General features: G+C 43.9%; 42 protein-coding genes and 1 pseudogene (1 of these 43 running past the window's edge). 23 read left to right on the top strand and 20 right to left on the bottom strand.

Features of this window, described 5'->3' with window-relative positions:
• Nucleotides 1–424, bottom strand: the 5' portion of a protein-coding gene (locus tag H7T92_RS05795) for an alpha/beta fold hydrolase (protein WP_201037309.1). The gene continues 227 nt to the left of window position 1, outside the view; the window shows 424 of its 651 coding nt (coding positions 1–424); it begins with the start codon at nt 422–424; its stop codon lies beyond the left edge, outside the window.
• A complete protein-coding gene (pabB, locus tag H7T92_RS05790; RefSeq protein ID WP_201037308.1) occupies nt 424–2151 on the bottom strand; it encodes an aminodeoxychorismate synthase component I in 1728 nt (575 codons plus the stop codon). The genes H7T92_RS05795 and pabB overlap by 1 nt, the downstream gene beginning before the upstream one ends.
• A gap of 118 nt (nt 2152–2269) precedes the next feature.
• On the opposite strand from pabB, the gene H7T92_RS05785 reads away from it, so the two are divergent.
• From H7T92_RS05785 to H7T92_RS05760, 6 genes are all read left to right on the top strand, one after another.
• A complete protein-coding gene (locus H7T92_RS05785) occupies nt 2270–3325 on the top strand; it encodes an acyltransferase family protein (RefSeq protein ID WP_049471874.1) in 1056 nt (351 codons plus the stop codon).
• Between the two features lie 302 nt (nt 3326–3627).
• Nucleotides 3628–9027 carry a Cna B-type domain-containing protein gene (locus tag H7T92_RS05780; protein ID WP_201037307.1) on the top strand — a complete coding sequence of 1800 codons (5400 nt, stop codon included), beginning with the start codon at nt 3628–3630 and terminating at the stop codon, nt 9025–9027.
• A 332-nt stretch (nt 9028–9359) separates the two neighbouring features.
• On the top strand, nt 9360–9962 hold the full coding sequence (locus H7T92_RS05775; protein ID WP_201037306.1) for an ECF transporter S component: 603 nt from the start codon (nt 9360–9362) through the stop codon (nt 9960–9962).
• Nucleotides 9962–10753, top strand: coding sequence for an energy-coupling factor transporter transmembrane component T (locus H7T92_RS05770; protein WP_175062049.1), 792 nt, complete (start codon nt 9962–9964; stop codon nt 10751–10753). The genes H7T92_RS05775 and H7T92_RS05770 overlap by 1 nt, the downstream gene beginning before the upstream one ends.
• Nucleotides 10729–11565 (top strand): ABC transporter ATP-binding protein, encoded by an 837-nt coding sequence (locus H7T92_RS05765; RefSeq protein WP_201037305.1) that lies wholly within the window; start codon nt 10729–10731, stop codon nt 11563–11565. Before H7T92_RS05770 ends, H7T92_RS05765 begins: the two co-directional genes overlap by 25 nt.
• Nucleotides 11552–12352, top strand: a complete 801-nt coding sequence (locus H7T92_RS05760) for an energy-coupling factor ABC transporter ATP-binding protein (RefSeq protein WP_201037304.1) — start codon at nt 11552–11554, stop codon at nt 12350–12352. Before H7T92_RS05765 ends, H7T92_RS05760 begins: the two co-directional genes overlap by 14 nt.
• Before the next feature lie 224 nt (nt 12353–12576).
• Here H7T92_RS05760 and H7T92_RS05755 read toward each other — a convergent pair whose 3' ends face one another.
• The gene (locus H7T92_RS05755; RefSeq protein ID WP_173018768.1) at nt 12577–12738 is read right to left on the bottom strand and encodes a hypothetical protein; all 162 of its coding nucleotides are present in this window, start codon (nt 12736–12738) and stop codon (nt 12577–12579) included.
• A 224-nt stretch (nt 12739–12962) separates the two neighbouring features.
• On the opposite strand from H7T92_RS05755, the gene H7T92_RS05750 reads away from it, so the two are divergent.
• Complete coding sequence (locus H7T92_RS05750) at nt 12963–13901, top strand: AEC family transporter (RefSeq protein WP_201037303.1); 939 nt, start codon at nt 12963–12965, stop codon at nt 13899–13901.
• A gap of 48 nt (nt 13902–13949) precedes the next feature.
• Here H7T92_RS05750 and H7T92_RS05745 read toward each other — a convergent pair whose 3' ends face one another.
• The 3 genes from H7T92_RS05745 to H7T92_RS05735 are packed head-to-tail and all read right to left on the bottom strand — an operon-like array spanning nt 13950 to nt 15342.
• Entirely contained in the window at nt 13950–14282 is a 333-nt protein-coding gene (locus H7T92_RS05745; protein ID WP_201037302.1) for a glucuronide permease, read from the bottom strand.
• Between the two features lie 34 nt (nt 14283–14316).
• A complete protein-coding gene (locus H7T92_RS05740) occupies nt 14317–14787 on the bottom strand; it encodes an HXXEE domain-containing protein (protein ID WP_201037301.1) in 471 nt (156 codons plus the stop codon).
• A 15-nt stretch (nt 14788–14802) separates the two neighbouring features.
• Nucleotides 14803–15342 carry a TetR/AcrR family transcriptional regulator gene (locus tag H7T92_RS05735; protein WP_207185382.1) on the bottom strand — a complete coding sequence of 180 codons (540 nt, stop codon included), beginning with the start codon at nt 15340–15342 and terminating at the stop codon, nt 14803–14805.
• 132 nt (nt 15343–15474) lie between these two features.
• On the opposite strand from H7T92_RS05735, the gene H7T92_RS05730 reads away from it, so the two are divergent.
• Together H7T92_RS05730 and H7T92_RS05725 are read left to right on the top strand one after the other, a co-directional pair.
• Entirely contained in the window at nt 15475–16377 is a 903-nt protein-coding gene (locus H7T92_RS05730; protein WP_201037299.1) for a cation diffusion facilitator family transporter, read from the top strand.
• 78 nt (nt 16378–16455) lie between these two features.
• Nucleotides 16456–17493, top strand: a complete 1038-nt coding sequence (locus tag H7T92_RS05725) for a zinc-binding dehydrogenase (RefSeq protein WP_118095536.1) — start codon at nt 16456–16458, stop codon at nt 17491–17493.
• 58 nt (nt 17494–17551) lie between these two features.
• Here H7T92_RS05725 and H7T92_RS05720 read toward each other — a convergent pair whose 3' ends face one another.
• The 4 genes from H7T92_RS05720 to H7T92_RS05705 form a co-directional block, all read right to left on the bottom strand.
• Nucleotides 17552–20266, bottom strand: coding sequence for a DEAD/DEAH box helicase family protein (locus tag H7T92_RS05720; RefSeq protein ID WP_201037298.1), 2715 nt, complete (start codon nt 20264–20266; stop codon nt 17552–17554).
• Nucleotides 20267–20415: 149 nt separating this feature from the next.
• Nucleotides 20416–21846 (bottom strand): VWA domain-containing protein, encoded by a 1431-nt coding sequence (locus H7T92_RS05715; RefSeq protein WP_260314287.1) that lies wholly within the window; start codon nt 21844–21846, stop codon nt 20416–20418.
• A gap of 301 nt (nt 21847–22147) precedes the next feature.
• Entirely contained in the window at nt 22148–23023 is an 876-nt protein-coding gene (locus H7T92_RS05710) for a LysR family transcriptional regulator (RefSeq protein ID WP_070586908.1), read from the bottom strand.
• Nucleotides 23024–23134: 111 nt separating this feature from the next.
• On the bottom strand, nt 23135–23485 hold the full coding sequence (locus H7T92_RS05705) for a helix-turn-helix domain-containing protein (RefSeq protein WP_003008684.1): 351 nt from the start codon (nt 23483–23485) through the stop codon (nt 23135–23137).
• A gap of 391 nt (nt 23486–23876) precedes the next feature.
• On the opposite strand from H7T92_RS05705, the gene H7T92_RS05700 reads away from it, so the two are divergent.
• Together H7T92_RS05700 and H7T92_RS05695 are read left to right on the top strand one after the other, a co-directional pair.
• The gene (locus tag H7T92_RS05700; protein ID WP_049490433.1) at nt 23877–25502 is read left to right on the top strand and encodes a malolactic enzyme; all 1626 of its coding nucleotides are present in this window, start codon (nt 23877–23879) and stop codon (nt 25500–25502) included.
• A gap of 83 nt (nt 25503–25585) precedes the next feature.
• The gene (locus H7T92_RS05695; RefSeq protein WP_023919058.1) at nt 25586–26533 is read left to right on the top strand and encodes an AEC family transporter; all 948 of its coding nucleotides are present in this window, start codon (nt 25586–25588) and stop codon (nt 26531–26533) included.
• Between the two features lie 90 nt (nt 26534–26623).
• Here H7T92_RS05695 and H7T92_RS05690 read toward each other — a convergent pair whose 3' ends face one another.
• Complete coding sequence (locus H7T92_RS05690; RefSeq protein ID WP_201037296.1) at nt 26624–27433, bottom strand: Cof-type HAD-IIB family hydrolase; 810 nt, start codon at nt 27431–27433, stop codon at nt 26624–26626.
• Between the two features lie 12 nt (nt 27434–27445).
• Entirely contained in the window at nt 27446–28189 is a 744-nt protein-coding gene (locus tag H7T92_RS05685; RefSeq protein WP_201037295.1) for a DeoR/GlpR family DNA-binding transcription regulator, read from the bottom strand.
• Nucleotides 28190–28366: 177 nt separating this feature from the next.
• Here H7T92_RS05685 and H7T92_RS05680 point away from each other — a divergent pair, with 177 nt between their 5' ends.
• The 10 genes and pseudogenes from H7T92_RS05680 to H7T92_RS05640 all read left to right on the top strand — a co-directional run bounded on the left by H7T92_RS05680 (nt 28367) and on the right by H7T92_RS05640 (nt 43195).
• Complete coding sequence (locus tag H7T92_RS05680) at nt 28367–28936, top strand: sugar O-acetyltransferase (protein ID WP_201037294.1); 570 nt, start codon at nt 28367–28369, stop codon at nt 28934–28936.
• The gene (locus tag H7T92_RS05675; protein WP_021153818.1) at nt 28933–29697 is read left to right on the top strand and encodes a nucleoside phosphorylase; all 765 of its coding nucleotides are present in this window, start codon (nt 28933–28935) and stop codon (nt 29695–29697) included. The genes H7T92_RS05680 and H7T92_RS05675 overlap by 4 nt, the downstream gene beginning before the upstream one ends.
• A gap of 31 nt (nt 29698–29728) precedes the next feature.
• A complete protein-coding gene (locus tag H7T92_RS05670; RefSeq protein ID WP_201037293.1) occupies nt 29729–31111 on the top strand; it encodes a TrkH family potassium uptake protein in 1383 nt (460 codons plus the stop codon).
• 9 nt (nt 31112–31120) lie between these two features.
• Nucleotides 31121–31786, top strand: a complete 666-nt coding sequence (locus H7T92_RS05665; RefSeq protein ID WP_021153816.1) for a potassium channel family protein — start codon at nt 31121–31123, stop codon at nt 31784–31786.
• Nucleotides 31787–32141: 355 nt separating this feature from the next.
• Nucleotides 32142–32234: pseudogene (locus tag H7T92_RS10335) on the top strand (CPBP family intramembrane glutamate endopeptidase); the annotation flags it as partial.
• Nucleotides 32235–32380: 146 nt separating this feature from the next.
• Nucleotides 32381–34612 (top strand): glycoside hydrolase family 31 protein, encoded by a 2232-nt coding sequence (locus tag H7T92_RS05660; protein WP_201037292.1) that lies wholly within the window; start codon nt 32381–32383, stop codon nt 34610–34612.
• A 68-nt stretch (nt 34613–34680) separates the two neighbouring features.
• On the top strand, nt 34681–36288 hold the full coding sequence (locus H7T92_RS05655) for an alpha-glucosidase (protein WP_201037291.1): 1608 nt from the start codon (nt 34681–34683) through the stop codon (nt 36286–36288).
• A gap of 599 nt (nt 36289–36887) precedes the next feature.
• The gene (gene metE, locus H7T92_RS05650; RefSeq protein ID WP_049497962.1) at nt 36888–39137 is read left to right on the top strand and encodes a 5-methyltetrahydropteroyltriglutamate--homocysteine S-methyltransferase; all 2250 of its coding nucleotides are present in this window, start codon (nt 36888–36890) and stop codon (nt 39135–39137) included.
• A 113-nt stretch (nt 39138–39250) separates the two neighbouring features.
• A complete protein-coding gene (gene metF, locus H7T92_RS05645; RefSeq protein ID WP_201037290.1) occupies nt 39251–40126 on the top strand; it encodes a methylenetetrahydrofolate reductase [NAD(P)H] in 876 nt (291 codons plus the stop codon).
• A 132-nt stretch (nt 40127–40258) separates the two neighbouring features.
• A complete protein-coding gene (locus H7T92_RS05640) occupies nt 40259–43195 on the top strand; it encodes an AAA family ATPase (RefSeq protein ID WP_201037289.1) in 2937 nt (978 codons plus the stop codon).
• A 125-nt stretch (nt 43196–43320) separates the two neighbouring features.
• Here H7T92_RS05640 and hutG read toward each other — a convergent pair whose 3' ends face one another.
• The 8 genes from hutG to H7T92_RS05600 all read right to left on the bottom strand — a co-directional run bounded on the left by hutG (nt 43321) and on the right by H7T92_RS05600 (nt 53475).
• Entirely contained in the window at nt 43321–44313 is a 993-nt protein-coding gene (gene hutG / locus H7T92_RS05635) for a formimidoylglutamase (RefSeq protein ID WP_024054987.1), read from the bottom strand.
• Between the two features lie 82 nt (nt 44314–44395).
• Nucleotides 44396–45937 (bottom strand): histidine ammonia-lyase, encoded by a 1542-nt coding sequence (hutH, locus tag H7T92_RS05630; RefSeq protein WP_003008651.1) that lies wholly within the window; start codon nt 45935–45937, stop codon nt 44396–44398.
• Between the two features lie 215 nt (nt 45938–46152).
• Nucleotides 46153–47496, bottom strand: coding sequence for an APC family permease (locus tag H7T92_RS05625; protein WP_049474092.1), 1344 nt, complete (start codon nt 47494–47496; stop codon nt 46153–46155).
• Nucleotides 47497–47517: 21 nt separating this feature from the next.
• Complete coding sequence (locus tag H7T92_RS05620; protein ID WP_201037288.1) at nt 47518–48096, bottom strand: HutD/Ves family protein; 579 nt, start codon at nt 48094–48096, stop codon at nt 47518–47520.
• A 15-nt stretch (nt 48097–48111) separates the two neighbouring features.
• The gene (locus tag H7T92_RS05615; protein WP_003008645.1) at nt 48112–49785 is read right to left on the bottom strand and encodes a formate--tetrahydrofolate ligase; all 1674 of its coding nucleotides are present in this window, start codon (nt 49783–49785) and stop codon (nt 48112–48114) included.
• A 35-nt stretch (nt 49786–49820) separates the two neighbouring features.
• Nucleotides 49821–50450, bottom strand: a complete 630-nt coding sequence (locus H7T92_RS05610) for a cyclodeaminase/cyclohydrolase family protein (protein ID WP_201037287.1) — start codon at nt 50448–50450, stop codon at nt 49821–49823.
• A gap of 12 nt (nt 50451–50462) precedes the next feature.
• The gene (gene ftcD, locus H7T92_RS05605) at nt 50463–51362 is read right to left on the bottom strand and encodes a glutamate formimidoyltransferase (RefSeq protein WP_049523350.1); all 900 of its coding nucleotides are present in this window, start codon (nt 51360–51362) and stop codon (nt 50463–50465) included.
• 82 nt (nt 51363–51444) lie between these two features.
• Nucleotides 51445–53475: a urocanate hydratase gene (locus H7T92_RS05600; RefSeq protein WP_201037286.1), complete on the bottom strand. Its 2031-nt coding sequence runs from the start codon at nt 53473–53475 to the stop codon at nt 51445–51447.
• Nucleotides 53476–53674: 199 nt separating this feature from the next.
• Between H7T92_RS05600 and hutI the strand changes: the two genes are divergently transcribed.
• Both hutI and H7T92_RS05590 read left to right on the top strand, forming a co-directional pair.
• Nucleotides 53675–54922, top strand: a complete 1248-nt coding sequence (gene hutI / locus H7T92_RS05595; protein ID WP_021153803.1) for an imidazolonepropionase — start codon at nt 53675–53677, stop codon at nt 54920–54922.
• Between the two features lie 291 nt (nt 54923–55213).
• Nucleotides 55214–57598, top strand: a complete 2385-nt coding sequence (locus H7T92_RS05590) for a phosphoketolase family protein (protein WP_201037285.1) — start codon at nt 55214–55216, stop codon at nt 57596–57598.
• Nucleotides 57599–57671: the final 73 nt, after the last annotated feature.

Below are 57671 nucleotides of genomic sequence, written 5' to 3'. Positions count from 1 at the left end.
TAGCAGTATCGGTTAGATTGAGTCCTTTTAATTCGGTCAAGATTTGAAGCATCTGTTGTTTATTGGCATCTTGCTTTGCAAAGACATGCTTGGGAAGCAGACGAAAGAGGAGGATCTGGAGCCTGTAGAGGGGATTGGTGGTGAGTTTGTATTGTGTTCCTGCAAGGACCAATCCCTTGAGTTGTGGAAAGTCTTGGCTGGAGAGATCAAGTGCAAGGACACCACCTAGTGAGAGGCCTACCAGAATAAAGGGTTCACTCTCTTGCTGGAGGCGCTCCATCAGCCTTGCTTTGACCTCCTGATAGCTTTCTCTTGGATGAGAGAAAATATCAAAAGTTTTGGAGTGCATGGGTGAAAGGGCATATTGGACTCCTTGCCAAGAGAGGACATCCTGCCCTAGTCCATGTAAAAAAATCAGTTTCATTAGGAATCCTTTCTTTGAAAATCGAGTTCGTAGAGACCACGAAGAGCATTGCAGGCATAGACTCTGTCAGCAAGTTCTAAATCCTTCAGCGTCAAGAGTTTTTCTTCCACCTGCTGGGTCTCAAGAAGATGGCGCCGGTAGATGCCATCTAATAATGGGAGGTGAGCTGGTGGGGTATAGAGCTTGCCTTTGATTTCAAGGACAAGATTGCCAATGGTCGTTTCTAACAAACTGCCATCAGGCAGATAGAAGATCTGCTCGTGATGGTTAGCTGATAGATGATTTCTCTGGCTAGTCTTGAAATAGGTAAACGGAGTTGCTAGATCAAGCTTTTGTTCGGTCAATTGGGCCTGCAGATAGCTAGCTGGCAAGTCTGTTAGCTCGGTGATCGTCAGCTGGAAGCTTCCGTTTTTCTGCAAGGCAATGCGACAACGGTAGTCAAGGCTAGGATCTACACGAGCGAGTTGTTCTTGAAGCTCGTTCAGGAGTTTTGGCTCATTATAAGGATAGGCAAAGTAGCGACTAGCCTCTCTCAAACGGGTTAGGTGTTGCTCCAGGAAAGTCAACTCTCCTTGGTGGATGTGGCCAGTCGTTAGGAGCTCAAAGCGAGGCTCTTGCCGGTAAAGAACAGCCGATTTTTGCTTGGTTTCCTGGTATTCACTTTCCCACTTACTGTCCCAAGTTATGCCTCCTCCTACGCCATAGATGGCTTGATTTCCTTGCATTTGAAGGGTCCGGATGGCTACATTAAAAATCCGTTTCCCTTTTGGAAGAAGGATGCCGATCGTACCACAGTAGACACCTCGAGGAGCCTTCTCTGTCTTGTGGATGATTTCCATAGTGGAGATCTTCGGTGCTCCTGTAATCGAGCCACAAGGAAAGAGGGCTTGGAAGGTTTGGACCAGATCGACTTCGGGTCGCAGGCGACTTTCAATGGTAGAGGTCATCTGCCAAACGGTGGAGTACTGCTCGACTTGGCAGAGGCGGGTCACCTGCTCACTTCCAATTTCCGAAATCCGATTCATGTCATTGCGCAGGAGATCCACGATCATCATATTTTCTGCTCGATTTTTTGGATCGGCTTCTAGCCAAGCAGCTTCTTGAAGATCTGCTTGGTTAGTGAGACCACGGCCCGTCGTTCCCTTCATAGGGCGCGTGGTCAGTAGTCGGTCGTCTTGCTCAAAAAAGAGCTCAGGACTGATGGAGAGGATGGAGACATCATCGTGCTGGATGAAGGCATTGTAATGGGCCTTTTGCTCAACCACTAAGCGGTTGTAGATAGCCAAAGGGTCAGACTTTAGCTCTTGAGAAAGCTGGACGGTGTAGTTGACCTGGTAGGTATCTCCCTGGCGGATATGGTGATGGATGGTCTCGATGGCTTCTTGATAAGCAGGTGCCTCTACCTCTTCCTTCCAATTGGCTGGAAGATCCACAGCTTCATAGTGCTCTGGGAAAGGAAGGGTTTCGACCTCCTCGTGGATAGTAAAATAGAGGAGATACTCTCCCATAAGAGGTGCTGGATGGACAGCAAACTTCTTCTCAAAAGCAGGAGCAGCCTCATAGCTGACATAGCCAACCGCATAAAAGCCTTGCTCCTGGTATGCTTCGACTTCTCTAAGAAGAGCCTCTACCTGGTCGAGGTTTCTAGTTTTTAATTCCTTTATGGGCTTGGTGAAAAGGTGTCGCAATCCAAGCTCTTTAAAATCAATAATGGTTTGTTTATGCATGCTTTGAGTATATCAAAAATAGAGGAAAAAAGGTAGATAAGGATGTAAGATTCCTTGCTTGGCCTTCCCTTTCATGCTAAAATAACCATAGAAACTGCTTTGGGCAAGGAGTAGGACTATGCAAAAGAATCCCCTCTATAACACCTCTAGTATCAGCTTTTTTCAATACCTCTTTGCGATTGCAGTGATTTTGGTGCATAGTGGTCGCTTGACCTCTTATGAGCCACTGCATTTTGGTCTCAAGAGTATGCTTGGCCGGCTAGCAGTGCCATTTTTTATCGTCTGTGCCAGCTTTTTCCTCAAGCAATCACTAGGGAATTCTAAGAAAATGAAGACCTATCTGGCCAAAATCGTAAAAACCTATTTGTTTTGGAGTTTTGTTTACCTTCCTTATGCCTGGCTCTTTTTCTCTAGTCTCCATCTTCCTATCTATCTTTTTCCAGCAGGTGTTCTCATTGCACTGATCTATCTGGGGATGTGCTACCAACTCTGGTATATCCCAGCCTTTTTGCTGGGTTTGTTTTTGGTCAATCAATTGGTCAAACACCTAGGTATGGTTTGGACGGGGGTGATCACCTTTCTTCTTTACTGCTGGGGCTTGATCGAGACCTATTCGGCTTATCTGGACACCACAAGTCTTCTCAAAGGTTACCAGCTCTACAGCAATTTATTTTTTACAGCGCGAAATGGTCTCTTTTACACGCCCATTTTTATTTATATGGGTTATTATCTGTATGACCATTTTCATGCACAAACTTTTAGAATTCACCGTTGGCAAAAGCTAGCTCTTGCCTTTGGATTGCTCTGTCTAGAAGGGATCATTATTTTTCAACACGAAGGAATTGATAAGAACTTTTTCTTTCTTCTTCCTTTTGTGACCGTTTATTTTGTCAATGCCTGCCTGCGATCGTCCTTTTTGAAAAGCTATAATTTACAGTATTTAAAGCAAATGAGTATAGCTCTTTACTTTTCGCATCCGATCTTTATCGAGTGGGCTCGCTATGGCTTTAGCAGCCTCCCTCTCTCTTATCCAGACAGGGGCAAGCTGATTTTTGTGACTGCCTTGTTTGGTAGTCACCTTTTTGGACTAGCTATGCTGTGGGTACGAGAGAGAAGGGAAAAACAAAAGATTCCTTCAAATGGTGAAGAGTTAGATAAAATAATCAACCAATAGTAGGGTGTACAAAACTCAAGCAGATGTGTTTGAGTTTTTTTGTATGAAGAAAATCAAGGAAGAATAAGAATTGGCAGACTGCTCCTCCTTGTTTATAAATGTTTTATTTTCTTGCCCTTGGATAGAAGAAAGGGGAAATCAGTACCAGATAGTGATTTATAATATAGACATCATTGCAAATAATGTCTATATTATTGAATAGTGATGATTTAATTTGAAAAGCAAAGGATATTTTAAAAAATAAGTGATAAAATTAAAGGGAGGGCCTTTTGTAAGGCTAACAAAAGTAAAGGAGATAAGACATGAAAAAGCTTCGTTCATTATGGAAAGACTTTTTGAAAAAAGGTTTTGCCATTTTAACAATTTTCATGATGCTAGGCCAGCTTGGTCAAGGGGCGATCACAGCCTTTGCCAATGAGCTAGCAGTCGGGGATAATGGGGCCTTGGATGTTACCCTCTTGTATGGGGATAAACAGAACCATCCAGATGGGATGTCCTATTACACAGGGGATACCATGTCTGGTTATATCCAGATCACCCCTAAGAATTTGACAACGGATATTAATGAAGTAACGGTGACCTTGAAGGTTCCTGGAAAGTACTTACGAGAAGTTAGTTTCCCTGACTTCAATAGTGCTTCAGAGCATGACAAACCAACGGTTACAAAAGTTGGAGATGATTATCAAGTCACACTTCACTTTAACAATTACCAAAAGTCAGAGGTCCTGACTTTACCATTTATTGGAAAATTTAAAGTCGGTTATGCACCGACCAATTATTCATTGGATATTACGGGTACCTTGAATATCAATGGTCAAGAAGCAAAACTCAATGATATCATTTGGAAACCCAAGTACAATGACTATCGCTTAACCAAGTATATCAACCAAAACTTGAACGAAGCCATGTCCAAGGACTATGCGGAAGCCATGCCTGGTGTTGTCAAAGGGGCTGACGGAAAAAATTATATTGAAACCCCATCATCTGTTCCATTTGCATTTCAATTGGAGGGAATGCAAGGACAGTATGGGGGACAATATCGTCAATTAGAATCAGTAACGCTTACCGATAAGTTGCCAACCTATACAGATAAAAATGGCAATACCCGGACAGCAGTTTTAGATACAGCTAAGTCTGAAGGTTGGGTAGATAATGGAGATGGCACCGTTTCTAAGACGTTCAAGGCGGATGCAAACGACAATCCAGCAGCTTATCACCAAGAATTTATGACCAAAATCAAGAATACAAGTTACCTTTACTTGAAGTTTCCTGATTTAGTTTTGGAAAAGGACCAGACTCTCAAAGACGTCCTTAGTAAGGATTTGACAAACTCAGGAAGTATTGTGGGAATTCCTGCCAATCGTGGAGAGGGAGAACCGGATATTACAGCTGAAGATTCTCTTATTTTCCGCTTGACCTCTCGTGACCTGGAAGGGGCTGGAAGTTTTGCCAAAAAAGCAGATGGTGATGTCTATGATTCAACTGAATACAAGGCAGCAAACTATAAATGGATCATCGCTTTTGATAATAAAACTCCTTCGACACAAAAGAATTTTGTTTTCTATGATGAGACAGTGGACTCTCGGTTAAAATTCACCAAGATTGATTACGCTCGTCTTATGCAAGGAAATTACGGTATTGGTGAGTATATTAGCAAATATGTGAAACGCATCATCCTTACTTTAGAAGATGGTAGTCAAAAAGAAGTTCAGCCAGAAACCGATAAAGACGACAATGGTTTTATCGACTTAACCAAGTATGGAACCGTTGTCGGTTGGCGGATGGAAATGAAGGATGATTTTGTCCTAAAATCTGGTCAAGGAATTCGCCTCAATACCTATACAAGCTTCAAAGATCCAGAAAAGACTCGTTACGATGAAAATGATGCGACCAAGAATGAATTCAAGAATACAGGTCGTGTCACTTATCAAACACAATCAAATATTGCTAAAGACCAAACATCAGATTGGACCTTTAAGCTGATTCCTTTGAAGGAAAGCTTTGAGATTTCAAAAACGACGGATTACAATGATGTTCGTTATACTGATGGACAAAATATTCGTTTTGGTTTGATGGCAACCAAAGTAGTTTTAGATCCTGATAAGGATTATGGAGACCTGCGAATCATTGATTTGTATGATCCAAATACCCTTAAAGTCGACTATAAAGATTTTGAGAGAAACCTTGCCTCTAATGAAAAAGGTATGAAATTCTTAAAGAGCTACGATGTCATTGAAAACTACCACAATTCTGGACGGACAGCTCTCATCATGCATTTGGATCAAAAAGAGTTTATTAAAGCTTCTCTTAAAGATCTTAATCGCGTGCGTCTACCGTTTATCGTGGCTGATCTGAAAGGGAAAGACGATGGTGGGATCTTCACAAATAAAGTCTATGTCGCTGGAAACGGCATCCACGATCTTGAAAATGCCAACCCTGATCGGGTAACGGAAGACGTTTACGATCTGAATGGGAATGGTTCAACAACAGATAAGATTCCATATGCTCAATCAAACTATACAATTGTGGCTGCTGAGGGAATCTATGCACGGAAATACATTGCTAAAAATGATGACCTTTCAGATGCTTCTACGGTTACACGTACTTTCAAACCAGGTGAAACCTTTAACTATAAACTGACCATTAAAAATAACACTGACAAACCAGTAGAAGATGGAGTCATCTATGATATATTGCCAAAAGTCAAAGATGTCAACACTTTAGATGGATCTGGTCGAATGACAGAATATACGGTTAGTCTTCGTGGACCAGTAACTGCTCCAGAAGGATGGACGGTCTACTATACAACTGATACAAGCGTTACGACAGATACCATGGCACAGGCTGCTGACAAAGATATTTGGACGACAACTGTGGCTGATTACAGTCAGGTGACAGGTATCAAATTAGTCGCGAATCAGGGTGTATCTATTTCTGCGCGTGGTGAAGCCAGCTTTGGTGTCCCAGTTGTAAATCCAAGTGAATTGACAGATGAAGTCAAGGCTTTGATGAAAGAACGCACGAAAGATAATGAAGATAACGGCGGTCGTTCAGGTGTAGTCCAAGCCCATAACCAGTTTGGTTACAAGGCGAAAGGTCATGAAGGAAATCGTGAGTCTAATACCGTAACTGCACAAATCTTCTCGGCTGCTTTCCAAGTCAAGAAGGTGGACAAGGATGATCCTAAGAAAGTTCTTGAAGGTGCTGAATTTACCTTAACTGATGCAAATGGCGCGGTTGTTGCGACGGCAACTTCTGATAAAAAAGGGGAACTTTCCTTTAACACCTTAACAGAAGGAACCTATACGCTCAAAGAAACCAAAGCACCTGAAAACTACAAGTTGGATGAAACAGAACATGCTGTGGTTGTCACCTATGATGCGGACAAACAAATCTACCACGTCACGGTGGATGGAAAATCAGTCGGATCCAAAGCAGTCCCAGTTGAGATCGCTAATGAAGCAGATATCAAGTATCTCGATCTTGAAGCTTCAAAAGTTTGGGATGACCAAGACAACCAAGAAGGGCTTCGCCCAGCAAGTGTGGAATTCCAACTCTACAAGAATGGCAAAGCTCAAGGGAAACCAGTCACGGTTTCAGCCGCAACAGACTGGAAAGCTCACTTTACGAATCTTCCAGATAAAGACAGTGACGGCAAACTCAATACCTACACTGTTAAAGAAGTGAAAGTTCCGACTCATTATACGGTCGATACAGAAGAAGCCAGCTTCACAGATGGAAAAGCCACCATCACCAACAAGCGCACTCCTGAGACCACGACGGTAACAGTCAAGAAAGTCTGGGATGATGCACAAAACCAAGACGGTCTTCGCCCATCTACCATCAAAGTTCACCTCTTGGCAAATGGAACAGAGGTGCAAGCTCTTGATCTGACTGGTGAAGGAGATGAATGGACTCATACCTTCACAGACCTACCAGTCTATAAAGATGGTCAAAAAGTTGTCTACACAGTGACGGAAGACAAAGTGGACAATTACACTACTAAGATTGATGGAACTACGATTACCAATACTTACAAACCAGGTAAGACAAGCCTCACTGTTACGAAAAATTGGAAGGATGCCAATAACCAAGATGGCCTTCGTCCAAAAACAATCAAGGTTCAATTGTATGCTGGTGATCAAAAGGTTGGTAAGGCTGTTGAATTGTCAGCAGATAACAAATGGACCCATACCTTCTCAAACCTAGATGAGAAGAAAGCTGGCCAAGTTATCAACTATACAGTCAAGGAAATCGATGTTCCAGAAGGCTACACACAAGCTGTCGAAGCAACTAACCCAGGTCAAGTAGTCGTGACCAACACGCACGAACCAGAAAAGACCAAAGTAGAAGTGAGCAAGAAGTGGGAAGATGGAGACGACCAAGATGGTCTCCGTCCAGCAAGCATTCAAGTTCAATTATACAAAGATGGTCTTGCGACGGATCAAGTGGTAGAACTTTCAGCAGCGAATGACTGGAAAGGTGCATTTGAAAACCTTGATACCAAGGCAGCCGGAAAAGCAATTGCATATACAGTCAAAGAAGTAACTGTCCCAGATGGTTACAAAGTAACGGTAAATGATAAGGACAAGGCCAATGTTGTCTTGACCAATACGCATGAACCAGCTTTGACAGAGATGAAAGTCACGAAGAAATGGGAAGATGCCAACAACCAAGATGGTCTTCGTCCAAAATCCATTAAGGTTCAACTCTATGCTGGGGATGAAAAAGTAGGAGACCCAGTTGAATTGTCAGCGGACAATCAATGGACTCATACCTTTAGCAAATTAGCTGAAAAGAAAGCTGGCCAAGCGATCAGCTACCGTGTGGAAGAAGTCGCTGTTCCTGAAGGCTACCAAGTCACTGCTGATACCTCTGATGCTACTCACACGATCTTGACCAATACGCATACGCCAGCGGTGATCGATATTCCAGTGACTAAGATCTGGAATGACCAAGACAATCAAGATGGTCTTCGTCCAGCAAGTATCGTGGTGAATCTTCTTGCCAATGGTGAAAAAGTTGCTCAAAAAGAACTGACCAATGCGACAGATTGGAAAGAAAGCTTCACAGGTCTACCAAAATTCAAGGATGGAAAAGAAATCGTCTATACTCTTCAAGAAGAGAAGGTAGCTGAATATACGACTACAATTGATCAGGCTGCTTATACCATTACCAATACCCATGCACCTGGTAAGACAAGCGTCACGGTCACTAAGAAGTGGGATGATGAGAATGACAAGGATGGAATTCGTCCGAAGAGTATTCGAGTTCAACTCTATGCCAATGATCAAAAAGTCGGTCAAGAAGTAGAATTGTCAGCTGAAAACAAGTGGACCCATACCTTTGCAGATTTAGATGAAAAAGCAAATGGAAACACCATCACTTATACAGTGAGAGAAGTCAGTGTTCCAAAGGGCTATGAAGCTCGTAACGACGAGGATGGTAAAGGAAATGTTGTGATTACTAACAAGCATGTTCCAAAAGAAACTCCAAAACAACCAACTCCTCCAAGTTCATCTGAACCAAAGAAACCGGGTCAACCTGAACCTAAAAAACCAAGCCAACCAGAGCCGAAGAAACCAGGCAAGATCTTAGGATTCTTACCAAATACAGGTACGACCATCTCTATTATTAGCCTAGTTTTAGCCTTTGTCTTGGCAAGCATTGCAGCTTATATTTTGAAGAAAAAGAAAAAATAAGCTAGTGCTTCCTTTATAAAATGAAACAAACACCAGAGATGGTGTTTGTTTTTTTATAGTGGCCTCTTATAATTGTCTTGCGATCATTCTCATGGGCGCTTGCTCTATTTTTTAATTCCCGAACGTTTTCAAAAAAAATTCAGAAAATTCTTGACTTCTATGAAAATCGGAGTATGATTAGTTGTGAACTGTTGAACAATCATTTTCAAGAAAATCCCTGATGTCGACTAAGGGATCTGTGAAAGGAGAAGCGGTTCAAATCGAAAATCTATAGAGCGTTGCGTCCGAAAGTCTAAACAGACACGGCTCTTTAAAAACAAAAGGAGAAGATTATGAAAACAGAACCGATTCATCGTACCAGTATGTGGAAATTTAAGTTAAGTGCTGCCACCATGACTTTGATTCCCGCTGCCGTGGGGATTAACTATGTTGCCAAAGCCTTGGCGGAGGGGTTAAAGTTGCCCGTTTGGCTGGGGTCTTTGGGAACCTTTCTTGCCAGTATGTTGGCTGGGCCGGTTGCCGGTGCCATCAGTGGTTTCATCAACAACGTGATCTATGGGCTGACCTTATCGCCAATTTCAACCGTGTATGCGATTACCAGCATCGGAATTGGGATTGCTGTCGGAGTTTTGCACGCCAATGGGTGGTTCTCGTCAGTGCGACGAGTATTTGTTTCTGCTATTATTATTGCCATCGTTTCAGCTGTCGTTTCAACGCCACTCAACGTCATCTTTTGGGGTGGTCAGACCGGTATCGCTTGGGGTGACTCATTGTTTGCGGTAATGGTCGCCAATCATGCACCAGTGTGGCTGGCCTCATTTACCGATGAGTTTGTCTTGGATATTTTGGATAAAGTCTGCGTGGCCTACCTGGCATTCTTCATCTATCGTCAGCTGCCGAAGCGGATGGTGCACTTCTTTAGCGGTGATAAATGATGACTGATCAAACATTGATTTCTGGAGCGCCACGGGTCAAGCTCAAGTGGTACCAGGTGATCGATCCGATTACTAAGCTCTTGTTCATCTTGGACATGACGTTGTTGAGCTTTGCCAGTATGAATTTATTGCTTCAGGCCGGATTAATTCTTGTCGCAACACTGCTATTGTTATTTTCCAAATTGAGTTCTACCATCTTTAAGGCGCTGGGATTCAGCCTGTTTCTGATTTGCACTATGCTGATCATCCAAGGGTTATTTTACAGTCGGAATCAAACTGTGCTGTTTTCTGTGCTTGGGGTGTCGTTCTACAAAGAAGGCCTGATTTACGCCACCACTCTGGGTTGTCGAGTATTGGTGATTATTTTGACCAGTGGCTTTTTTATGGTGACCACGAGTATTTCAGAAAACGCGGCCTATTTGGAACTGTCCGGATTGTCTTATAAAACCGTCTACGTTCTGATGTCGGTGTGTTATATTTTGCCGGAAATGATGCGCAATATGCGGAAAATCCAGCAGGCACAAAAAGTTCGCGGAACCAATCCGCAAAAAACGTTGATTCAGAAATTAAAGTCAGTCCTGCCGGTTCTAATTCCATTGGTGATTAAGACCTTGGATCAATCGATGGCGCGGTCGATTTCTCTCCAACTGAGAGGTTTTGATAATCTTAACCGGACTGTCAGAACCTCCCAGCGCGTGTATCGCCTGTCGCGGACGCTGCACATTGGTCTGACTGGATTGGCAATTTTATTGATTGGGTGGAAGATATGGACGAAGATAAACGGATTGTAATTGAAAATTTGACCACCCGTTATCCGGGTACTGAGCAACCACAACTGCGTCAGATTAACGCGGAGGTTCATACCGGCCAGGTGGTTGGGATTATCGGGAATAGCCACTCCGGCAAATCGACTTTGTGCCATGTGCTGGCAGGGGTCATTCCCAAAATGGTGTCTGCTGAGATTGAGGGCGACTGGCACATGTTTGGCCAGCGAGTGTCCGACAATTGGCCCGTTTATAATGCCATGAATGGAGTTGTACTGCAAAATCCAGCTGGCCAACTAAGCGGGTTGGCAGACACGGTTGCCGATGAAATCGCCTTTGACTTGATTAATCAGGGAATGGCTGAAGGACTGATTCAAAAACGGGTTGAAGAAGTTGCCACGCAAATGGGGCTGATTGAACAGCTGAATTTGCGTCCCGAGAGCCTTTCCGGTGGTCAGAGCCAGCGGTTGGCAATTGCCACGGCGATTGCGACTAACCCGGCTGTTTTGATTATGGATGATCCGACCAGTCAGATGGATCCCCTTGGCCGCCGACAATTTTTCCAATGGCTGGCCCAAGTCAAAGAGACGACTGTCTTCATTGTCACCAGTGAAATTGACGATTTGTGCGAAGTCGCCGACGTTGTGTGGGTGCTGCATGAGGGTCAAATGGTAGCCCAGGGCAGGCCGGGTGAGGTGTTTAATCATTTGGAAGCTGACTGGCAGATTCCAGCTCCGACAATCCAGCAACTTGCTCAAAAAATGGATTGGCACTTGGCTGATGGCCGGTATCCGGTGAATGACGCTGAACTGAAGGAGGTTTTTTATGCCCACAATTGAACTGAACCACCTGACGTTCGCTTATCCGGAACGGTCCTTTAGCTTGGATGTTGAAGACAAACACTTCGCCGATCCGATGGTGGCGATTGTCGGCCAAAATGGTGCCGGCAAATCAACGCTCTTCAAATTGTTGACGGGTTTGCTGACACCACAAACCGGTGTGATTAAGATCGATGGAGAAAATTTTAATGATCTTAAACCAGTCGAAAAGTTACTGAAGGTTGGGATTACTTTTCAGAATCCTGACGATCAGCTTTTCAACCCGACCGTTCAACGAGAGGTGGAGTGGAGTGTCGCGCAGGTCATGGATGACCGCGACACGATTACGAGGCGGGCTTTAGCGGCTCTAAAAAGAGTTGGCTTGGATGATAAAACAGCTGAAAGTCCATATGACCTGTCATTGTCGGAACGCAAGCTGTTAAGCGTTGCCACAGTTTTGGCAGTGGATCCGGCGATTTATTTATTTGATGAGCCGATGATGTCGCTTGATTGGGAAAGCCGGCGCAAGTTGACCGCAATTTTCCATCAGTTGGCTGATTCGGGCCACCAAGTTGTGACCATCACCCATGACATGGATTGGGTCGCCGCCGAGTTTGAGTCGGTGTATGTTATGGAACACGGGAAGTTTGGCTTCGCCGGCAGTCCACGGGAATTGTTCAGCGATCACGAACTTGTCCAGCGAGTGGGATTACTACCACCGCGGATTATGGACATAGCGGAGTCGCTGGGTGATTCACAGACATATTTATCGGTTAATGATTATTACCAGAAAAATCGAGATGTATAGAAAAAGTCACCTCTGCGGGTTTTCCAGGTTGAAGGATTAACTTCAGCTTCTGGTAAGAACTCACATGGGTGACTTTTGTGTTTAATAACGTTTCATGATCATCGGGTGCTTCCTCAGATCACTCGGTTTGGTTTTACTTTATTTCATGGTCATAATCATATACCATTTCTTTTGGATCTTTTGTTTGACTAATACAAAATAGGTCTTCATAGGTCTTCACATTTTTAGCGCCCATTAGGATCATCAGTATAATTTTCTGAATTAGGAGACTGTCCCATCACTATTCGAACTTTGTCTCCCAACTTACGCTGTTCCCATTCATCCGTGAATCCTTTAAATCGCAATTCTGGAACTTTCTTTTTAACTGAATCATCTATTTTCGCCATAGTCCCCACCATTTTATTGGTTTTTCTTGATTTACTTTATCAACAGTCTCGTTGGTTGGTACCAATGGAGTAAGGCAGCTAAGAAGGGGTATTAGTGACAATTAATAAAATGCATGAGGTTGGGCATGTTGCCCCACCTCTTTTTATGATATACTAGAGTAGTTTTTGAGACTTGTAAAAAATGTTTTTTTTTAGTTCAAATTTAAAAAAGAAAAGGGGAGAACATGGACATCTTTTTGAGGAGCATATCAGGGATTCTCGTCATCCTGGGCATGATTTTAGTGGGCTTTATCATTGGTGAAAAAGGCTGGTTCGATGACAAGTCGCGTGGCCTACTCGCTAAATTGGTCACTCAAGTTGCTCTTCCCTGCTATATGCTCTACACCATTACGCAACGCTTCACAGCAGCAGATCTACTTAAAATGTTGCCAGCCTTGCGATTTCCTGCCCTGTCTATGGTTATTTTACTTGGCATCGCGACAGGGGTAGCAAGGATCTTTGCAGTGAGACAGGACCGTCGTGGCCTCTTTATTTCCATGTTTTTTAACTCCAATACCATCTTCGTGGGGCTCCCCATCAACCAGGCCCTTTTCGGGGATGCCAGCATTCCCTATGTTTTGATCTATTACATGTGTAATACGACCTTTTTTTGGACCTTGGGGACCTACCTGATCCAGCGAGATGGCGAAGGAGAAGCGCAGTTTGATATCAGAATCAGTCTGAAAAAAGTCTTTTCTCCGCCCCTCATGGGCTTTCTCTTAGGGTTAGTCTTTGTGATCCTTCAGATCAAGTTGCCAGCTTTTCTAGCCAGTGATTTACAGTATCTGGGTAATTTAACAACCCCCTTATCCATGATATTCATCGGTTTGTCAGTGTCTCATGTAGGTGTGAAGCAGTTGGTTCTGGGAAAAGATCAGCTACTGATTCTATTCGGACGCTTCCTGATTGCCCCTCTCTTGATGGCGACCATTGTTTACTGGGCCCCTCTTCCAAGCTTGATGAAGCAAGTTTTTATCATCCAGTCCGCCATGCCTGTGATGACCAATGCGCCAGTTGTTGCCAGACTCTACGGTGCTGATAGTGACTATGCAGCCGTCATGGTGACAGAGACGACCCTTGCTACCATGGTGGTGATCCCTATTCTCATGCTGTTGATGGCATAATAAATAGAAACTACAAAAGCTCAAGTTTTTTGAAAACCTGAGCTTTTCTTATATGAGAGCTAATAAAATTGTAATCACCAGAGCGATGCCCATCCGAATCAGGTGGTGGACTGGGTGGAAGTTTCCTTTGTGTTTTCCATTCCAATAGGCCCCGTAGCAAATCAAACCACAGCCGATCAACCAAAGGACTAGAGAGACAATCGGTAAAAAGAAGTAGAGGGTGAGAGATAAGGTCGCAAGACTACTTCCGATGAGGAGAAATGTATTTCCTAGAGTGTGATTTCCCTTTTTAACTTCAGAAAGAGAAGCCAATAAGTGAAGAAGAACAAAAGCAAGGGCAAAGAAGGCTGTCAAAAAGCCGAGAAGAATGGAGAAGAACATACGGTTTCCTTTCTAAGATATGATTGCCTGAGTGCTATTTTTTATGACTGATTTTATGAAGAATCATAAATGATACTACAAGATTTAAAATAATAACCAATAAGGTAAAAAGAGAGTAACCATAAAGTTTAATTGGAAATTCATTTTTGAGATTGCAAAGAGCAAACAAACTCGTTAAAATGCCCGTCAACAATCCAGGCACATATTTTCGAATAACGACTGTCTGAATCAGATGTCCTAAGACATGGTAGATATAAGCGATTATGATGCTTGCGTAAATGCTATAGTTGTTAAACTGGTAACTAAGATATAGCGACGTCATTAGGATGAGAAATTGTTCCAAGACAATAAAGTTGAAAGCAAAAGGAGTGTAATAAGTTAGGATTCGATTGTTTGGATACTGGATTGATATTTTTTTGACAAAGGATGGCATCCAAACGATTTCTTCGAGTTCGTGAAGCATGAAGAGTGATGGAAATAGAAAGTAAAATTGCACGCTGGTCATTGAAAATACTCCCTTCTAGTTCGAACCCACTTTCAGAATCTCCAAATAAAATTGGATCACTTCTTGTTCGGTGTAGGACTTGCCTTTTTTCAACCACCAGCTGAGGGTTTCGATGAAATAGCTGACGACTAGGTGTTTGAGGTAAGAGTGAGGGAGAGTTGGATGGGCCTTGATGAGTTCGTCGGCTACCATTGGGTAGACATCGTGTTCTAGTTCTTTTCGCAGTTGCCGGATAAAATAATCATTTTTAGAGAGCAAGAGACTAGTCACATGGTCTTGATTTTTTTTGAAATGCTGGAAGATATGAGCCAGGTAGTCTTGTGGAGAGAGGTGTTCAGCACGCTCAAAGAGATGGTGAAAGAGCTTTTGGCAGAGTTCATCTAGCAATAATTCCTTACTTTCGTAATGGCTGTAAAAGGTTGATCGCCCCACATCGGCTAAGTCAATGATTTCCTGAACCGTGATGGCCTCGTAGTCTTTTTGGTTGAGTAATTGTAAAAAAGCTTGATAGATAGCTTTTCGAGTTTTGGTGATGCGACGATCCTGTGCTGTCATATGGACACTTAGAACAAACTGTTCAGTAACGGACACCCTAAACAGTTTGCTCCTATCCTTTCTGTTGTGAATGTTAGATAATGATAATGAACATGATGTTCATGAATCTATTATAACAAAGGATTAAGGATTATGAAGACAAAACATGCGGTCTGGATCGCTTTTTTCTTGAATTTGAGTTATGCCATTGTTGAGTTTATTGCAGGAGGGATTTTTGGATCCAGCGCTGTCCTTGCGGATTCGGTCCATGACTTGGGGGATGCGATCGCTATTGGGATCTCCGCCTTTTTGGAGAGCATTTCTAACCGTGAAGAAGACAGCCACTATACCTTGGGCTACAAGCGCTTTAGCCTTTTAGGGGCCATGGTAACGGCAGTGATTCTCATGACAGGGTCCGTTCTGGTTATTTTAGAAAATATAACGAAAATATTTCACCCACAACCTGTCAACGATGAGGGCATTCTCTGGCTTGGAATCATAGCCGTCAGCATCAATGTGCTAGCGAGTTTCGTCATTCGCAAAGGGCAAACCAAGAACGAATCCATTCTCAGCCTGCATTTTTTGGAAGATACCCTGGGCTGGGTGGCTGTCATCCTAATGGCTATTGTTCTCCGATTTACCGACTGGTATATTCTAGATCCGCTCTTATCCCTTGCTATTTCCATCTTTATTCTGTCCAAAGCCATTCCACGTTTTTGGAGCACGCTCAAGATTTTCCTGGATGCCGTGCCAGAAGGAGTGGATATCCAGCAAGTCAAGAGTGATTTGGAGCAGTTGGAGCATGTGGCTAGTATCAATCAGCTGAATCTCTGGACCATGGATGGGCTGGAAAAGAACGCCATTGTCCATGTTTGTCTAGAGCATGTCAACCACATGGAGGTCTGTAAAGAGTCTATCCGAGACTTGCTCAAAGACTGTGGCTTTCAAAACGTCACCATTGAGGTTGATGAAGACTTAGCAACCCACCGCGCCCACAAGAGAAATATCGAAGAGCTGGAAGTAAGTCAAAGTCATGAACATGATCATCACCATTAATGACGACTTGGTATGAGCAGAAGCTCGATAAAAAGTGTATACTGTAGATAAGTAAGCAATAGAAAGTAGGTTGTTCCTATGAAGAAAACAGTCTATACAAAAGCTGGGCAAGTGGGGCTAGTAGAAGTAGAACGTCCACGCATCGAAGCGCCAGATGATGTCATTCTCCGCATCGTTCGCACCTGTGTCTGTGGCTCCGATCTATGGAGTTACCGCAATCCAGATATTGAAGCAGGTCATCAAAATAGTGGCCACGAAGCTATTGGGATCGTGGAAGAAATCGGTGAGGCCATTACAACGGTTAAGCCAGGAGACTTTGTCATTGCGCCTTTCACCCATGGTTGTGGGGAGTGTGATGCCTGTCGTGCTGGCTATGATGGGACTTGTGACCGCCATATTGGCACCAACTGGTCTGACGGGGTGCAAGCAGAGTACATCCGTTTCCACTTTGCTAATTGGGCCCTTGTCAAGATTCCAGGTCAACCATCTGATTATACAGAAGCTATGCTCAAATCCTTCTTGACGCTGGCTGATGTCATGCCGACGGGCTACCATGCAGCGCGTGTAGCAGACGTGAAGCCTGGTGACAAAGTAGTGGTCATCGGGGACGGTGCCGTTGGTCAATGTGCAGTGATCGCAGCCAAAATGCGGGGAGCATCACAAATCGTCCTTATGAGCCGTCACCAAGACCGTCAACAGATGGCCTTGGAGTCAGGCGCGACAGCAGTTGTCGCTGAGCGTGGTGAAGAAGGCATTGCCAAGGTTCGTGAAATCCTCGGAGGTGGAGCAGATGCGGCCCTTGAATGTGTCGGTACCGCAGCAGCTGTCGATCAAGCCCTTGGGGTTCTTCACAATGGAGGACGTTTAGGTTTTGTCGGCGTGCCTCATTACAATAATCGTGCCCTTGGTTCGACCTTTGCTCAAAACATCTCGGTGGCAGGTGGAGCAGCCTCGGTCACTACCTACGACAAACAGTTCTTGCTTAAGGCTGTCCTTGATGGCGATATCAATCCAGGTCGCGTCTTCACTCATAGTTATAGCTTGGACGAGATTGATCAGGCATACAAAGATATGGATGAACGCAAGACTATTAAGGCTATGATTGTGCTTGAGTAATGAAAAAGTCTAGTAGAAATGAAACTACTAGACTTTTCTTTTATTGTGAAATAAATTCTTATTTCAAATCCGACATCACTTGTTTCTTGGTGAAGGTACGCTCTTGTTTGTTGGCTAAGGCCTTAATGCGCGCATCAAGGAGAATAGCACGACCTTCCGCACTTCGGGTATAGACGAGGGTATACTTGCCTAGGCTCTTTCGGATTTGCTCCACAAAGGCTTGGGCATCCTCTTTCCGTTTGTCAAAGAGGCTTGGTACAGCGAAATATTCTGTCTGATCGGATACTTTTTCCTGTGCTTTCAGGATATAGCGCTGATTTTCAATCGGCGCGAAAAACTCGATCATAGTTTGCGAGAAGAGTTCCTTCTCCCGCATGGTTCCGCCCTTCAAATAGATCAGCGTGTTGATGGCATCCTTTCTGTCTCGTACGACTTGGATACGGGTCTCCTGGGTTTGAATATGCCCAAAGAGGAGCAAGGCTTGGTGAATAGCTTGTCCAAAGACCTCTAACCGTTTATAAGGGTTCTTATAGAGATAGTAGCGGAGCCAGGCAAGGAGAGCGAGAACAGCTAAAACGAATAGAAGAATTAGAGACGCTTTATTCCCTCCTCCTCTATGTGAATAGTAAAAAAGGTTGGCGAAAGCATCGGTCAAAGTGGCGGCCGTCAGCCAACGAGCCAGCTTTCTGGCATCGAAGAATAGGGCCAGAGGCAGGAAGTGTTTATCCACTTGGACCTCATTTGCAATCTCCATATTCTCCAGAATAGGCAGGGCTTTTTGCCAGCCGTCTCGGAGTTCTTGACGATGGGTGGAGCGCTCTAAGGTCTCTTCATTGAGTTTTTGTAACTGTTTTTTGGTATAGCGAATATTGTCAAAGGCTAGGCGTTCGATACCGGATTCGATGAAGGGCTCCTTGTAATGAAGGCCTAAAAATTGCTTCATCCGTCTTTCTAAGAGCTCCAAATCAGGGCTGTATTCTTTCAGTTGATCGGTGATAGCTTCGATCTCTTCTTTTTCAAGATCGGACTTTTCATACCATTTCTTTAGGGAAAGATTGATGGAGACCAGGTGCCAGATGTTACTGGTCTTGTCTGGATCCTCAGGCCACACTCGGATGGCACGACCCCGCATTTGGTTGCTGAGCATGAAACTGCCGACAAAGCTCGCTAGGATCAGAGAGTTGACGCAAGGAGCATCCCAGCCTTCTCCTAGAAGGGACTTGGTTCCAATGACGACTTGGATAAGCCCTTCTTGAAAGAGCTGGGTCACAGCTGTCACCAAATCATGTTGAGAACCAACCAAGCGAACCTTGAGAAAGTCATCAGGGGATAATTGGCCGACACTTTGGTATGTCAGTCTGTCCGAACCTAGAAGCTCTTCTAGTCTTGACTTAGCAACCGTCGGGATGATGACGATACTGCCGGTCAAGACAGCGATGGCAGGAGCAGTTGCTTGCTCTAAGCTTTCCCTGCGAATAGATTCGAAATAAGAGAGCACTCCCAATTGAGTAAATTGGGCGCCCTGATCTCCTAGATGAACTTCAAAATCTTGGCGGATATAGTCTGTTAGGACCAGTTGGCGCAGTCGGCTTCCAAGAGCCTGGTATTCCGCCTTGAAAATCTCTCGCACAGCATTGAGTTTTCCGAGGGATTGGTTGAGCAGGAGGTCTTGTTTTTTGTTGCGGACCAGTTTAACTTGTTTTCGATCGATCAAGCTCGCTGCTTTTAGTTCATGGAGGACTTGCTTCTCGTATTCCTCTGGTAGATTGTACCAGTGAGGAACCTGAAAGAGCAGACCTTGCAGGAGAATTTCAAGCCAGTCCAGGGTGAAAGCAGGTAGTTTCTTAGCTCCTAAAAGGTCCTGGAAACGTTTGGGAAAGACGATTCCCTTGCTTCGAAGAAAGATCAGGGTAGCAGAGAGATACTTGGGATCATTGAGCAATTCATCATCGCTGATCTGACCCGATAAGGCTTGGCAGTTTTGGAGGTATTGGCAAAAGAGGGGATCGGAAGTCAGTTGCTGTAAGAGAGCATTCTTTTGTTGGCTAAAGGCGTCCAACTGCTCTTGCTCTTCCTTGGTTGGAAAGGCAAAGTAGACATAGTCTTGGTGGGGACAAAGGGTGTCTTCTTTGACCAATTCGGGAACCGTAATTTCCTCATCAATCTCCCCACACATGCGGATATAGCGTTCCCAAAGGGCAGGATCCCCCTCATAGGGAGGGGTAGCGGTGAGCGAGATCATCTTTAAGTCAGGAAAGGCCTGACGAAAGGCTTCTAGACTTTTCCACCATTCATTGCGCAGGTGGTGACACTCATCTAAACAAAGGGTCCCAAGTGAGATGGCTTTGAAAGTAGAGAAGATATCAAAACCTTTGAAATCAAACGTTTCAATCTCTGCCTGGTCATCAGTATCTTCAGCTTGCGATTGACCGACGACTTGGTTCATGGCGCTGTGTAGGGCCTGATAGGTAGCTACTGTAATCAGCTTAGGATGTTTGAGGTCCTGAGAGATCAATTGCTCCGCTTGGCTTTCATCACTCAAGAATGCCTGGATAATCCGGTCCACCCATTGTTGACGAATGGTGACCGTTGGAGCCAAGATCAGGGTTGGCTGGCCGAAGCGTCTGATAAATTCGATTCCCAGGGTTGTTTTTCCAGAGCCAGGAGCTGCTACCAAATGCAGGTGGCCATCCGCCATAAAAGCGTCACTCTTATCGAGAACGCGTTTTTGATAGTGTCTCCATTGGCCTGTAAAGGCTAGTTCTTGTAACATTGGTTTCCTCCCTTGTACTGTCCCCATTATATCATAGCGGAGGACAAGAATCTTTTGTTAGAAATTGAAGATTTCCGCTTTCTAATGAAAATAGCGAAGGGGAAATTTTTAGTGATAAAAAGCCCAATCAATGGATTAGGCTTTTCATGTTAGTCTTTCTTTGTTTTACGAGAGAGGCCAAAGGCAGCACTCATGCTGAGAAGACCAAGGCCAAGAGTTGTCAAGGCAGTTGAGGTCTTGCTTCCTGTATTTGGAAGGCTTGCTTCTTTTTGAGGAAGAGCTGCTGGTGCGATATAAACTTCCGTTTTCACAGGCTCGTTTTTAGCTGGTGTGAATACGGTCGGTTTCGCAGGTGTTACAACAGCCGGTTTTTGAGGAGTAGGAGTCGGTGTTGCAGGCGTTTGGATGCTAGGTGTTTGTGGTTTTGTTTTCGCTACACGATGAGTTTTTGAAATCAACTCATACTTGTCTGTTTGGACTTTGAAGACACGACCTTTTTGGACGGTTTCAACGACTTTGTTAGCAAATTGAACGTTCAACAAGTCACCGAAATCTTTGCGGATATCCAAGTAAAGACCATTTGTCCCGTTAACCAATGGATCAAAGTCTTTTTTGTCACCTTTTTCGCCAACTACGGTCAAAGAAATACCAGCATCTTGAAGGGCCTTCAGTGTTGCTTCTTTTGTCGGGAGGGGATTCTTAAATGGAGTATCCATATCGATTGGCTCGTCTGTAATGACGAAAGCAAAGCGATGGTTGTTTGCTCCAGTTCCCCAGTTGTAATCTGCTGAAGTGGCAATATGGTGTAATGGAACAGTAGTATTTTCATAACTACCACCAGTTTTGATAGTGTTCAGAGCGGAAATAAAGCTTTCTGGATCACTTGTGAACTTAGATCCATCGAAATCATGGTATTTAACCTCTTTAGATCTTTCGTATTCAGCTAATCCTATACGAGCTTGAATTTTCTTGGCAGATAGATTGCGAACAAAGGTCTCGATATTCTTCATTGTATCATTGATGTGAGAATTCATCGAACTTGATTTATCAATGACAAAGACGATGTCTGATGTTCCTTGAACTTCTTTTTTATTGACGATATCTGCTTCTTTTGTCACTTCGACTACAGTTGTTTTATTGACAGTTTCTGTAGTTGTCTCAGTGTAGTCAGCTGTTTCTTTGGTTGATGTAGCTGTCTTGGTAGAAGAGACTGGTTTTGAAGTGCCAACAGGTGTGTTTGGATCTGCTAAGCTAGTAGTTTTGATGGTTGCTGTTGAGGTAGTGGTTGTATCTGCACCGTCTGTTTTAGCAGATGGGCCAGTTTTTTTAACGTCCACAGCGATGACATCCCCAGTTTTTGCTTTATCAGCAGGAACAACTGGTGTATTGGCTTTGGCGTTGATTTCTTCTGTTGCAGCAGTGATAGGTGATTTTGCTGCTGTAGTAGCTGCAGGAGCAGCTTGGGTTGTTGCAGGTGCAACGTCATCAGCAGAAGCAATAGTCGTTCCTGTGAAGACCGTTCCTAAAACAACGGAAGCCAAAGTTAAAGTTTGTTTACGTGAAATAGTATATTTTTTCAAAATACGTCCCCTTTTTAATAAACTTTTTTCTATCATACAGGTTTTTGAAAAACTTGTCAACAGTATAATAATCAAGGGTTTTACCGACTTTTATATCCCTAATTATTGATAAAAAGCTGAATGAGAAAAATATACACAAAATAATTTAAATATACAAAGTGTGCAAAAGAAAATAGGATTCCCACAAATTTGCAGGAATCCTTATTTTATCGGCATTTCTACTATATTTTTTAGTCGTAAAAAATACTAGCTAGTCACTTTATTTATGTTTCTGCATTAGCACTAAGAACAAAGACTACGATTAGTTTAGTAATTTTTCAAAGAATTGGATGACCTCTGGTTTGAGATTACTTTCCTTCGGTTCAACTAGTGAAACGTAAAAACTAATCCGTTCACTTTCTGCCATCGGAATCGCGATCAGTTCTTCTTCACCATCTGTTAGTGCAAGATCTGCTAGTAAACTGATCCCCACTTGTTTACGAAGGAGTTGTTTTAGAAGCTGAATATCATCCGTCTGAAAGAAGGGTGTAGCCTCATGGTGATAGCGCTCATTCAACTGTTCAAAGGCTTTTAAATGAACAAAGTGCTCATCTGGAATGATAAAATCTTCATCGATGACGTCTGAAAATTGTAATACTTTTTTGGAGGCTAGTGGATGGTTATGATGAAGGATATAGAAGAGATCTCGTTTGGCTATTTCTCTTACCTGGAAGCGATGATCTTTAATCGGTTCCAAACTCCCTAAAAAACTAGCATCTAGTTCCCCTTTGGAAAGCATTTCTAAAAGTTCGACAGATCCTTCTTGGACAGGATGGATACTTTGAAGAGCTGCAACATTACTGATAAAGGCGGGTTGTTTTCGGACAAGATAGTCAATGATGATTGGTGGGAAACCAACCGTATTGAATTGAGAGAGACTCCGGAGGATCTCTTTTTTGGCCCCTTGAATCTCAGGTAAGACCTTTTGAATATGTCGTAGCAAGATTTCTCCTTGGGGCGTCAATTTGAAAGTACGATGAGAAGGATCGTGCGCGATTAATGGACAGTGAAATTCCTTTTCTAGTCGTTTAATCGCATAGGAAACGGATGGTTGACTGATCCCGTGTTTTTGGGCAACCCCAGTAAAGGATTGCTGTTGACTAAGATCAAGAAAATAATAAAAGTCCTTAAGATTCATTGGGCTCCCTCTTCTAAATAGACAGACATGGATAAGCAAAAATTATCCGTGATAGCTAATTTGACTATATGATTTTTTGTTTGTTACAATCTGAGGTGAGTCAGAGGACAATTAAAGGCTATCTAAAAGATCTTCGAAAATCGTTAGGATCTTCTCCCTTTTTCCAACTGGAAGTTGCTTAATTTTCATATTTACTCTCTTAAGTGAAAGATTGTCGTTAGGATCTGAAGATGATTCAAGTGAATTAAAATTGAAGAATTCTTCAGGCGTTAACTCAAGAGCAGAAATGACTTTTTCAAGACTGTGAATGGTCAGATTCACGTTTTGATTTTCCAATTGATTGATGTATTTTAATCCAAGATCTGCCCGTTCCGATAGCTCCTCTTGACTCATGTTTTGTTTTTTTCGCAAATATTTGACCTTTTGCGCTATATACCGTTGTAAATAATGTTTTGTTTTCATGTAACCAGAATACAAGTTTTAAATGACAAAAATAACACCTTAAACAAAACAAAGTATCTTATAACAAACATATTTTGGATTTATTATCTATGGCTTTTATAGGTATTGATCATCATAAGTAGAAAAAAGAATACCTGAAAACAGTGGATCTTTTGATGAGAATAACCTTCTAAAAGGTGGAAAGGAACAGGCTTTTTTAAGAGATGACTATGACGATCTAGGAAGTGATGGATAAGCCTATTATTTTGTTATCTTTTGAAATCGCATCATTTTCGGTTGTATCGCCTGAACTTTCATTGACTGATTTATTCATATTGTATCATATAGATAACAAAGTGTCATTTAAAGAAAAAGTGTTATAATAGAATAAACTAAATAAGGAGGTCACATGATGACTGCACATGATATTTTAAACAACCCTTTCCTCAATAAAGGAACTGCCTTTACTTTAGAGGAACGTAAGCAACTAGGTCTCATTGGCCTCCTGCCACCTTACGTCCAAACTATTGAAGAACAAGCAGCGCAAACTTATGCGCAAATGCAAACAAAGGTTAATGATTTGGAAAAACGTTTGTTCCTAATGGAAATTTTTAATACAAATCGTACTCTATTTTACTACCTATTTGCTCAACATTTGGAAGAGTTTAATCCAATTGTCTATGATCCAACTATTGCTGATACCATTGAAGGGTATAGCGATCTCTTTGTAGATCCACAATATGCCGCATATCTTGATATCAATCATCCTGAAAATATCGAAGCAACTTTGAAAAATGCAGCAGGGGACCGTGAAATTCGTCTTATTGTTGTGACAGATGCAGAAGGTATTCTCGGTATTGGTGACTGGGGTACAAATGGTGTTGATATTTCTGTTGGGAAATTGATGGTCTATACTGGAGCTGCAGGAATCGATCCTTCAACGGTGCTTCCTTTGGTCATTGATGCAGGTACCAACCGTGAAGAATTGCGTAACAATCCTAATTACTTAGGAAATCGTCACGAACGTGTGCGTGGAGATCGTTATTATGATTTTATCGATCAATTTGTTCAAACTGCAGAACGCCTCTTCCCTAAACTCTATCTGCACTGGGAAGATTTTGGTCGCTTAAATGCTGCTAACATCCTTGAAAAATACCGGAAGCAAATCCCAACCTTTAACGATGATATCCAAGGAACTGGTATTGTTACCCTAGGTGGGATCTTTGGGGCATTGGATATTACAGGTGAAAAATTAACGGATCAAGTTTATCTCTGCTATGGTGGTGGGACTGCTGGTGCAGGGATTGCTTCTCGTGTCCTTCGTGAAATGGTTAGTGAAGGTCTACCTGAAGAAGAAGCTTATAAACGCTTCTTTATGGTCGACAAACAAGGTCTCCTTTTTGATGATATGGATGACTTAACGCCGCAACAAAAACCATTTGCTAAGAAACGTTCTGATTTTGCCAATGCAGATCAGTTGACGGACCTTCTTGAAGTAGTGAAGACGGTTAAACCAACCATTCTTGTGGGAACTTCAACTCAGCCGAATACTTTCACAAAAGAAATTGTAGAAGCTATGTGTGAAAACACTGAACGTCCTATCATTTTCCCATTGTCAAACCCGACCAAACTAGCTGAGGCAAGTGCCAAAGATTTGATCGAATGGTCAGACGGAAAAGCATTTGTTGCAACAGGAATTCCAGCTGGTACAGTTTCCTATAAAGGTGTGGACTACGTGATTGGTCAAGCGAATAATGCCCTGATTTACCCAGGTCTTGGACTTGGTATGCTGGCTTCTGAAGCGAGTCTTTTGACGGATGAAATGATTGGAGCAGCCGCACATTCATTGAGTGGGATTGTCAATCCAGGCGAACCAGGAGCACCAGTCTTACCTCCATTCAAGTATGTAGCTGATGTTTCTATCAAAGTAGCAGAAGCAGTTGCTAAAAAAGCGCAAGAACAAGGTCTTGCGCGTGCTCAAGAAACAGATATGGCTAAAGCGGTACGTGATTTGAAATGGTATCCAGAATATAAATAAGTAAATTTAATGGAGGTGTACGAGTGCGACTGGATGCCTTGTACACCTTTTCTTGTATGTCCTGTTAGATAGAAAGGGAGACTATGGAAATCTTTTTAACGTCAATTCAGAGTATTGTACCCATTATCGTCATCATCATTCTTGGTTATTTCTTGCAAGTCCGAGGTTGGTTTCAAGAGAGTTTTGGAAATGACTTATCTAAACTGATTATGAACGTGGCCATGCCTGTTGCAATTTTTACCTCTGTTCTTAAATATTTAACTTTAGATAAATTGATTAGCTTGTCTGGCGGTTTGTTGTATACGTTTATCGCCTTCATTCTTGGTTACCTAGCGGCCTTTATCGCAGTGAAAGTTTTTAAAGTGCGCCCAGGTCGTCGAGGAACCATGATTAATACCTTTGTTAATGCTAATACCATATTTATTGGTTTGCCTTTAAATATCGCTCTGTTTGGAAATCAAGCCCTTCCTTACTTCTTGGTTTATTATATTACAAATACAGTATCTACTTGGACATTAGGTGTCTATCTGATGACTTCTGATAGTAAAGAAGGGGCTTCAAAACAGGCTCAAAAATTTAATTGGAAGAAGCTTTTCCCAGCTCCTTTATTAGGTTTTCTCGTAGCCCTCGTCTTTTTGGTGTTGCGTATTCCTGTTCCAAGTTTTGCAGAAAGCACCTTGACTTATATTGGTAGTTTAACAACGCCCTTATCTCTTGTCTATATCGGTATCGTCCTAGCTAAGGCAGGCCTTAAGACGATTCGCTTTGATAAAGATACCATTATCACACTGGTTGGTCGTTTTATTCTTGCACCTGTCATCATGCTCTTGGTTCTGAAGTTCTTCTCTCCAAATATGGTGGCACCAGAATTTAGAACCTTTATGATTCAATCAGCAACACCAGCTTTGGCAGTTCTTCCTATTCTTGCCAATCAAGGTAAAGGCGATGTTGAGTTTTCAACGAATGTGGTCACTCTCAGCACAGTCTTATTTGTGATTGTGGTTCCAATTCTGCAGACATTGTTGGGATAGCATTTATATGAAAATGATGTAGTTTTAGTGCTATACATTCGTCAAAAAGGACGTCGGATATTATACTCGACGTCCTTTTTAAACGGATGACTAGATCAACACATAGGTTTCAACCGCATGCCCAGCCCCGTTTTCATTGTTGGTCTTTGTCACGACTGCTGCTCCCTCTTTCACTTCTTGTGGAGCGTTGCCCATAGCGACACCGATGCCTGCTTTTTTGAGCATAGGAAGGTCATTGAAGTTGTCCCCCATGGTGAGGACTTCTTCTAAGCTCAAGTGGTAGTGATTAGCGAGCTCAACCAGAGCATCCTCTTTAGAGACGTGCTTAGCAGTAACTTCTAGGTAGTTGGCTTTGGAGAGATAAAAGGCGGTAGAAGGGAAGTCGTCGGCAGAAATAGCACGATAGAGGGCTTGGATCTCTTCTGGTTCTCCAATTAAGAGCAATTTGTGGAGGGGTTTTGTCATATCCAGCAAAGGATCCAATAGGGGAAGGATGAGAGGTTTTTCTCCTGTAATCCGGGCCTCCTCTTGGCTCCATTGGTCAAGATGATCGGTCATCCAGTCTTTTCCACTATAGAGGTTGATCGAAACTTGAGGGAAGTGTTGGTTGACCCAGTTGATAAACTGACGAGCTTCAATCTTATCTAAGGGATGCTCGAAAAGAACCTGCTCTCCCTTTTGGATCAAGGCTCCGTTGTAGCAGGCCATGGGACAGTCCTCTATGCCGAGCTCTTTAGCAATGGGAGCCATCCCTTTGGGGGAGCGAGCAGAGGCCAGCACGAAAGGAATCTCTTCACGCTTTAAATCGGGGATCAGTGCTGCCAACTGTGGATCAATCTGATGGTGGTCATTTAAGATGGTGCCATCGATATCGCTGATGATGAGACGAATGTGAGACATAATGAGGACCTCCTAGTAGAGAATAGTGGTTTCGTTGCCGACTTGTTTAAGGATTTCAGGGCTTGGTTTTTGGTCAGTGATCCAATAGTCAAATTGTTTGAGACGAGCAAGATAGTAGTTTCCGTTTTTCGTCCATTTAGAACTTTCTGCCACAAGGATCTTGGTGCGAGCCCGTTCAAAGACGAGGGATTTGACGGCAACGTCTTCAGAATCCTCAAAGGTGACTTCACCATTGGCTAAGCTACTCGCTCCAAAAAAAGCCAGATCAAAGCGAAGATTGTCCAGTATTTGTGCTTGATTCGCGTCATAGTAGAAGCGGTTTTTAGGGTAGAATTTTCCTCCTAAAAGATGAAAGTCAACCTGGGAATGACTACTGAGCTGGATGGCATTGTCAAGGGAATGCGAATAGACTGTGACTTCCTTATTAAGCAAGCCAGCAAGCAGGGTCATCGAGGTGGAAACGTCGAGAAAGATCACTTGTCCATCTTGGATCAATTGCAGGGCCTTTTGAGCCATGGTAGTCTTTTCGTTGTTAGCCTTTTGACTACGGTCTAGATAAGAAGGGCCAGGTTCTTTGTTTAAGGGAAGGAGCCCACCGTGGGTCCTACGGACCAGCTGGCGTTGGCTAAGGAGGGCAAAGTCTCTGCGAATAGTATCTTTTGAGACCTTAAAGTAATCAACCATTTCTTTAGCGGATAGCTGTTTTCGCTCTTTTAAAAGTTCTAGGATTTTTTCGAGCCGTTGTTCCTGGTACATGAATTCGCTCCTTATTTCTGTTCTTGTCTTCATTGTACACCATTTTGTAAGCGGATGCAAGTTTTATTAAGTGTTTTTAAGCGTTTCTGATCTTTTTTCTTACAAACCCTTATTCTGACGTTTGTTTTAAAGGGGGAATTCTGCTATAATATGTCAAAATAACGTGGAGGTTTCCTTATGGCCAGTGAATATGAAAAAATGATTGCGGGTGACTACTATAGACCTGCGGACCCTGAATTGCGGGCTTTAGCCCAAGCCTCTCGAGAGAAACAAGAAACTTTTAACCAAGAGGTGGATCCTAAAAAAGGGGCAACTATCATCAAAGAGTGGTTTGGATCAACCGGTGAAAACCTCTATCTCAATCGTCAGGTTCTTGTGGATTATGGGGTCAACATCCATCTAGGAGAAAATTTCTATGCCAATTACAATTTGACCATGTTGGATATTTGTCCCATTACGATCGGAAAGAATGCCATGATTGGCCCCAATTGCCAATTTTTGACCCCCTTACACCCGCTGGATCCAGATGAGCGCAACTCGGGTCTTGAGTACGGAGCTCCGATTACGATAGGAGACAATTTCTGGGCAGGAGGAGGAGTCACCATCCTTCCTGGTGTCACGCTGGGTGATAATGTGGTCGCTGGCGCTGGGGCAGTCGTGACCAAATCCTTTGGAGATAATGTAGTTCTTGGAGGAAACCCAGCCCGTATCATTAAAGAAATACCCATTAAAAAGGAGAAGGGATGATCCAAAAACATGAAATTCCTATTTTAGAGTTTGACGACAACCCACAGGCAGTCCTGATGCCGACCCATGAGGGGTTAGACCTGCACCTGCCTGAAAAATGCGTTTATGCTTTCTTAGCGGATGAGATTGACCGCTTTGCCAAAACTGTTGGAGCTGAGCAAGTGGCTACCTTTGTCTCAGCTACCAAGGCTTATCCAGTCTATGTTCTGGAGCACCAAGGGGAGAAACTCTGCTTGGCACAAGCGCCAGTTGGATCTGCACCTGCTGCCCAATTCATGGATTGGTTGATTGGCTATGGGGTGAGGAAAATCATTTCCTCAGGAAGCTGTGGCGTCTTGGTGGACATGGAAGAAAATGCCTTTTTGATCCCGACCAAGGCCTTGCGAGATGAGGGAGCTAGTTACCATTATGTAGCGCCTTCTCGTTATATCGAAGTGGACAGTCGTGCACTGACCGCCATCGAAACTGTCTTGAAAGGAAAAGATATTCCTTATCAAGAGGTCATGACCTGGTCGACGGACGGTTTTTATAGAGAAACACCTGACAAGGTGGCCTATCGCATTGAAGAAGGGTGTCGTGTTGTGGAGATGGAGTGTGCCTCACTTGCAGCAGTCGCCCAGCTTCGTGATGCAGTTTGGGGCTTGCTCCTATTTACCGCAGATTCTCTTGCAGACCTAGAAAATTATGACCAGCGTGACTGGGGTGCTGAAGCTTTTGAGAAGGCCCTAGAATTGTGCCTAGAGATGGTTCATCACTTGTAGGTCTTTTCACTTTTTATGATACAATGAAGCTATGTTAGTCAAATTATTTTTTAAACAATGGCAGGCCAAAATTAAAAGTCTGTCTCCGGCAAGGCGAATCTTTCTCAGCTTTGCCTTGGTTATCCTGGTGGGCTCGCTCTTATTGAGTCTGCCTTTTGTCCAGCAAGCGAGCTCAACAGCAGGCTATATCGACCACCTCTTTACAGCGGTCTCCATGGTCTGTGTGACGGGGCTCTTTACCCAGTCGGTGGCTTCGACCTATAATGGTTTGGGGCAATTGATCTGTATGCTCTTGATCCAGATCGGAGGCCTAGGGATCTTGACCTTTATCGGTCTCTTCTTTATGGAAGGTCGCCAAAAACTTAGTTACAAGGACCGGCAGACCATTCGGGACAGTTTTAGTTTTAGCAATAACCAGAGCTTGGCCCGTTTTGTCCGCTCCATCTTTATTACCACCTTTACCATCGAAGGGGTGGGGGCCTTGCTCCTCATGACCCGCTTTATCCCTCGCTTTGGCTGGGGGCATGGGATCTTTAACTCCATCTTTGTTGCGGTCTCGGCCTTTTGTAATGCGGGCTTTGATAATTTTGGAGGCGATAGTATGATGAGCTTCCAGACCGATTGGTTGGTCAATCTGACCTTGTCTGCCCTTATTATTACTGGGGGCTTGGGCTTCATGGTCTGGTTTGACCTAGCCACCAAGGCCCGCAATCAATCAGGACGGCGGACTCTTCGCTTCCATACCAAGGTGGTTCTCTGGTTAACGGCGGCGATCCTTCTCTTTGGGACAGTGACTAGTCTTATGACCGAGTTTAATAATCCAGCAACGATTGGGTCCCTTCCATTAGGAGAGAAGATCTTGGTCAGCTTCTTCCAAACTGTCAGTATGCGGACAGCTGGTTTTGCCTCGTTAGATTATACGGCAGTCCGGCCAGTGACGCTCTTTATCTATCTCTTACAGATGTTCCTAGGAGGAGCACCAGGCGGGACAGCAGGAGGGATGAAGATCACCACCTTCTTGGTGCTGATTCTCTTAGCGCGCAAAGAGTTGCTCGGCTTGCCACATACCAACCTGGGAAAGCGCACCATCGCACCAGACTTGGTCCAACGCTCTTTGGGGACGGCAGTGATTTTCCAGTTGACTTTTCTCCTTGGACTCTTTGGTCTTTGTCTCGTGACTCCGGATGGTCAACGCTTTTTGTACCTGGTCTTTGAGGCAGTATCGGCTCTAGCGACAGTAGGCGTGACAGCCAATGTGACCTCGACCTTAAATGGAGCAGGGCTGGGGATCATCATGGTGCTCATGTTTATCGGTCGGATCGGCCCCTTGACCCTTATGGTCAGTTTGAACAATTACAAAGCTAAAAAGGCAGATGCCTTGCAATATGCTAAAGCAGACATCATTATCGGATAGGAGAGACTTATGGCGAATCGAACCATTGGAATATTAGGATTAGGAATTTTTGGACAGAGTGTCCTGAAAACTCTGCAGGACCAGGATGTGGATATTGTTGCAATTGATGATCACGAAGATGTGATTAATCAGTATGAATCTATGATTACAACTGGAATTGTTGGAGACATTACGGAGTTGGACCTCTTGGATGCAGCAGATATTGGGAACTGTGACACAGTCGTGATCGCGACGGGTGAAAACCTGGAGTCCAGTGTGCTGGCTGTCATGCACTGTAAGGCGCTTGGAGTCGAGCATGTCATTGCCAAGGTCAAAAATGAAGTGACCAAAGAAATTCTGGAAAAGATTGGGGCTGATTTGGTCATCCTGCCAGAGGTAGAAGCAGGCATGTCCCTCGCTAAAATGGTTCTTTTCCAACACCGGATTGAAGTTTTCCAGTTGGATGAAGAAGTGGTAGTAGTCGAGTTTACGGTTCCATCCAGCTGGGTAGGAAAAAGCCTTCAGGACTTGGCTGTCAGAGAGGAGTACCATCTCAACATTATTGGTTATCGAGATGCGGAAGATCAACCGCTTCATATTCAGATTGCTCCCGACTTTATCTGGCCAGAAGGGGTGCGCGTGATGGCGGTGACAGACAACCAGTATCTGGATAGAATCCAAGACTTGTTAGACTAATCGTGTAATTGAGAGTGGGACAGAAATCGGTAATTCATTAGAATTCGATTTCGTCGTCCCACCTCCGCACAGTTGAGTAGGGCTGTAAAAGCTGATGAAATCAGCGTAGTAGAGCCCACTCAACCACTGCGTCTTGCTCAACAATCCAAAAACAATTAAGAGGCTAGGACTTTTGTCCCAGCCTCAGAATGTTGATAACCTATTTTTTAACTAAAATAGGTGAAATGATTCTGCAGAAATATGATTTTTAATTTTTACTCCGCAGACGCCCTCTGTATCTTAATTAGTCATGGAACTTCCTGGATTGCTGAAATCATCCACTGGATAATTTAACCTAACGTCCGTCCTAAAGTTCGTCAAGAATCTCTTGCCATTTTTCCTCATGCATGCCTTGGCAGATATGTTTGGATCTAGTCTCATGTATCTCTTGATCCATTGGGGAAGTTGATCTTATAAAATTTTAGGAAAGGCTCTGTCAGGTGTTGACAGGCCTTTTTTTGAGTGCTATAGTAAAATCGTAAACGCCTACACGGAGAGGCGGAGCAGATAAAAAGCGGGCAGTCAGATGCCCTATAAAAAGAGGAGGAAAGACAAATGGCAGGATCAGTGATACAGGGAGATAACTACCGAATCTCCGTATTAACGGAATCTTTGGTTCGCTTAGAATACTCAGAGGATGGTGTTTTTGAAGATGGTCAGACGCAAGTTGTGCAAAATCGTGATTTTGGACCTGTTGCTTATGAGGTCGTAGAGACAGAAGAGGTCCTCGATCTGCATACGGAGCATCTCCACCTTCATTTTGAAAAGGGACCTTTTACACCGGATCGGCTTTTTATTGAGCTCAAGGGTCAGTATGCAGTCTATGGTAGCCGGTGGCACTATGGAGATCAGCCTGAGACCTTGAAAGGTACCAGTCGGACGCTTGACGAGGTCGATGGAGCTATGGAGTTGGAAGATGGGATCTTGAGCAAGGCCGGTTATGCTCTTTTGGACGATTCCAGTTCCTACTTGTATGATGTCGAAAGCGGATTTAGAGCACGGCCATGTTCAGAAGTGGATCTGTATTTCTTCGGTTATGGGCGCGATTATCTAGGGGCCTTGAAAGATTTTTACCATCTGACAGGACAGCCACCACTCTTGCCACGTTATGCTCTGGGAAACTGGTGGAGTCGGTATTGGCCTTATACCAGTCAGGAGTACACAGATTTAATGGATCGTTTCAAAGCTGAAGGGGTGCCTTTGGCTGTCAGTGTGATCGATATGGACTGGCACAAGACAGCAATTCCTGCTCGCTTTGGAAGTGGTTGGACGGGCTATAGTTGGAACCGGGACTTGATTCCTGATCCAGCTGCCTTCTTACATGGTCTTCATGAGCGTGGTTTAAAGGTGACCTTAAATGTCCATCCAGCAGATGGCATTCGCGCCTTCGAAGATGCTTACCCCAAGGTCGCAAAACGCTTGGGATTAGATGCGGAAAAAGAAGAAGCGGCTAGCTTTGACTTTTACAGTCCAGCCTTTCGCGAAGCTTATTTCGAAGATGTCCACCATCCCTTGGAAAATCAAGGAGTCGACTTTTGGTGGATTGATTGGCAACAGGGAAGTCATGGCAAGATGGATCCCCTTTGGTTGTTAAATCACTATCATTATCTAGACAATTGCCGAAAAGGCCAAGCTGGTCTCATCTTATCGCGTTATGGGGGTCCTGGCAGCCACCGGTATCCGATCGGTTTTTCAGGGGATACCATTGTGACTTGGGAATCCCTAGCCTTTCAACCCTATTTTACCAGCACAGCTTCAAATATCGGCTATACGTGGTGGAGTCACGATATTGGTGGCCATATGCGGGGTTACTATGATGAAGACTTGGCTCTTCGCTGGTTGCAGTTTGGGGTCTTTAGTCCGATCAATCGTCTCCATAGTTCTTGTAATGCCTTTAACAGCAAGGAACCGTGGTTTTACTCGCCTGAGACTTGTCGCTGGATGAAGCAGTATTTGCGCCTGCGTCACAGCTTACTGCCTTATCTTTACACCATGAATGTGGCGACGCATGAAGAAGGACTGCCTTTGGTTCAGCCCCTCTATTACCATTACCCAAACGAAGAAGAGGCTTATGAGGCTAAAAATCAATATTTCTTTGGTAGTGAACTCATGGTGGCCCCAATTACCGAATCGCTGGATCCGGTCTTTCATAGTGCTTCTGTGAGTGTTTGGTTCCCAGACGGAGTTTGGTATGATTTCTTCCATGATTGGAAGTACGAAGGAAAAGGCAAGCTTACAGTCTTTAGAGCTAGCCAGGATATTCCGGTCTTTGCTCGTGCAGGAGCCATCATCCCTATGGATGCACAACCGCAGACAGGGGTAGAGCTCCCAGAAATGCTGGACTGGCATCTTTTCCCAGGTGACAATCGTTCCTTCGTACTCGTTGAAGGAGAAGGAGATAACAGGGTTGAAACCCGCCTAACTGTCAATTGGGATGAAAGAAAGATTAGGCTGGATTTAACAGGTGATCTAACGCTGCTTCCTGAAAAGAGACAGCACCGGTTCTTCCTCCATACCTTAGAGACAGCCCCTATCTTAGTAGACAATCAAAGTCAAGAAATTGCGATGGGTGAGCTGCAATCGCGTCCTACTGCAAAAGAAGATCGGATGTTTGAGCTCTTGAAATCTGCCAACCTGGCCTACGATAGGAAGAATGAATTATTTGCGGCTTGTTCAAGAGCCAAGGATTGGAAACAGTTGATGAAGATCATTACACCTTTAGAGGAAGGTTTGCGTCAACGTCTCTTTGAAGTGATTTATTCCAGTGAAGAGAATGAAGACTTGTAAATTCTTGCAATTTTACCCCTATTTTTGTATGATGAAAGTGATTTCACAATCATAAAGGAGAAGAAAAAATGGAACAAAAATGGTGGCATAATGCCGTAATTTACCAAGTTTATCCAAAAAGTTTCAAGGATAGTAATGGCGATGGCATCGGGGATCTCAAGGGGATCACGAGCAAGCTAGACTATCTGGAAAAGCTAGGGATTACAGCCATCTGGCTCTCACCAGTCTACAAGAGTCCCATGGATGATAACGGCTATGACATCTCGGATTACGAGGATATTGCCTCCATCTTTGGTACCATGGAAGATATGGAAGAATTGATCGCAGAAGGTCAGAAACGCAAGATCAAAATCATCATGGACTTGGTGGTCAACCATACCTCTGATGAGCATGCTTGGTTTATCGAGGCGCGTGAAAACCCAGACAGTCCAAAGCGGGATTTCTATATTTGGCGCGATGAGCCCAATGGCATTATTTCTGCTTTTAGTGGCTCTGCTTGGGAATTTGATGAAGCCTCAGGCCAATACTACCTGCATAACTTTAGTAAGAAGCAACCAGACCTTAACTGGGAAAATGAGGAGCTTCGTCATCAGATCTATGACATGATGAATTTCTGGATTGACAAGGGAATTGGTGGCTTCCGTATGGATGTGATCGATATGATCGGTAAGATCCCAGATCAGGAAATCATCAGCAATGGTCCCATGCTCCATCCTTACTTGAAGGAAATGAATCAAGCAACCTTTGGTGATAAGGATCTGCTTACAGTAGGAGAAACTTGGGGAGCGACTCCAGAGATTGCCAAGCAGTACTCCAGTCCAAAAAATCAAGAATTGTCCATGGTTTTCCAATTTGAACACATCGGCCTTCAATACCAACCGGGTCAACCAAAGTGGCACTACGCTAAGGAATTGGATGTGCCTAAATTGAAGGAAATTTTCACCAAGTGGCAGACGGAATTAGGAAAAGACGAAGGCTGGAATTCCCTCTTTTGGAACAACCACGATCTCCCACGGATTGTGTCAACTTGGGGGGATGATGGCGACTACCGTGTCAAATCTGCCAAGGCTTTAGCTATTCTGCTTCACTTGATGAAGGGAACTCCGTATATCTATCAAGGGGAAGAAATTGGGATGACCAATTATCCATTTAAGACCCTCGAGGATGTGGAAGATATCGAGTCAATCAACTATGCCCATGAAGCCTTAGAAAAAGGAGTGCCACTCGAAGTGATCATGGATCAGATCCGCCATATTGGTCGGGACAATGCACGGACACCGATGCAGTGGAATGATGAAGCAGAAGCTGGCTTTACGACAGGTCAACCATGGCTTGCTGTCAACCCAAACTACAAAGAGATCAATGTTGAGGCTGCTCTAGCAGATCCAGACTCCATTTTCTATACCTACCAAGCTCTGGTGGCCTTGAGAAAAGAGCATCCTTGGCTTGTGACGGCTGATTATGAATTGGTGGACGCAGTAGACAAGGTTTTTGCTTACAAGCGGGTAGAAAGAGAGCAAGCCTACCTCGTCGTTGTCAATCTCTCAAGTCAAGAGCAAGACTTACCGCTTGTCAATGGAGTTGAAGAGGTTCTCATTGCCAATACCAAGGTAGAACAAGTCCTCGAATCAGGCAAGTTAGCCCCTTGGGATGCCTTCTGTGTTAAATTAGCCTAATACAATTAAGGAAAATAGAAGAAATTACTTCCTCGTAGAAGCAGGTCTTTCTCAGTAGAGAAGGCCTGTCAGATTGGGAACGACGTCATCTAAAAAACTTTCCTTAGGTGAGTACGGACGTCAGCGAACTTCTACGAAGTTTCAAGACTAATTATTGAGCCTAAGGTCTCAAAACTCCCGAGTGCTAGAAACAAAAGTGTTTCTAGCACTTTTCTCACGGCGGAAAGTTTCAGTAGTTGATAGAATCATTCTAACTAATAAATTTTTATAGAATTTATTAGATTTATTAGATTTGTAAACAAGAGCAGTTTGTTTATGCTCCCACGGGTCTTTCTTGGTAGAGGAGGCCTGTTTTGCTTTTTAGGGGTTATTCTTCTAGCAGAATCCGCTCAGAAATCCGCTCAAAAATGGTTCGGTGATGCATGGGCTATAGGAAATATTTATAAGCAGTCCTAGTTTTTGCTTTTGATCTCTGGTCCCAAGGCCTATTAAATCCGTGTTATAGTTTTTACCTATATCAAAATTCGTGTAAAAGCAATTATACAAGATGGCTATCTTCTGATATGATAGTGTCAATTAGAATTTTTGGAGGACACAACATGTCAACTACAATTATCGGTTTCCCACGTTTGGGTGAATTCCGTGAATTAAAATTTACAACTGAAAAATACTTTAGAAAAGAAATCTCAGCAGACGAGCTCTTGGCAGCTGCTAAAGACTTGCGTGCTAAACACTGGAACATTGTTAAAGAACAAGGCATCTCAGAGATTCCTTCAAATGACTTCTCACACTACGACAATTTCCTTGATGCAGCCTTCCTTTTCAACGTCGTGCCTGCATCTGTTCAAAACTTGGATTTGACAGACCTTGAACAATACTTCGCTTTGGCGCGTGGTTACCAAGGTGAAAAAGGGGATGTGCGTGCCCTTCCAATGAAAAAATGGTTCAACACCAACTACCATTACATCGTTCCTAAATTTGAAAAAACAACAGAAGTGAAATTGGCTGGTCACAAGATTTTTGATGAGTACCAAGAAGCTAAAGAATTGGGGATCAACACTCGTCCAGTAGTCGTTGGACCATTCACTTTCCTTCAATTATCTGACTTTGAAGATGGTGTGAAAGCGGAAGACTTCGTTGACAGCTTGGTTGCTGCTTACCAAGAAGTCTTTGCTAAATTGGCTGAGCTTGGTGCGACTCGTATTCAACTCGATGAGCCAGCTCTTGTTAAAGATTTGACAGCTGAAGAAAAAGCTCTCTTCTTGAACCTCTACAACAAACTCTTGGCTGACAAGAAAGGTCTTGAAGTCTTGATCCAAACTTACTTTGGTGATGTTCGTGATGTCTACAATGACCTTGTAAACTTGCCAGTAGATGGTATTGGTCTTGACTTTGTTGAAGGCAAGAAAACACTTGAATTGGTGAAAGGTGGCTTCCCAGCTGATAAGACCCTTTATGCAGGTATTGTGAATGGGAAAAACATCTGGCGCAACAACTATGAAAAGAGCTTGGAAATCTTGGATCAAGTTCCAGCTGAAAAGGTTGTCTTGACGACTTCTTGCTCCCTTCTTCATGTGCCATTTACAACGGCTAACGAAGATTTTGAACCAGCTATTTTGAACCACTTCGCCTTTGCAGTTGAAAAATTGGGTGAATTGCGTGACTTGGATGCCATCCGCAATGGTCAAGGGGCAGAAGCTCTTGCTGCTAACAAAGAACTCTTTGCAACAGAACGCGTTGGAGCAAATGCTGAACTTCATGCTCGTATCGCAGCTTTGACAGAAGCAGACTACACTCGTTTGCCAGCTTTCGCGGAACGTGAAGAAATCCAAAAAGAAGCCTTCAAGCTTCCAGCACTTCCAACAACTACCATCGGTTCATTCCCTCAAACTAAGGAAGTACGTGCCAAACGTTTGGCCTTCCGTAAGGGTGAATTGACACAAGAAGAATACGATGCCTTCCTTGCTGAAACGATCGACGAATGGATCAAATGGCAAGAAGAAGTTGGATTTGACGTGCTTGTACACGGTGAGTTTGAACGAAACGACATGGTTGAGTACTTCGGTCAAAACTTGTCTGGCTACCTCTTCTCTAAGAATGGATGGGTACAATCATACGGTATGCGTGGGGTGAAACCACCAATCATCTGGGGAGATGTGACTCGTCTTAACCCAATCACTGTGAAATGGTCTAGCTACGCACAAAGCCGTACAGATAAACCTGTTAAAGGGATGTTGACTGGACCTGTTACCATTCTTAACTGGTCATTCCCACGTGAAGACATCTCTATCAAGGATTCTACTCTTCAAATCGCTCTTGCTATCAAGGATGAAGTTCTTGACCTTGAAGCTGCAGGTGTGAAAATCATTCAAATCGACGAGGCTGCTCTTCGTGAAAAATTGCCACTCCGTCGTAGCGACTGGTACGAAGACTACCTTGACTGGGCGATTCCAGCCTTCCGTTTGGTACACTCAACTGTCGCACCAGACACACAAATTCACACTCACATGTGTTACTCAGAATTTACAGATATCATCCCAGCGATCGACAACTTGGATGCTGACGTTATCTCATTTGAGGCAAGCCGTTCAAACCTTGAAATCTTGGATGAGTTGAAAGCGAAAAACTTCCAAACAGAAGTTGGACCTGGGGTTTACGATATCCACTCACCACGTGTCCCACAAGACGGTGAAATTGATCATACTATCGAAGCAATCTTGGCCAAAGTACCAAGTGGCAAAGTTTGGATCAACCCTGACTGTGGTTTGAAGACTCGCGGAATTAAAGAAACAAAAGAAAGCTTGATCAAGCTGGTTAATGCCGCTAAAGAAGCGCGTGAACACTTGTAAGAAATGTTTCGAGGACCTTCTATCATCGTGTAGAGGGTTTTCGAAGCGTTCCCTTATCCTAGAAATAGTGGCTCAGAGTTCTTGATCAACGAAACAAAAGAAAAGGATAGAATATGTCACAACACACACCGTCTCTGTCATTTGAAGTTTTTCCTCCAAATCCTGAAGTAGGCAATGCCAAACTCTTACGTGCCTTGGCAAATATGCAGGAGCTAGCTCCCCACTTTATTAGTGTGACCGCTAGCAATAATAAATACAATATCAAAGAGACGACGGTTGCTTTAGCCAATTACATTCAAAATGAATTGTCTATTCCGACGATTGCTCACTTGCCAGCCGTTTATTTGAGCAAGGAAAAAGTGGCTGATACTCTTCAGGAGTTAAATGAAGTTGGGGTGCATCGGATTTTGGCTCTGCGTGGGGATATTATCCCCGGTGTGGAACCTTTAAAAGACTTTCGTTATGCAACAGATCTGATTGAATTTATTAAAACAGAAGCTCCTCATTTTGAGGTGATTGGTGCTTGCTATCCTGAGGGACACCCAGATTCTCCCAACCAAATTTCAGATATTCAAAATCTTAAAAAGAAGGTAGATGCAGGATGCTCTAGCTTGGTCACTCAACTTTTCTTTGACAATGAGCGTTTCTATGATTTTCAAGATAAGTGTACCTTGGCTGGGATCAATGTTCCTATTCATGCAGGAGTGATGCCGATTCTCAATCGCAATCAGGCCCTTCGTCTCCTTAAGACTTGTGAAAATGTTCATATCCCACGGAAGTTTAAAGCGATTTTAGACAAGTATGAGCATGATCCAAAGTCTCTTCGCGCAGCTGGCTTGGCTTATGCAGTCGATCAAATCGTTGATTTGGTTACTCAAGATGTGGCAGGTGTCCATCTTTACACCATGAACAATGAAGATGTCGCTTACCACGTCTACCAAGCAACAAAGGCTTTATTTGCTCATCAACCGAATCTTGAAGGGAATTAATCAACACTTTTAGTAGAAATTGTAGAGATTGAGAAAGAATCGTTCTCAATCTCTTTTTATTTGGATAAATCACTTGCTAAAAACCAACTTTTTTTTTATAGTATAACTAAGACGATTTTGGAGGCGCTTGCAATGAAGAAAGATCTCACGTTAAAGTTATTTGGACCCCCTAAGGTTGTTTTCAATCAGAAAGATATTCGCTTTTCTTTCTCGAAGATGGAGGCCTTGCTTTATTACTTGGCGGTCATGGGCCAAGTTAACCGTGATGAAATAGCCGGTATCCTTTGGGGAGATAAGGAAAACCAAGTAGCTCGCAAAAACTTACGGAATACGGTTTACCAAGCCAATAAAATCTTTGAAGGAGATATCATTGTCTCTCCAAGTCGGAGCAGTTTGGCCCTTAATCCTGACTTGAATCTTTCGCTGGATGTTCAGCTCTTTGAAAGAGATCCACTAAGTGCCTTGGATCTTTATCGGGGAGACTTTCTAGAGGGCTTCTATGTCAAGGATGATGAAGACTTTGACCAGTGGGCTTCTCGCAAACGAGATGCTTATAGGAAGCTTTATGTCGAAAGCTGCTATCAAAAAATTGAAAAGGTCGGTTTCGGAGACCCTAGTATAGAACTCTTGCTCCATCATTTGGTAGAATTGGATGAATATGAAGAGAAAAACTACCAGCTCTTGATGGAGTATTATAGCTTCCACCACCAGCTAGGAAAATTTTTCGAGACCTATTATAAGCTAGTCGATTTATTGGATCGCGAGCTCAGTGTGCGTCCCAGTCGAGCGATTGAGGAACTTTATCACTCCGTTTTGGAAGCCAAACGAACTCATAAACTGACCAATCGCTTGAATATCCGTGAACTTTCCTTTTTTGGTCGGAAACAAGAACTCTCGCAACTCGAGGAATACCTTTCCTTAGTCGAGACGGGTGAAGCGGTAGGTCCTTTTCTGGTGATGGGGCAATCTGGAACAGGTAAGAAACGTCTCTTGCGGCAGTTGGTCTTGATGTCCAATCGCAGTTTTAACTTTATCAAGGTGGAAGGAAAAGCTACCAGTCAGCGCTATGAAGGAAGCGCCTGGAATGATCTCAGACAAGCGCTAGAGAAACTGGGGGATGAGATGGGAATTTCCCTTCTGGAAGAGGAGGATGATCTTATTTCGGTATGGAATCAGCTTCAGAGCCTTAGCAAAGAAAAACCGCTCCTGATCCTGCTTGAAAATGCCCAGTGGATCGATGCAGTGTCTCTAGAAAAAGTGAAACAACTAGAGGAGAGAAGAAACCAGGAGAAATGGCAACTGATTTTTACAGCGGAAGAGCCTCTGCCAGCTTCCTTCGTCAACTTCTTGGGGAGCTTGAAGGTAGAGAAACGGTTGTCTCAACTAGAGTTGACCAATTTTGATCCAAGTGAAAGTCGTGCTCTCTTGAAAGGGGAACTGGGAGCAATAGAGCCGGCAGTGATGGAGCAGATGGTCGAATGGAGTGAAGGCAGTCCGTTCTTGCTGTCCAGCTATATCGAAGAGTGGAAAGAAAATGAAAATTTAGAACCCTTGCCTGATATCATTCAAGCCTATCTTTCTCAGGAGCTTGGGGATATGAGCAGTGAGGAAGAGGCTCTTCTACACTACCTATCTTGTTTTCATAAGCCAATTTCTCTGTCTATCTTGGCGGAATTGACGGCTACAGAGCTTCCTGTTTTGACAGAATTAATCGAGCCTTTATCTGAAAGAGCGATCGTCTCAATCGTAGAAGAAGGCGAGGCTCTCTTGGTTCAATTTTGCAAGCAATTGGTAGCCATGTACTTTTACCATCTTCTTTCGCCAGCTAGACGGCGGCTCTTCCACCAACAAATTGCGCAAAAATTGGAAGAAAGCTTAGAAGATTCAACGGACCTTCTTCTTTATAAGGAAATTGCCTACCAATACAAGCAATCCCAAAATCTTTTGCGTTCCATATCTTTTGAGTTGACCTATTTAGAAGAAATCCTTCAGCTGGAGCATGAGCTGTTTCCGATTTATTCCAAGGTAGATGAGGGGTTCCTATCAGATGGTACAAATAGCCATTTGGACATTTTTGGAGAGCTATCCCGCATTCGCCAAGAATTAGATAACCTCTTTTCAAGGCACCAAAGAGATAGAGAATACAAGCATTTACAACTGCGTTACTTGTACCTAGAAGGCCGCTATTTTATTCGAAGTGGGGAGTATCAAAAGGGGATTCATGATATCCAAAAAGTCATCTCCTATGCGCGGGAACTCAAACAGTCAGACTTCCTTTTAGAGGGTTATCGGCAAATCATTTATTATTGCATTCAAACAGAAAATATTTCTGAGATGGCCTATTATACAGATTTGGCTCTGGAAGATGCTATCCAAGCTAACAATCATGAGATCATCGCGATCCAGTTGCGCTTGAAAGGCTTGTATCATCTAATGGTTGGGGATGAGGAGCAGGCGACCCGGCATCTGTATCGCTCCATTGATTGCTTTAGTTTGACCAATAGTATGCAGGCCAAGTATGCCATTCAAATTGCGGCTTCTTTGGCCTACCTCGCTGAAATAGAGCAAATTAGGGGGCATTTCCAAGTAGCCGTCACCCACTTAGAAGAGGTCTTGCGTTTGGTGGGAGATCAAGCGGTTGATTCTGTCCGTGTCGTATTTGATATTGATCTGGGCATCGCCTATTATTGGAAGGGAGATTTGGTTCAAGCACGCCTTTGTTTTGACAGAGCCCAGAAGATTTTATCCAGTGTTCGCTTCCCTTGGAAGGAAGAATTGCTCGAATTTTATCAATCCTTAATCGCCTGCCAGCAAGGGGATCAGGAGAAGGTTGCGGCTTATCTGGCTCGAAAAGAAAGGACGATGAATCCATCTGCCAATTCGCGGGATAAGGGGATGGTTCATTATCTATTAGCTTACTTATCTGATCAAAAGGAGAAAGGAATAGAGCTCGCTCCTGCCCTGAGCACCTTCTTAAAAGAAGATAAAAATTACTACAAAAAGGTGGCAGAGCAACACTTGAATCCATACAGAGATCGTCAGTTTCTTAAGAAATTAAAAGACCTGTAGTGTCTCTTATCTAAATCATAAGAGAAGGCTAAGAGGCCATGCCTCCTTTCAGGCGAAAATGAAAAAAGCATAGAAATACCCAAGCAATGGGTGTTTCTATGCTTTTTATGTGTGTAGAAATCTTCTTAGTTCAGTTTTTGTTGCGCCAATATTTGGGTCAAGTAAAAGATAAAGGTCGCAGCAAGGTTTGAAGTATGGTTGTCAATGTCATGAGGAGGAGAAACTTCCACGACATCAAATCCGATTAGCTTACCACTAGCAGCAATGTGTTGGAGAAGCAGAAGGGCCAGTTTGGGATCGACACCCAATGATTGGATGGCGCTAACACCAGGAGCAGAGCCGACCGCAAAGCAATCCATATCAATAGACAGATAGATCGCGGTTTGGTTTTCTAAAAATTGATCGATTCGATCCAGAATGGCTTGGTGGCTCATCTGGAAGAGGTCTTGCCCTGTTAAGAAATCAATGCTTGGTGTTTTAGCGACATAATTAAAGAGGAAGAGGTTGTTATTGTGCTCTTGGATCCCAAGGATGAGGTAAGGGAAGTCCTGACCTTTTTCTTTAGCATGATCAGCCATTTGACGAAATCCTGTTCCAGAATTGGGACCGGTTTGGTCGTATGGCCGCAAATCAAAGTGGGCATCCAGATTGATCACAGCCAGTTGTTCATCTTTTTCTAAACTGGATTGAATCCCTAGATAGTGGCCGTACGCAGTTCCGTGACCGCCTCCTAGGACAATAGGTTGGATCCCTAATTGGTACATGCGCTGGATCGCTTGTGAGAGACTTTCTTGGAGTTCTTCTAGTGAATGGTTGGGCCCGTCAATATTTCCCACATCATACACTGTCACATTGGTTCCCCAGTGCCATGGAAGTTTAGCGATTTGAGAACGGATGGCTGTAGGACCCTCGACTGCTCCTACACGCCCATTATTGATATAGACTCCTTTGTCGCTCTTAAAGCCGATGATCCCAAAGGTCATACCCTCAAATGGAGTGAGGGTCTCGTCGTTTAGGTCTAAAAATTTGGTGACCATTCCCCATTTGGCCGTGTAGGGATTGTCCTCGATGCTACCTTGGTAGTAGCTGTAGGTCATTGGATAGTAGTTTGTGAGCAAGCTTGTCGCCTCCCTTATTTTTCTGAAAGCAGGCAGAGGCTGAGAAGATCGCCAGCCTCTGTTTTGCTTTATTCTTACTGTATCAGTATTGAATGCTTAAGTCAACTGCTTTTTCGATGGTTGCTAAGAATTCTTCGCTTTCGACAACAGCAGATGCTTTATTGAGTTCTTCAAAGATTTCGATATCTTTGTCAAATTCAATGAAGTTCAGTTTTTGACGAATCAGCTCATAAGCTGGTTTTGTCCCTTTACCAAGTTCATGATTTTCTGGTTTGAGATCTAAGGCTTGGCAGGCTGCCATGATTTCAGTAGCAACGATGCGACGTGAGTTTTTAAGAATTTCTGCTGCTTTACGAGCGGCAGTCGTTCCCATGCTGACGAAATCTTCTTGGTTTTCACAAGATGGAATAGAATCGACACTAGCAGGGTGAGCCAAAATTTTATTTTCCGATGCAAGGGATGCACAAGCATACTGGGTAATCATGAAGCCTGAGTTGAGTCCAGGGTGTTTGACCAAGAAGGATGGTAATTTACTGAGTTGGCTGTTGACCAAGCGTTCCACCCGACGTTCAGATACGTTCCCAATTTCAGAAAGGGCAATGCCTAAGAAGTCAAATGGTTGCGCCATTGGTTCACCGTGGAAGTTACCTCCTGAGATGACGTGTCCTTCTTTGGTAATGATTGGGTTATCTGTGACAGAGTTGATTTCGATTTCAACTTTTTCTTTTACGTAAGCAATAGAATCCTTGCTGGCTCCATGTATTTGAGGGATACAGCGAAGTGTATAAGGATCTTGTACCCGTTGTTGAGTCGCAACAGTGGTATTCTTGCTTCCTTCAAGAAGGTTACGGATATTTCGAGCAGTTGCCAATTGTCCACTTTGTGGGCGGATGGAATGAAGGTCTTCTTCGAATGGACTGGTAATTCCATTGTGAACTTCCATTGAGAGAGCACCAGCGATATCAGAGAGTTTGAGCAATTGGATACCATCATAAGTCGCAAGAGCACCGATACCCGTTAGGACGGTTGTACCGTTGATCAAGGCAAGCCCTTCTTTGGCAGCCAATTGGATCTTTTCAATTCCAGCACGATCTAAGGCTTCTTGACCACTGAGAAGTTCTCCTTTGTAGTAGGCGCGTCCAAGACCCAACATTGGTAAAACCATATGAGCAAGTGGTGCTAAGTCTCCAGAAGCTCCGAGAGAGCCTTTTTCAGGGATATAAGGAGTGACTCCTTTGTTGAGCAATTCTAACAGTTTTTCAACGGTTGATAGACGAATGCCAGAATAACCTTTCAATAGTGAGTTAATACGGATCAGCATGATGGCACGAACGGCATCTTCAGGAAGTGGATCACCGAAGCCAGATGAGTGAGTTCGAATCAGGTTTTCTTGCAGTTGAACAGTATCTTCTGGAGAGATGCTGACATTACAGAGGGAACCAAAGCCAGTGGTTACACCATAGACGACTCGTTTTTCCCGGACAATGTCATCAACGATTTTACGGGATGCGATAACGGCTTCTTTGGCTTGTTCATCAAGCTCACATTGGGCACCGTGCCGAGCTACAGCGATGACTTCTTCGAGTGTTAAGCTATTACCATCTAAATGAATCAATTGAGTCATATAAAACCTCCGATTATGAATAGTTGTTCTGTGGAAGTAGTGTTGTTTACTTCGGTTTGAATACCAAACATGGGCCCATTGTCTATTGATCTAAAAAATTGAAAAGAGTCATAGAGAAAAGGGCTCAGGTTTGACATTCGTGGAGTCCTAGATGGGTTAGGGAGCAAAACCGAGCTTCGCTCCCGTCTCTGTTCCCATCTACTGTGTAAAGAAAATTAGTGAGGAAGGGCTTTAGATTTGTGTAGTTTATCACCGTGGAAAACAAAGTAGAGTCCACTTGCGATCACTAGACCGATGGCACCCCAAACAAAGTTCATTAGGTTGTCCCCTGCAATCATCAAGATACTGATGACAACAGCTAGAACTGGGATAACAGGACCAAATGGAACTCGGAAGGTAACCTTTTTGTCTGGGTACATTTTTCTGAGTTTGATGGCTGCCAAAGCAGTTGGAATGTATTGGAAGAAACGGAAGACAACACTGAAGGTTGCTAATGATTCGAAAGAGCCAGATAACAAGAGTAAGAAAGCGAAGATACCAGAGATGATAATGGCAATGACAGGGGCATTCTTAGAGTTTGTTTTTCCAAGCCCTTCTGGTAAGAGTTTTTCAGTTGCTAATGCGGCACCGAAACGAGGGACCATGATGGATTCACCAATGTTTAATCCAGCGATTGAAATGAGGGCTCCGTAAGAAACGAGGGGAGCTCCGATAGGGCCAATCATTTCGACAAATGCGTCTTGTACTGGTGCACCGGTTTGCATAATGCGACCACCAAGCATGGCGATTGTTCCTGCGATGATCAACATGTAGAGAACAGATACAATACTGATAGAACCTAGAATAGCGCGGGGAACGTTCTTTTCAGGGTTGCGCATTTCCCCTGCAACGATAGACATGGTTTCAAATCCGATGAAACCGTAGAAGATGTAGACGGCTGTACTAGAAATAGAACTGAAGAGACTTGTTCCACTTTCCAATTGAAGGAAAGGTGTGAAGTTGCCCTTGCTCACCCCACCGGAAATGAAGAAGATGGCAAAGAGTGAGAAGAGGACAATTGGAATTAATTTTGCAACAGTAGCTGTCAGAGTAAACATCTTAGAGGTTTTCAGACCAGCAATGTTCATCAGACTCAAGAGAATCAGCATACCGATACTGATCGGAAGGTTGTAGCCTTCAAATGCTGGGAAGGTGATGATGAAGATCTTAGCAAAGCCGGCTAACATGGCAGCCCAAGCGATAACAGTAACGGCCCAACCGAGAATCCCAACGTTAAAGCCAACGAAGTCTCCGAAAGCGGCTTTTGAGTATTGCATGGCTCCACCGTTTTTGTCGAAGTAGCCAGCTGTTTCAGCCAGACAGGCTGATAGTAGCATGACGAGAATGGCAACCCCGAACATGACAGCTAGAGAAGCTGGTCCGAGGCCAGAATAAATTTTTTGAGGGAGGAGGAAGATACCAGATCCGATGACGGCATTGATACCGTAAAGAGTGGCACCGCTAAAGCTGAATTTCGCTTTTTCTTGTTCCTCAATCGACTGTTTATGTGCTCCGTTCATAATGTTTCTCCTTTGTGAACATTATTGTAGTCCAGTCCAGATAGCAATCGGTTGCTCCCCAGACTGATGGGGTAAAAACGTGATTGTCATCTCTTGAAGAGGAGATGCTTGTTCGATCACCAGGAGCTCGTGAGTTTGGAGGGTTTGAGAATGATTGGTTTCCCATTCGAGTGTTAATGGACAGAGAGCGTAGATCAATTGATAGCGACTCTGACTTTTGACACTCTCTTTTGGGGATATAGCACTCATATGCCCCTGATAAGAAGGTTTGTAAATCAAATTAAAGTCTTGACAAGTCCCTTGGCTAGATACAGGATCTCCCCCATCAAAGAAGTAGCTTTGAAAGGGGTTCAAAACCACTTCTTTATGGTGATGGGTGAGCCTAATGGAGGCATTCAAGGGCATCAAGATTCGGTGGTAGCCCGTGAGATCGGTAAAGTTACTTTTTTCAACCTCTACCGTTGCAGTAGAGAGGCGGAAGTCAAAGGTCCGATCTGGATAGCTTCCTCCCTCTGGGGAGAGAAAGAGTTGGGTGGTTTGGCCACCGGACCAGGTAGAAATTTGATAATCTGCGGGGGTAAGATGAAGGAGAGTCACCATAGGACGCCTTCTTTCTTAAAAGAGACCAGTGATATTGCCGTGGGCATCGATATCAATCTTTTCACTGGCAGGAACTTTAGGTAGGCCAGGCATGGTCATAATGGTACCCGTGAGAGCTACGATGAAGCCAGCTCCGGCAGCCACCTTAAGGTTACTGATTTTAACTGTGAAATCTTTTGGTGCTCCCATTTTCTTCGCATCGTCTGAGAAGGAATATTGGGTTTTGGCCATACAGATTGGGTAGTTTGAGAAGCCCAGAGCTTCTAATTCTTTCAGTTCGCGTTTGGCCGCTGGTGTTAAGCTGATGCCTTTACCACCATAGACTTTTGTGACGATCTTGGTCAATTTTGTTTCAATGCTGTCTTCTTCGTCATAGACATAAGAGAAGTGGTTTTCTTCTTGAGCCAGTTGAATGACTTTTTCAGCCAAGTCACGACCACCAGCTCCACCTTTTGCCCAGACATCTGAGATGACCACATCTACATTGCGTTTCTTACAAGATTCATAGACAGCTTCTAGCTCTGCCTCAGTATCCAGTGGGAATTTGTTGATGGCAACGACCACAGGTAGACCATAGACTTCTTGGATGTTGGCCAAGTGTTTGTCTAGATTTGGTAGACCATCGATAACGGCTTGGACATTTTCAGTTGCCAAGTCTGCCTTGGCAACTCCACCATGCATCTTGAGAGCACGGATGGTTGCGACGAGGACAACGGCAGCAGGTTTGAGCCCGGCCATACGGCACTTGATATCGATGAATTTTTCAGCACCGAGGTCTGCTCCGAAGCCAGCTTCTGTCACGACATAGTCTGCATATTTGAGGGCTAGTTTAGTAGCCAGCACACTGTTGCAGCCATGGGCGATATTGGCAAATGGTCCGCCGTGGATGATGGCAGGAGTATGCTCCAAGGTTTGCACCAAGTTTGGATGGATGGCATCTTTGAGGACAGCTGCCATGGCCCCTCCAGCCTTGAGGTCTTTGGCTGTGACCGGTTGTCCTTGGTAGTTGTACCCAATAATGATGCGATCAAGACGTTCTTTGAGATCAAGGATATTTTCTGAGAGACAGAGAATGGCCATGATTTCAGAAGCCACGGTGATGTCAAAGCCATCTTCACGAGGAACTCCGTTTGTTTTTCCTTGAAGGCCATCGACAATATGACGGAGTTGACGGTCGTTCATATCGACCACCCGTTTCCAGGTGATGCGACGAGAATCGATGCCCAACTCATTGCCGTGATGGATATGGTTGTCAATCAAGGCTGCAAGGAGGTTGTTGGCAATCCCAATGGCATGGAAGTCTCCGGTAAAGTGAAGGTTGATATCTTCCATTGGAACCACTTGGGCGTACCCGCCACCGGCAGCTCCACCCTTGATCCCAAAAACAGGGCCAAGAGACGGTTCGCGCAGGGCAATGACGGCTTTTTCACCAATAGCTGAAAGAGCATCGACCAAGCCAACAGAGGTGGTTGTCTTTCCTTCTCCAGCAGGTGTCGGAGAGATGGCTGTCACGAGGATCAGCTTTCCATCTTCCTTATCCTTGAGTTGTTCCAGTTGGTTGCTATCAATTTTTGCCTTGTATTTTCCGTAGAGCGAAATATCGTCTTCGGTCAATCCAAGTTCAGCAGCGATATCGGTGATGGGCTTCATTTGGACAGAATTGGCAATTTCAATATCCGATAAAACCATAGAATCCCTTCTTTCTTTATTTTTATTTGCTAGGTTTAAGATAGACTTTCTAAAATGGTTTGGTAAATGTTATCTGCAAGATCAGAACCGGTTTGGAGAAGTTTGAGTCCCTTGCCGTGGTATTCTTGGACGAAGTCTTGGTCCTTGATTCCTGCAATGTTGATCAAGACATTGAGCCAAGCCCCTTGAAGGCCAGCTTTGAGATTCAGAGCAGCCACCCCTAGGTCACTCGCCGCATTGGTGTTGGACTTGCCAACAGCTTCTTTGGTGGTTTCAAGCGCCTCAACGATGAGCTCCATCATAGAGAAAGGAGATACTGTCGCATGTTTCAAAGCTTTTTGCATGGCTTCACGACGAGCGGCTTTCTCTTCTTCCGTTTCTTTTGGAAGATCAAAGACAGCTGATACGACGTTGAAAGCTTCTGTATCCTTGTCGATGGCTTCTAGTAATTGGTCTTGGAGGTGAGCGCTTTTTTCATGAACCCCTTTGATGTGGTCTTCAAATTCTGCGTATTTTTTCTTTCCAATGGTCAGTTCACAGACCATTTTTGTAAGGGAAATCCCATTTGCAGCGGATAGGGCAGCAGCAGAACCACCACCTGGAGCTGGAGCATCCGAACCAAGGACCTTGGCAAACTCCGTAATACTTAAGTCAACTAGTTTCATAGAACTCCCTTTCTAACCCAACAAGTGATTTTCCAAGACTTGTTTGCTGTAGTCAAAGTCTTCTAATTGTAAGTAGTATTCAGCAGAGTCGATCAAAGCCTTAGCAGGAGCCAGTCCAATGAGTTCTGTTCCGATGATGCGAACACCATAGCGTTGCGCTTCGAAACGAACGGTTTCAACGACACGATACAATGGGAATTGTTCCAAGTTGACCATGTTGATGGAGACTTGGGCGATGTTGCGATCTTCTAGCATGACGCCGATCGCTTTACAGTATTTGTATCCACCGCTTGATCCACGAATGATTTTAGAAATTTTATTGGCAATATCTAGGTCGTCTGTGTCAAGGTTAATATTGAACGCAACGAGTGGCATACGGACACCAACGGCTGTAACCCCTGCAGTTGGGTGAATCTTGCGTTCACCGTAGTCTGGCTTCCAGTCTTCTTCCAACAATTTTTCTGGCATTCCTTCAAATTGTCCTTTACGCACTTTGGCCAAGTTCTTCCGTTCTGGGCGAGTTGCAGCATCTTCGTAAAGGAAGATTGGAATACCTAATTCACGATTGATGCGTTCGGCCACTTTGTTAGCGATCTCAACGCATTCAGCTGTAGTGATATCTTTAACCGGAACGAATGGACAAACGTCTGTTGCCCCCATACGAGGGTGTTCACCTTCGTGCTTGGTCATATCAATGTTTTCAGAAGCGTATTTCACCAATTGGAAAGCCACTTCTTGAATGCTTTCTTCATCCCCAACGAGTGTAAAGACGCTACGGTTGTGACTGGCATCAGACGAGTAGTCTAGTAAAGTGACACCTGGAATACTTTTTGCTGTAGCTGCTAATCCGTCGATCACAGCTTGATTGCGTCCTTCAGAGAAGTTTGGAATACACTCAACAATTTTTGCCATATGATTACCTCTTTTTATAGGAGAAGTTGGGGAGGAGAAGTCTTTGCATTTCCTCCCCTTTCTCAGTTTTTATTTTTTGATGTTAAAACAATTTTTGAACGGCTTCTTTGACCAAATCTTCATCTGCCAGATAAGGAATGGTGATGTGGTCTGTTCCTGCATGGAGACGGTTGTACTCGATCGCTGTTTCAATGGCATGGTTATTCCGTGCCCAGTTCCGACGAGCAACCCCACCCATGGTATCCCATGCAATCGCAGATTTGATGATTTCGTCGATCCGGTGGCTACCGTCTAGGACGAGACCAAATCCACCGTTGATGGCTTTACCGATACCAGTACCACCACCGTTGTGGAGAGCGACGAGACTCATACCGCGAGCAGCGTTACCAGCGTAACATTGAACCGCCATATCGCAAGTAACGTTCGAACCATCTTTGATATTGGAGGTTTCACGGAATGGAGCATCTGTACCAGATACGTCATGGTGGTCACGTCCAATCATGACAGGTCCGATCTTGCCTTGGCGAATGAGTTCATTGAATTTCAAAGCAATGTTGACACGGCCCATGCAATCTTGATAGAGGATACGTGCTTGTGTACCAACGACTAGTTGGTTCTTTTCCGCATCGCGAATCCAGTTGTAGTTGTCGCGGTCTTGGTAGCGACGAGTTGGATCGATCGCTTCCATGGCTGCATGGTCAGTTGCAATCAAGTCTTCATGTTTACCGCTGAGGCAGACCCAACGGAATGGACCATAACCATAGTCAAAGAGCATAGGTCCCATGATATCTTCTACATAAGATGGCCAAATGAAGCCATCCTTGTCATCCAAGCCATTCTTAGAAATTTCCTTGATGCCTGAGTCGTAAACAGATTTCATGAAGGCATTACCGTAGTCGAAGAAGTAAGTACCTTTAGCCGTCAAGGCTTTGATCACTGCAAAGTGACGAGCCAAGGTTTCATCAACCAAACGGCGGAAGGTTTCTTTGTCTTCTGCCAGCAAACGTGTACGCTCTTCAAAGCTGATGCCAACTGGGCAATAGCCACCATCATAGACGTTGTGGCAAGAGGTTTGGTCAGACAAGAGATGAACGTGAACTTGGTGTTCATTGACATATTCGAGCAAATCTACGATATTACCATGGTAGGCAATCGAAGTGGATTCACCAGCTTCAAGGGCTGCTTGAGCCAATTTCACAGCTTCTTCGGCACTATCTGTCACTTTGCTAATCCAGCCTTGAGAGTGACGGGTTTCGATCCGAGAGCGGTCCACTTCTGCAACGATGGCAACCGCTTTTGCGATTTCAGCTGCTTTCCCTTGAGCTCCGCTCATTCCACCGAGACCAGATGAAATAAAGAGTTTACCGGTCAAGTCGCCGTCATCAGGCACACCGAGTTTAAGACGACCAGCATTGAGAAGGGTGTTGAAAGTACCGTGAACGATCCCTTGAGGACCGATGTACATCCAGCCACCAGCCGTCATCTGACCGTAGTTGGTTACTCCCATTTCTTCAGCGATTTCCCAGTCGCGCATATTGTCATATTCACCAATCAAGAGACCGTTAGTAATGACGACACGAGGAGCTTCTGGTTTCGATTTGAAGAGGCCTAGAGGGTGACCAGATTCAACCACCAAGGTTTGGTCTTCTGTCATGACTTCCAAGTATTTCTTGATCAAGTTGTACTGCATCCAGTTGGCGCAGACAGATCCTGTTTCCCCATAAGTGACCAATTCATATGGATAAAGGGCAATTTCAAAGCTCAAGTTGTTGTCGATCATGACCTGCATAGCCTTAGCAGCAGTGCATTTTCCTTTGTACTCATCGATTGGTTTTCCGTAGATCCGATCTTTTGGACGGAAGCGATAGCCATAGATCCGACCGCGAGTTCTCAGTTCTTCCAGAAATTCTGGGATCAACTCTTGGTGGAATTTTTTAGGAATGTAACGCAAAGCATTTTTAAGGGCAATTTCAGTCTGAGCTTGCGTTAAGCGGAAGCCTCTATCAGGTGCACGACGGATGCCTTCTTGAAAAGTCGCCTTTTCAGGTAGGACATCAAAGTCAAGTTTGACAGACATAGCAGCTGCAATTTCTTTCTCGTCTATAAATGACATAGCAGAACCCTCCTTATAGTTGGACTGTGAATTTATATTTTCTTTATTGTATCGAAGAAACGTCAATAAAGAGTCAAAAAAAAATATAATTTTTAATAAAGCAAAAAAAAATGAGGGAAAAACTTTTTGACTTTTTTTTGACGCTTTTCCTGTAGAATTGTAAAATGAATAACAATGGAAATAGAAAGGAATGTTTCATATGTCTGCTGATATCCTATTAACCCACTTTAACCAATTGTTTTGTCCGAATGATCTAGGCCATCCTCTCTATGGCAAGGAGATGGCAGAGGCAACAATTCTTTCCGATGCTTATATCGCCATTAAAGATGGAAAGATTCTTGCAGTTGGGACAGGTCAACCAGATCCAGAACTGATCGATGACCATACGGAAGTCAAATCCTGTGAAGGAAAAGTTGCGACTCCTGGTTTAATTGACTGCCACACTCACTTGGTCTATGGAGGCAGTCGTGAACATGAATTTGCGAAAAAGTTAGCGGGTGTTTCTTACTTAGACATCCTCGCTCAAGGCGGTGGAATTCTGAGCACGGTTCGGGCGACACGGGAAGCTTCTTTTGAAAATCTCTATGACAAGTCCAAACGACTGTTGGATTACATGTTGCGTCATGGGGTGACTACTGTCGAAGCCAAGAGTGGCTATGGTTTGGATTGGGAAACTGAAAAACGCCAACTAGATGTAGTAGCTGCCTTGGATCGTGACCATGAAATTGATCTGGTATCAACCTTTATGGCAGCCCATGCGATCCCAACAGAGTACAAGGGCCGTTCCCAAGAATATTTAGATCTCATTGTGGAACAAATGCTTCCAAAAGTGAAGGAAGAAAAGCTAGCTGAGTTCTGTGATATCTTCTGTGAAAAAGGTGTCTTTACAGCAGATGAATCTCGCTATCTTCTTTCTAAAGCTAAGGAGATGGGCTTCAAGCTACGGATCCATGCCGATGAGATCGAGTCCATTGGTGGTGTTGATGTGGCGGCTGAATTGGAATCTACAAGCGCAGAACACTTGATGGTGATTACGGATGAAGGCATTCAAAAACTAGCTGCAGCAAAAGTGATTGGCAATCTATTGCCAGCTACAACCTTCAGCCTCATGGAAGATACCTATGCACCGGCTCGTAAGATGTTGGACGCTGGCATGGCCATCACCCTAACAACGGACAGCAACCCAGGGTCTTGTCCGACAGCCAATCTCCAGTTTGCCATGCATCTGGGTTGCTTCATGATGCGCCTAACTCCAGTAGAAATTCTCAATGCGGTGACCATCAATGCGGCCTATTCAGTTGATCGTGCTAAAACAATCGGCTCTTTCGATGTTGGCAAACAGGCTGACATTACCATCTTTGATGCACCAAATCTAGATTATCTCTTCTATTTCTTTGCGACAAATCTCGTGACAGATGTCTACAAGAAAGGTCAAAAAGTCATTTAACCTACTCCATTTCATTTGGGACTTTGCTCGTTTGCAAAAATCAGCAAAGTCTTTTTTTAAAACCTATCCCTGTAGGGAATGGAACCACTTTAGTGGGAAATTAAAATTTGACGTTCAAAGAATATTTTTCTTACTTTCTGATGTACAAAAAGGGAAATTCTTGATAGAATAGAAGTAATATTGAATATTTTCTTCAATATCATCTGTTTGTCGTGAAAACAGATTGTTTAAACTATTGATCAAACGAACAGGTTGTTCAACAGACCTGTCTAGAAATTGTGAGGAGACAAGATGACTGTCGATTATAACAGCAAAGCTTACTTGGATAAAGTAGACGCTTGGTGGCGTGCAGCCAACTACATTTCAGCTGCTCAAATGTACTTGAAAGATAACCCATTGTTGAAGCGCGAAGTCGTTGAAAATGACTTGAAGGCTCACCCAATCGGACACTGGGGAACTGTACCAGGGCAAAACTTTATCTATGCTCACTTGAACCGTGCCATCAACAAATACGACTTGGATATGTTCTACATTGAAGGACCAGGTCACGGTGGACAAGTAATGGTATCGAACTCTTACTTAGATGGTTCATATACTGAATTGAATCCAACTATCCCTCAAAACGAAGAAGGTTTCAAACACTTGTGTAAGATCTTCTCATTCCCAGGAGGGATCGCCTCTCACGCGGCGCCTGAAACACCAGGATCTATCCATGAAGGGGGAGAACTTGGTTATGCCCTTTCTCACGCTGCAGGTGCTGTATTGGATAATCCAGATGTGATTGCTGCCACAGTGATCGGTGACGGTGAAGGAGAAACGGGTCCATTGATGGCAGGATGGTTGTCAAATACCTTCTTGAACCCAGTCAATGATGGAGCTGTTCTTCCAATCTTCTACCTCAACGGAGGAAAGATCCACAACCCAACGATTTTCGAACGCAAAACAGACGAAGAATTGGCCCTCTTCTTTGAAGGTCTTGGTTGGAAACCAATCTTTGCAAACGTAACCGCTATTTCTGATGACCACGAAGCTGCACACGCTTTGTTCGCTGAAAAATTGGACGAAGCAATTGAAGAAATCAAGAAAGTCCAAGCAGAAGCTCGTAAAGGTTCTGCTGAAGAAGCAACTCAACCAGTATATCCTGTCTTGATTGCTCGTATTCCTAAAGGTTGGACTGGACCAAAAGCTTGGGAAGGAACACCAATCGAGGGTGGCTTCCGTGCTCACCAAGTTCCAATCCCAGTAGATGCTCACCACATGGAGCATGTGGATGCCCTTCTTTCATGGTTGGAATCTTACCGTCCAGCTGAGTTGTTTGACGAAACTGGTAAATTAATTCCTGAAATTGCTGAAATCGCACCAAAAGGTGACCGTCGAATGGCTATGAACCCAATCACAAACGCAGGTGTCATCAAACCAATGAACACAGCTGATTGGAAGAAACATGCCCTTCAATTCAACACACCAGGTGAAATCATGGCTCAAGACATGATCGAATTTGGTAAGTATGCGGCAGACTTGGTGGATGCGAACCCAGATAACTTCCGTATCTTTGGTCCAGACGAAACCAAATCAAACCGTCTTCAAGAAGTTTTCACACGTACAAGCCGTCAATGGTTAGGACGTATGAAACCTGACTACGATGAAGCCTTGAGCCCTGCTGGTCGTGTCATTGACTCTCAATTGTCAGAGCACCAAGCAGAAGGAATGCTGGAAGGATATGTCTTGACAGGTCGTCATGGATTCTTCGCTTCTTACGAATCCTTCCTTCGTGTTGTAGATTCTATGATCACTCAACACTTCAAATGGTTGCGTAAGTCTAAGACACATACAACATGGCGTAAAAACTACCCAGCCTTGAACTTGATTGCAACTTCAACTGTTTTCCAACAAGACCACAATGGCTACACTCACCAAGATCCAGGTATTTTGACTCACTTGGCTGAGAAAACTCCTGAATATATCCGTGAGTACTTGCCAGCAGATACCAATAGCTTGCTTGCAGTGATGGACCAAGCCTTCAAGGGAGAAGATGTGATCAACTTGATCGTTTCTTCTAAACACCCACGTCCTCAATTCTACTCAGCAGCTGAAGCTGAAGAATTGGTTCGTGAAGGATACAAGGTGATCGATTGGGCATCAACTGTTTCAGCAGATGAAGAGCCAGATCTAGTCATTGCAGCAGCAGGTACAGAGCCAAACTTAGAGGCACTTGCAGCCGTAACGATTCTTCACAAAGCCTTCCCAGAATTGAAGATCCGCTTTGTTAACGTTGTAGACATCTTGAAATTGCGTCACCCATCAGTCGACGCGCGTGGACTTTCAGATGAAGAGTTCGACAAGGTCTTCACCGCTGACAAACCTGTGATCTTTGCCTTCCATGGTTACGAAGGCATGATCCGTGACATCTTCTTCAACCGTCACAACCACAACTTGCGTGTGCATGGTTACCGTGAAAACGGAGATATCACAACACCATTCGATATGCGTGTCATGTCTGAGTTGGATCGCTTCCACTTGGCACAAGATGCAGCTAATGCAGCTCTTGGAGATGCAGCAAGCGCATTTGCAACGAAGATGGATGAAACAATCGCCTTCCACCATGACTACATCCGTGAAAACGGAGATGACATTCCAGAAGTTCAAAACTGGAAATGGGAAAACGTGAATAAATAAGAAAAGAGAGTGGGACAGAAATCGGTAATTCGTTAGAATTCGATTTCGTCGTCCCACCTCCGCACAGTTGAGT

This window comes from Streptococcus parasanguinis (genome assembly GCF_016648855.1).
Lineage (GTDB): Bacteria > Bacillota > Bacilli > Lactobacillales > Streptococcaceae > Streptococcus > Streptococcus parasanguinis_L.
The sequence above is the reverse complement of the archived record's forward strand: the minus strand, read 5'-3'. Positions and strand labels throughout refer to the sequence as shown.

Excerpts from the sequence above, each read along its gene's own strand:
- pabB (WP_201037308.1), bottom strand. The coding sequence starts at position 2,151 with ATGCATAAACAAACCATTATTGATTTTAAAGAGCTTGGATTGCGACAC.
- H7T92_RS05785 (WP_049471874.1), top strand. The coding sequence starts at position 2,270 with ATGCAAAAGAATCCCCTCTATAACACCTCTAGTATCAGCTTTTTTCAA.
- H7T92_RS05780 (WP_201037307.1), top strand. The coding sequence starts at position 3,628 with ATGAAAAAGCTTCGTTCATTATGGAAAGACTTTTTGAAAAAAGGTTTT.
- H7T92_RS05775 (WP_201037306.1), top strand. The coding sequence starts at position 9,360 with ATGAAAACAGAACCGATTCATCGTACCAGTATGTGGAAATTTAAGTTA.
- H7T92_RS05770 (WP_175062049.1), top strand. The coding sequence starts at position 9,962 with ATGACTGATCAAACATTGATTTCTGGAGCGCCACGGGTCAAGCTCAAG.
- H7T92_RS05765 (WP_201037305.1), top strand. The coding sequence starts at position 10,729 with ATGGACGAAGATAAACGGATTGTAATTGAAAATTTGACCACCCGTTAT.
- H7T92_RS05760 (WP_201037304.1), top strand. The coding sequence starts at position 11,552 with ATGCCCACAATTGAACTGAACCACCTGACGTTCGCTTATCCGGAACGG.
- H7T92_RS05755 (WP_173018768.1), bottom strand. The coding sequence starts at position 12,738 with ATGGCGAAAATAGATGATTCAGTTAAAAAGAAAGTTCCAGAATTGCGA.
- H7T92_RS05750 (WP_201037303.1), top strand. The coding sequence starts at position 12,963 with ATGGACATCTTTTTGAGGAGCATATCAGGGATTCTCGTCATCCTGGGC.
- H7T92_RS05745 (WP_201037302.1), bottom strand. The coding sequence starts at position 14,282 with ATGTTCTTCTCCATTCTTCTCGGCTTTTTGACAGCCTTCTTTGCCCTT.
- H7T92_RS05740 (WP_201037301.1), bottom strand. The coding sequence starts at position 14,787 with ATGACCAGCGTGCAATTTTACTTTCTATTTCCATCACTCTTCATGCTT.
- H7T92_RS05735 (WP_207185382.1), bottom strand. The coding sequence starts at position 15,342 with ATGACAGCACAGGATCGTCGCATCACCAAAACTCGAAAAGCTATCTAT.
- H7T92_RS05730 (WP_201037299.1), top strand. The coding sequence starts at position 15,475 with ATGAAGACAAAACATGCGGTCTGGATCGCTTTTTTCTTGAATTTGAGT.
- H7T92_RS05725 (WP_118095536.1), top strand. The coding sequence starts at position 16,456 with ATGAAGAAAACAGTCTATACAAAAGCTGGGCAAGTGGGGCTAGTAGAA.
- H7T92_RS05720 (WP_201037298.1), bottom strand. The coding sequence starts at position 20,266 with ATGTTACAAGAACTAGCCTTTACAGGCCAATGGAGACACTATCAAAAA.
- H7T92_RS05710 (WP_070586908.1), bottom strand. The coding sequence starts at position 23,023 with ATGAATCTTAAGGACTTTTATTATTTTCTTGATCTTAGTCAACAGCAA.
- H7T92_RS05705 (WP_003008684.1), bottom strand. The coding sequence starts at position 23,485 with ATGAAAACAAAACATTATTTACAACGGTATATAGCGCAAAAGGTCAAA.
- H7T92_RS05700 (WP_049490433.1), top strand. The coding sequence starts at position 23,877 with ATGACTGCACATGATATTTTAAACAACCCTTTCCTCAATAAAGGAACT.
- H7T92_RS05695 (WP_023919058.1), top strand. The coding sequence starts at position 25,586 with ATGGAAATCTTTTTAACGTCAATTCAGAGTATTGTACCCATTATCGTC.
- H7T92_RS05690 (WP_201037296.1), bottom strand. The coding sequence starts at position 27,433 with ATGTCTCACATTCGTCTCATCATCAGCGATATCGATGGCACCATCTTA.
- H7T92_RS05685 (WP_201037295.1), bottom strand. The coding sequence starts at position 28,189 with ATGTACCAGGAACAACGGCTCGAAAAAATCCTAGAACTTTTAAAAGAG.
- H7T92_RS05680 (WP_201037294.1), top strand. The coding sequence starts at position 28,367 with ATGGCCAGTGAATATGAAAAAATGATTGCGGGTGACTACTATAGACCT.
- H7T92_RS05675 (WP_021153818.1), top strand. The coding sequence starts at position 28,933 with ATGATCCAAAAACATGAAATTCCTATTTTAGAGTTTGACGACAACCCA.
- H7T92_RS05670 (WP_201037293.1), top strand. The coding sequence starts at position 29,729 with ATGTTAGTCAAATTATTTTTTAAACAATGGCAGGCCAAAATTAAAAGT.
- H7T92_RS05665 (WP_021153816.1), top strand. The coding sequence starts at position 31,121 with ATGGCGAATCGAACCATTGGAATATTAGGATTAGGAATTTTTGGACAG.
- H7T92_RS05660 (WP_201037292.1), top strand. The coding sequence starts at position 32,381 with ATGGCAGGATCAGTGATACAGGGAGATAACTACCGAATCTCCGTATTA.
- H7T92_RS05655 (WP_201037291.1), top strand. The coding sequence starts at position 34,681 with ATGGAACAAAAATGGTGGCATAATGCCGTAATTTACCAAGTTTATCCA.
- metE (WP_049497962.1), top strand. The coding sequence starts at position 36,888 with ATGTCAACTACAATTATCGGTTTCCCACGTTTGGGTGAATTCCGTGAA.
- metF (WP_201037290.1), top strand. The coding sequence starts at position 39,251 with ATGTCACAACACACACCGTCTCTGTCATTTGAAGTTTTTCCTCCAAAT.
- H7T92_RS05640 (WP_201037289.1), top strand. The coding sequence starts at position 40,259 with ATGAAGAAAGATCTCACGTTAAAGTTATTTGGACCCCCTAAGGTTGTT.
- hutH (WP_003008651.1), bottom strand. The coding sequence starts at position 45,937 with ATGACTCAATTGATTCATTTAGATGGTAATAGCTTAACACTCGAAGAA.
- H7T92_RS05625 (WP_049474092.1), bottom strand. The coding sequence starts at position 47,496 with ATGAACGGAGCACATAAACAGTCGATTGAGGAACAAGAAAAAGCGAAA.
- H7T92_RS05620 (WP_201037288.1), bottom strand. The coding sequence starts at position 48,096 with ATGGTGACTCTCCTTCATCTTACCCCCGCAGATTATCAAATTTCTACC.
- H7T92_RS05615 (WP_003008645.1), bottom strand. The coding sequence starts at position 49,785 with ATGGTTTTATCGGATATTGAAATTGCCAATTCTGTCCAAATGAAGCCC.
- H7T92_RS05610 (WP_201037287.1), bottom strand. The coding sequence starts at position 50,450 with ATGAAACTAGTTGACTTAAGTATTACGGAGTTTGCCAAGGTCCTTGGT.
- ftcD (WP_049523350.1), bottom strand. The coding sequence starts at position 51,362 with ATGGCAAAAATTGTTGAGTGTATTCCAAACTTCTCTGAAGGACGCAAT.
- H7T92_RS05600 (WP_201037286.1), bottom strand. The coding sequence starts at position 53,475 with ATGTCATTTATAGACGAGAAAGAAATTGCAGCTGCTATGTCTGTCAAA.
- hutI (WP_021153803.1), top strand. The coding sequence starts at position 53,675 with ATGTCTGCTGATATCCTATTAACCCACTTTAACCAATTGTTTTGTCCG.
- H7T92_RS05590 (WP_201037285.1), top strand. The coding sequence starts at position 55,214 with ATGACTGTCGATTATAACAGCAAAGCTTACTTGGATAAAGTAGACGCT.